Annotated in this window: 48 protein-coding genes (2 of these 48 cut by a window edge); 23 read left to right on the top strand and 25 right to left on the bottom strand. The window is 52.9% G+C overall.

Annotation, left to right across the window (positions count from 1 at the left end; all coding sequences use genetic code 11):
* The 5 genes from AB8809_RS21015 to AB8809_RS20995 all read left to right on the top strand — a co-directional run.
* Window positions 1–11: the final stretch of a ParB N-terminal domain-containing protein gene (locus AB8809_RS21015; protein WP_205947182.1), read on the top strand. 1411 nt of this gene lie to the left of the window's left edge; the window shows 11 of its 1422 coding nt (coding positions 1412–1422); its start codon lies off the left edge, out of view; its stop codon occupies window positions 9–11.
* 65 nt (window positions 12–76) lie between these two features.
* A complete protein-coding gene (locus tag AB8809_RS21010; RefSeq protein WP_205947181.1) occupies window positions 77–946 on the top strand; it encodes a DNA adenine methylase in 870 nt (289 codons plus the stop codon).
* A gap of 494 nt (window positions 947–1440) precedes the next feature.
* Window positions 1441–1869 carry a GNAT family N-acetyltransferase gene (locus tag AB8809_RS21005; protein WP_349856521.1) on the top strand — a complete coding sequence of 143 codons (429 nt, stop codon included), beginning with the start codon at window positions 1441–1443 and terminating at the stop codon, window positions 1867–1869.
* A 90-nt stretch (window positions 1870–1959) separates the two neighbouring features.
* Window positions 1960–3081, top strand: a complete 1122-nt coding sequence (locus tag AB8809_RS21000) for a cupin domain-containing protein (protein WP_349856520.1) — start codon at window positions 1960–1962, stop codon at window positions 3079–3081.
* Between the two features lie 176 nt (window positions 3082–3257).
* Complete coding sequence (locus tag AB8809_RS20995; RefSeq protein WP_349856519.1) at window positions 3258–4418, top strand: lipase family protein; 1161 nt, start codon at window positions 3258–3260, stop codon at window positions 4416–4418.
* Between the two features lie 77 nt (window positions 4419–4495).
* Here the strand turns inward: AB8809_RS20995 and AB8809_RS20990 are convergent, their stop codons facing one another.
* From AB8809_RS20990 to AB8809_RS20960, 7 genes are all read right to left on the bottom strand, one after another.
* Window positions 4496–5689 carry an ABC transporter permease gene (locus AB8809_RS20990; RefSeq protein ID WP_349856518.1) on the bottom strand — a complete coding sequence of 398 codons (1194 nt, stop codon included), beginning with the start codon at window positions 5687–5689 and terminating at the stop codon, window positions 4496–4498.
* A complete protein-coding gene (locus tag AB8809_RS20985) occupies window positions 5683–6798 on the bottom strand; it encodes an ABC transporter permease (RefSeq protein WP_349856517.1) in 1116 nt (371 codons plus the stop codon). Before AB8809_RS20985 ends, AB8809_RS20990 begins: the two co-directional genes overlap by 7 nt.
* The gene (locus AB8809_RS20980; protein ID WP_349856516.1) at window positions 6798–7799 is read right to left on the bottom strand and encodes an efflux RND transporter periplasmic adaptor subunit; all 1002 of its coding nucleotides are present in this window, start codon (window positions 7797–7799) and stop codon (window positions 6798–6800) included. Before AB8809_RS20980 ends, AB8809_RS20985 begins: the two co-directional genes overlap by 1 nt.
* Window positions 7796–9217 carry a TolC family protein gene (locus AB8809_RS20975; protein WP_349856515.1) on the bottom strand — a complete coding sequence of 474 codons (1422 nt, stop codon included), beginning with the start codon at window positions 9215–9217 and terminating at the stop codon, window positions 7796–7798. Before AB8809_RS20975 ends, AB8809_RS20980 begins: the two co-directional genes overlap by 4 nt.
* 364 nt (window positions 9218–9581) lie before the next feature.
* Entirely contained in the window at window positions 9582–11021 is a 1440-nt protein-coding gene (aspA, locus tag AB8809_RS20970) for an aspartate ammonia-lyase (protein WP_012773111.1), read from the bottom strand.
* Between the two features lie 237 nt (window positions 11022–11258).
* Window positions 11259–12254, bottom strand: a complete 996-nt coding sequence (locus AB8809_RS20965; protein WP_012773112.1) for a LysR family transcriptional regulator — start codon at window positions 12252–12254, stop codon at window positions 11259–11261.
* 616 nt (window positions 12255–12870) lie between these two features.
* Window positions 12871–13206 carry a hypothetical protein gene (locus AB8809_RS20960; protein WP_205947176.1) on the bottom strand — a complete coding sequence of 112 codons (336 nt, stop codon included), beginning with the start codon at window positions 13204–13206 and terminating at the stop codon, window positions 12871–12873.
* A gap of 443 nt (window positions 13207–13649) precedes the next feature.
* On the opposite strand from AB8809_RS20960, the gene fos reads away from it, so the two are divergent.
* Window positions 13650–14069, top strand: a complete 420-nt coding sequence (gene fos / locus AB8809_RS20955; RefSeq protein ID WP_349856514.1) for a fosfomycin resistance glutathione transferase — start codon at window positions 13650–13652, stop codon at window positions 14067–14069.
* Window positions 14070–14076: 7 nt separating this feature from the next.
* Here fos and rtcR read toward each other — a convergent pair whose 3' ends face one another.
* The gene (rtcR, locus tag AB8809_RS20950) at window positions 14077–15660 is read right to left on the bottom strand and encodes an RNA repair transcriptional activator RtcR (protein ID WP_349856513.1); all 1584 of its coding nucleotides are present in this window, start codon (window positions 15658–15660) and stop codon (window positions 14077–14079) included.
* Between the two features lie 190 nt (window positions 15661–15850).
* Between rtcR and AB8809_RS20945 the strand changes: the two genes are divergently transcribed.
* Together AB8809_RS20945 and AB8809_RS20940 are read left to right on the top strand one after the other, a co-directional pair.
* Window positions 15851–17086, top strand: a complete 1236-nt coding sequence (locus AB8809_RS20945) for an RtcB family protein (RefSeq protein ID WP_161502920.1) — start codon at window positions 15851–15853, stop codon at window positions 17084–17086.
* A 16-nt stretch (window positions 17087–17102) separates the two neighbouring features.
* Window positions 17103–18446, top strand: coding sequence for a HEAT repeat domain-containing protein (locus AB8809_RS20940; RefSeq protein WP_349856512.1), 1344 nt, complete (start codon window positions 17103–17105; stop codon window positions 18444–18446).
* Window positions 18447–18480: 34 nt separating this feature from the next.
* Here AB8809_RS20940 and AB8809_RS20935 read toward each other — a convergent pair whose 3' ends face one another.
* On the bottom strand, window positions 18481–19266 hold the full coding sequence (locus AB8809_RS20935) for an HNH endonuclease (RefSeq protein ID WP_349856511.1): 786 nt from the start codon (window positions 19264–19266) through the stop codon (window positions 18481–18483).
* Between the two features lie 154 nt (window positions 19267–19420).
* On the opposite strand from AB8809_RS20935, the gene AB8809_RS20930 reads away from it, so the two are divergent.
* Window positions 19421–20518 (top strand): DUF1615 domain-containing protein, encoded by a 1098-nt coding sequence (locus AB8809_RS20930; RefSeq protein ID WP_349856510.1) that lies wholly within the window; start codon window positions 19421–19423, stop codon window positions 20516–20518.
* A gap of 48 nt (window positions 20519–20566) precedes the next feature.
* Here the strand turns inward: AB8809_RS20930 and AB8809_RS20925 are convergent, their stop codons facing one another.
* The 10 genes from AB8809_RS20925 to rhaB all read right to left on the bottom strand — a co-directional run bounded on the left by AB8809_RS20925 (window position 20567) and on the right by rhaB (window position 37754).
* Window positions 20567–22036, bottom strand: a complete 1470-nt coding sequence (locus AB8809_RS20925; protein WP_349856509.1) for a SulP family inorganic anion transporter — start codon at window positions 22034–22036, stop codon at window positions 20567–20569.
* The gene (locus AB8809_RS20920; RefSeq protein ID WP_349856508.1) at window positions 22033–22668 is read right to left on the bottom strand and encodes a carbonic anhydrase; all 636 of its coding nucleotides are present in this window, start codon (window positions 22666–22668) and stop codon (window positions 22033–22035) included. The genes AB8809_RS20925 and AB8809_RS20920 overlap by 4 nt, the downstream gene beginning before the upstream one ends.
* 576 nt (window positions 22669–23244) lie before the next feature.
* Window positions 23245–25206, bottom strand: a complete 1962-nt coding sequence (locus AB8809_RS20915) for a nitrate- and nitrite sensing domain-containing protein (protein WP_349856507.1) — start codon at window positions 25204–25206, stop codon at window positions 23245–23247.
* Between the two features lie 362 nt (window positions 25207–25568).
* Window positions 25569–28223 (bottom strand): fibronectin type III domain-containing protein, encoded by a 2655-nt coding sequence (locus AB8809_RS20910; protein WP_349856506.1) that lies wholly within the window; start codon window positions 28221–28223, stop codon window positions 25569–25571.
* A 203-nt stretch (window positions 28224–28426) separates the two neighbouring features.
* A complete protein-coding gene (gene mgtA / locus AB8809_RS20905; RefSeq protein WP_349856505.1) occupies window positions 28427–31138 on the bottom strand; it encodes a magnesium-translocating P-type ATPase in 2712 nt (903 codons plus the stop codon).
* 501 nt (window positions 31139–31639) lie between these two features.
* Window positions 31640–33217 (bottom strand): methyl-accepting chemotaxis protein, encoded by a 1578-nt coding sequence (locus AB8809_RS20900; RefSeq protein WP_180778900.1) that lies wholly within the window; start codon window positions 33215–33217, stop codon window positions 31640–31642.
* Between the two features lie 555 nt (window positions 33218–33772).
* Window positions 33773–34087 carry an L-rhamnose mutarotase gene (gene rhaM, locus AB8809_RS20895; RefSeq protein WP_012773129.1) on the bottom strand — a complete coding sequence of 105 codons (315 nt, stop codon included), beginning with the start codon at window positions 34085–34087 and terminating at the stop codon, window positions 33773–33775.
* An 88-nt stretch (window positions 34088–34175) separates the two neighbouring features.
* Window positions 34176–35000, bottom strand: a complete 825-nt coding sequence (rhaD, locus tag AB8809_RS20890; protein ID WP_181830003.1) for a rhamnulose-1-phosphate aldolase — start codon at window positions 34998–35000, stop codon at window positions 34176–34178.
* A 4-nt stretch (window positions 35001–35004) separates the two neighbouring features.
* The gene (locus tag AB8809_RS20885) at window positions 35005–36267 is read right to left on the bottom strand and encodes an L-rhamnose isomerase (protein ID WP_349856504.1); all 1263 of its coding nucleotides are present in this window, start codon (window positions 36265–36267) and stop codon (window positions 35005–35007) included.
* Window positions 36264–37754, bottom strand: a complete 1491-nt coding sequence (gene rhaB, locus AB8809_RS20880) for a rhamnulokinase (protein ID WP_349856503.1) — start codon at window positions 37752–37754, stop codon at window positions 36264–36266. Before rhaB ends, AB8809_RS20885 begins: the two co-directional genes overlap by 4 nt.
* Window positions 37755–38089: 335 nt before the next feature.
* On the opposite strand from rhaB, the gene rhaS reads away from it, so the two are divergent.
* The 4 genes from rhaS (at window position 38090) to AB8809_RS20860 (ending at window position 40453) form a co-directional block, all read left to right on the top strand.
* Entirely contained in the window at window positions 38090–38929 is an 840-nt protein-coding gene (gene rhaS, locus AB8809_RS20875) for an HTH-type transcriptional activator RhaS (RefSeq protein WP_194431515.1), read from the top strand.
* Window positions 38930–38953: 24 nt separating this feature from the next.
* Window positions 38954–39808 carry a helix-turn-helix domain-containing protein gene (locus AB8809_RS20870; RefSeq protein ID WP_300997161.1) on the top strand — a complete coding sequence of 285 codons (855 nt, stop codon included), beginning with the start codon at window positions 38954–38956 and terminating at the stop codon, window positions 39806–39808.
* A 61-nt stretch (window positions 39809–39869) separates the two neighbouring features.
* On the top strand, window positions 39870–40160 hold the full coding sequence (locus AB8809_RS20865) for a ribbon-helix-helix protein, CopG family (RefSeq protein WP_349856502.1): 291 nt from the start codon (window positions 39870–39872) through the stop codon (window positions 40158–40160).
* A complete protein-coding gene (locus AB8809_RS20860) occupies window positions 40148–40453 on the top strand; it encodes a type II toxin-antitoxin system RelE/ParE family toxin (protein ID WP_349856501.1) in 306 nt (101 codons plus the stop codon). Before AB8809_RS20865 ends, AB8809_RS20860 begins: the two co-directional genes overlap by 13 nt.
* A gap of 59 nt (window positions 40454–40512) precedes the next feature.
* Here AB8809_RS20860 and AB8809_RS20855 read toward each other — a convergent pair whose 3' ends face one another.
* From AB8809_RS20855 to AB8809_RS20840, 4 genes are read right to left on the bottom strand one after another with little or no spacing between them, the layout of a single operon-like run.
* The gene (locus AB8809_RS20855; protein ID WP_349856500.1) at window positions 40513–42222 is read right to left on the bottom strand and encodes an ABC transporter ATP-binding protein; all 1710 of its coding nucleotides are present in this window, start codon (window positions 42220–42222) and stop codon (window positions 40513–40515) included.
* Window positions 42219–43085 (bottom strand): ABC transporter permease, encoded by an 867-nt coding sequence (locus tag AB8809_RS20850; protein ID WP_181829899.1) that lies wholly within the window; start codon window positions 43083–43085, stop codon window positions 42219–42221. The genes AB8809_RS20855 and AB8809_RS20850 overlap by 4 nt, the downstream gene beginning before the upstream one ends.
* On the bottom strand, window positions 43078–44037 hold the full coding sequence (locus AB8809_RS20845; RefSeq protein ID WP_012773138.1) for an ABC transporter permease: 960 nt from the start codon (window positions 44035–44037) through the stop codon (window positions 43078–43080). Before AB8809_RS20845 ends, AB8809_RS20850 begins: the two co-directional genes overlap by 8 nt.
* Complete coding sequence (locus tag AB8809_RS20840) at window positions 44015–45628, bottom strand: ABC transporter substrate-binding protein (protein WP_181829897.1); 1614 nt, start codon at window positions 45626–45628, stop codon at window positions 44015–44017. The genes AB8809_RS20845 and AB8809_RS20840 overlap by 23 nt, the downstream gene beginning before the upstream one ends.
* A 735-nt stretch (window positions 45629–46363) precedes the next feature.
* Between AB8809_RS20840 and AB8809_RS20835 the strand changes: the two genes are divergently transcribed.
* Window positions 46364–46978: a YagU family protein gene (locus AB8809_RS20835; RefSeq protein WP_181845056.1), complete on the top strand. Its 615-nt coding sequence runs from the start codon at window positions 46364–46366 to the stop codon at window positions 46976–46978.
* Window positions 46979–47226: 248 nt separating this feature from the next.
* Here the strand turns inward: AB8809_RS20835 and rhaT are convergent, their stop codons facing one another.
* Window positions 47227–48261 carry an L-rhamnose/proton symporter RhaT gene (gene rhaT, locus AB8809_RS20830; RefSeq protein ID WP_349856499.1) on the bottom strand — a complete coding sequence of 345 codons (1035 nt, stop codon included), beginning with the start codon at window positions 48259–48261 and terminating at the stop codon, window positions 47227–47229.
* A 327-nt stretch (window positions 48262–48588) separates the two neighbouring features.
* On the opposite strand from rhaT, the gene AB8809_RS20825 reads away from it, so the two are divergent.
* Window positions 48589–49095 (top strand): TIGR00645 family protein, encoded by a 507-nt coding sequence (locus AB8809_RS20825; protein WP_012773142.1) that lies wholly within the window; start codon window positions 48589–48591, stop codon window positions 49093–49095.
* Between the two features lie 66 nt (window positions 49096–49161).
* Here AB8809_RS20825 and AB8809_RS20820 read toward each other — a convergent pair whose 3' ends face one another.
* A complete protein-coding gene (locus AB8809_RS20820) occupies window positions 49162–50067 on the bottom strand; it encodes a LysR family transcriptional regulator (RefSeq protein WP_349856498.1) in 906 nt (301 codons plus the stop codon).
* Window positions 50068–50322: 255 nt separating this feature from the next.
* On the opposite strand from AB8809_RS20820, the gene AB8809_RS20815 reads away from it, so the two are divergent.
* The 8 genes from AB8809_RS20815 to AB8809_RS20780 all read left to right on the top strand — a co-directional run.
* Window positions 50323–50838, top strand: a complete 516-nt coding sequence (locus tag AB8809_RS20815; RefSeq protein WP_369986708.1) for a nuclear transport factor 2 family protein — start codon at window positions 50323–50325, stop codon at window positions 50836–50838.
* A gap of 56 nt (window positions 50839–50894) precedes the next feature.
* Entirely contained in the window at window positions 50895–52079 is a 1185-nt protein-coding gene (locus AB8809_RS20810) for an aldo/keto reductase (protein WP_349856496.1), read from the top strand.
* Window positions 52079–52243: a hypothetical protein gene (locus AB8809_RS20805; RefSeq protein ID WP_349856495.1), complete on the top strand. Its 165-nt coding sequence runs from the start codon at window positions 52079–52081 to the stop codon at window positions 52241–52243. Before AB8809_RS20810 ends, AB8809_RS20805 begins: the two co-directional genes overlap by 1 nt.
* A 34-nt stretch (window positions 52244–52277) precedes the next feature.
* Window positions 52278–53315, top strand: a complete 1038-nt coding sequence (locus AB8809_RS20800; protein WP_012773143.1) for an NADP-dependent oxidoreductase — start codon at window positions 52278–52280, stop codon at window positions 53313–53315.
* Between the two features lie 87 nt (window positions 53316–53402).
* Entirely contained in the window at window positions 53403–54227 is an 825-nt protein-coding gene (locus AB8809_RS20795; protein ID WP_180778888.1) for an AraC family transcriptional regulator, read from the top strand.
* Between the two features lie 199 nt (window positions 54228–54426).
* The gene (locus AB8809_RS20790; RefSeq protein ID WP_181847096.1) at window positions 54427–55797 is read left to right on the top strand and encodes an aspartate aminotransferase family protein; all 1371 of its coding nucleotides are present in this window, start codon (window positions 54427–54429) and stop codon (window positions 55795–55797) included.
* Between the two features lie 10 nt (window positions 55798–55807).
* Window positions 55808–56962, top strand: a complete 1155-nt coding sequence (locus AB8809_RS20785) for an iron-containing alcohol dehydrogenase (RefSeq protein ID WP_349856494.1) — start codon at window positions 55808–55810, stop codon at window positions 56960–56962.
* 84 nt (window positions 56963–57046) lie between these two features.
* On the top strand, window positions 57047–57671 hold the beginning of the coding sequence (locus AB8809_RS20780; RefSeq protein WP_349856493.1) for an APC family permease. 779 nt of this gene lie beyond the right edge of the window; 625 of the gene's 1404 nt are visible here — the first part of the coding sequence; its start codon is at window positions 57047–57049; its stop codon lies off the right edge, out of view.

Below are 57671 nucleotides of genomic sequence, written 5' to 3'. Positions count from 1 at the left end.
AGAATATATAAATAGTGGTTTTTATTACGAATAATATTGTATAATACAAAAAGTACATGTTATTTTTAGGTGAGCTATGCCAGTAACTTATTCCCCTCTTCGCTACCCTGGAGGTAAAACAGCCATCTATCCGATGGTTTCAAATATAATCCAGAATAATTCACTAAATAAATGTAAATATGCCGAGCCATATGCTGGCGGTGGTGGGCTTGCGCTAGCTCTTCTTTTTGGTGGGTTTGCTGAAGAGATTCATTTGAATGATCTAGATCGTTCAATTTGGGCTATCTGGCATTCTATTCTTAATGATACAGAAGCGTTTATAGATAGAATAGAAAATACCGAGATAACTATTGATGAATGGTATAAACAAAGAAATATTCAAAATAATAAGAATAGCGCTAATGTACTAGATTTAGGATTCTCATCATTTTTCCTCAATAGGACGAATAGATCTGGAATTATTTTAAAAGCTGGTGTAATTGGCGGGCTAAAACAAGAAGGTGATTACAAGCTGAACTGTAGATTTAATAAAGATGATTTAATAAAAAAAATAGTAAAAATAAAAAAACATAAAGATTCTATAAAAATTTATAATGAGGATGCAGTAGATTTTATAAAAAAAATAGATGATCGCAGCGGAAATGATTTTTTCATGTATATAGATCCTCCATATTTTGAGAAGGGGGCTAGTTTATATACGAATTTTTACAATGAAAATGATCATGCCGCTTTATCTAAAGTTATCTCATCTATTAGAGTTCCTTGGATATTAACTTATGATAATGCATTAAAAATAAAAGAAATTTATAAAATAAATAATATGTATGAATTCTATTTGAATTATAGTGCCGCAAAGAAGCGTATCGGTACTGAGTTGTTAATTGTTTGCAATGATATCAATATCCCTGAGAACCTCATAGGTGATAAAATTATCAAGTTATCTTAGTGATTTTTTAATTATAGCTAAATGGTTTTTATTTTATAGACAATATTAAATAATTAAATGGCAGTGTTATTCAAGTATTTTATGTGGAAAAATAGCTCATTTATTATTTCTATCATTAGTATGGTTTTAAAACCCTTATTGTATAAAAGGGGTCAATATGGTGGTCATTAAATCCATTTGTTTATTTTAAGTGGCTATTAATCAATGTATTAAATTTAGTTGCGAGTCCGGCCTTCGACCATCGTATGAAAATCAAGTCACCTCAGGGTGGCTTTTTTTATGTCAAAAATTCAGACAGCTATACCTTCTTCCTTAGCCTCTTTTCCCTTAACCCCCCTAAACTATCCAGCCTTTCTTAACCACAAAGAAGCACAATCACCATGTAAAGAGCGTGTACCGAAAGGCGGATTGTATTTATGCTGAAACCAGATTTCGTCTACGCGTTATTCATACAAGTCATGCATTTTTAATAAACAGAAACCGAGGAGGATCTAGTGGAATTAATCGTGACGCACGACATTACCGATAACGATCGGGAAGCACTTTTTGCGGGCCTGCGAAGTTACAATCATCGGTTTATTAATCCAGCCTCTTTTGGGCAATTGGGTATTTTTCACCGCAATAGCGTCGGAGTGATGACGGGCGGGCTGATCGCTACACGTAAAGGCTTATGGTTGTGTATTGATTATTTGTGGGTGAGTGAAGAATCCAGAGGTCTGAAACTCGGCAGCGCGTTGGTGAAGGAAGCGGAACAGGAGGCGATGCGTCTTGGGTGTCGTCATGCGCTTGTGGATACCTTTATTTTTCAGGCACTTCCTTTCTATGAAAAGCAAGGTTATCAACTGCACATGTCTTTACCCGATTTTCCTGAAGAAGGCATGTTTAGGCACTATCTCATAAAGCAAAATATACAGTCTGCATGATAGTTATCCGCCCATTGACCAATGACAAAGTTGCGCTGGCATCACCTTCTTTATAATCAGGCCCGTTTCTCTTCTCACTGGTGTCAACGCATGGCTTATCAACTTAACCTTAACTGGCCCGAATTCTTAGAAAAATACTGGCAAAAACAACCTGTTGTATTGAAGAACGCTTTCCCGAATTTTGTTGACCCAATTACGCCGGATGAGCTGGCGGGTCTGGCGATGGAGGCGGAAGTCGACAGCCGTCTGGTCAGCCATAAAAATGGCCAGTGGCAAGCTAGCAATGGGCCGTTTGAGCATTTTGATAATCTGGGTGAAACCGGTTGGTCGCTGCTGGCTCAGGCGGTGAATCACTGGCATGCGCCGTCTGCTGAACTCGTGCGTCCGTTCCGTGTGTTGCCGGACTGGCGTTTGGACGATCTGATGATCTCCTTTTCCGTTCCGGGCGGCGGCGTTGGCCCGCATATCGATCAGTACGATGTCTTTATCATTCAGGGAATGGGTAGCCGCCGCTGGCGCGTGGGTGACAAGTTGCCGATGCGCCAGTTCTGCCCGCACCCTGCGTTGCTGCATGTCGATCCTTTCCCGCCGATTATTGATGAAGATCTTGAACCGGGTGACATTCTCTATATTCCGCCAGGTTTCCCGCACGACGGCTTTACTCACGAAACCGCACTCAACTACTCCGTGGGGTTCCGTGGGCCAAACGGCAGAGACTTAATCAGCAGCTTCGCTGACTACGTGCTGGAGAACGATCTCGGTGGTGAGCATTATAGCGACCCGGATTTGACCTGTCGGGAGCATCCGGGGCGGGTTGAAGACTATGAGTTTGACCGCCTGCGCGAGATGATGATCGAGGTGATCAATCAGCCGGAAGCGCTGAAACAGTGGTTCGGTCGCTTTGTGACGACGCCGCGCCATGAGCTGGATATCGCTCCAGCGGAGCCACCTTACGAGCAGGAGGAGATTGTGGGGGCGCTGATGGACGGTGACGTGTTGACGCGTCTGAGCGGGCTGCGGGTGCTGGAAGTGGGTGGTAGCTACTTCATTAACAGTGAACGGCTGGATACGGTCGAACCGAAAGCGGCTGATGCGTTATGTCGCTATACCGTTCTCGGTAAAAAAGAGCTGGGTGACGCGCTGGAAAATCCGGCGTTTGTGGCTGAGTTAACCGGGCTGGTTAATCAGGGATACTGGTTCTTCGACGAATAATATTCTTCCCACTGGCGGCTTCTGAGTGCATCGTTGCAGGGTTGGCTTGGAGCCGTGTCTTAGCTTATGAATGGTTTGCTATTGCTAGCAATTAGTTATTGATTGAATTAATTGGCAATGAGTAAGTGGGCTATCTTTTAGGGTGATGTGAAATCAACCCACCCTGGAGAGATGTCATGTTCCATTCACCTCAGATACAGCGAAGCGTATTGACGTTATTTTTTGTGATATCGGTCGGTATGTTGCCTCTGCGTTCTTCTGCAGAGGCGGACACGCCCGGTTCTTTGATTGAAAAAACGACGCTGGATGCGAAAAATGGCCTACAGGAAGCGGCAGAACAGTATCTGATTCGATACCGTTCGTTGAGCGGCGTGGATGGTAAAAGCCCACGGGAAGACACCGGTGCTGTGTTTATCCCGAAAGGCGAAGCGCCAAAAGGGGGTTGGCCCGTCGTCGTGTGGGCACATGGGACGGTCGGTGTGCAGACAAGCTGTGCGCCTTCTCTTAATCCACGTTCCGCGCGTGATGCACAGTATCTGAATACGTGGCTGTCGCTGGGGTTTGCCGTCGTGGCCCCGGACTATGCGGGGCTCGGATCCCCAGGGTTGCATCACTATCTCAATGCGCGAGGGGAAGCGTGGAGCGTGCTGGACGGTGTGAAAGCCGCACTTGGCGCATTCCCACTACGCAATCAGTTGACCATTGTGGGGCAGTCGCAGGGGGCTCATGCGGCCTTTGCAAGCGTGGGGTATCAGCCTGACTATGCGCCGGATCTGCATATTGTCTCAACCGTGTTGACCGGCGTCCCTTATTTTGATGATAAGACCTCTGCGGCGGCACTTTTCGCCGGCGGTGGCGGGGTGAAAGAGGGCGGCGATCCCAAAATACCCTATGCGATGTACATCTATCTGTCAGCCGCTGATACAGAAAAAGGGCTGAATGTTGATGATTATTTCACGCCGAAAGCCGCTGCTGATGTGTCCGCCGCGCGTGAAATGTGTATCGATGCGTTAACGAAAAAAGTGATGGATGATGGCCTGAATGCAGGCAATAGCCTGAAGCCTGCAACACAGGGATTACTGGAAAGCCAGACGGCAAGTCTGCGCTATAACACCCTGAAAATCGCCCATCCGGTATTTATTGGCACTGGGACGCAGGATATTGACGTACCGGCCATCATGCAGCGCGCATTCGCGCGTGATGTCGCTAAAGCCGGAACGTCCGTTGATGTGCATGAATATAAGGGGATGAATCATGATGAAACCGTTAACGTTTCACTGCGTGACTCGGTTCCTTTTGTACTGAAAAATCTGCACGCTGACGCGAAAAAACACTAAGCGACACTTTTACATCAACGTCCCGGTGAGCCTGCCGGGACGTCATGCTTCCCGTTATCAGTTATTTTTTCTGTTTCTCAATAACGTGCCAGCCATCGACGTGCGGCCTGATTCTCCCGGCGGTATTGCCGTTGCCGATATCCTAACATGCCCCACGCCAGCAGGCCGTACAGCGCGGCCAGCATCCAGAGATGCCACCAGAATGCGCCGATCTGAGAAAAATCGGCACCCATCTGGTTAAGGCGCAATATTCCCTGAATCGTGAAGACGGCAGGTACCCACTGTGCCAGCCAGTTCAGAGGCGCGGGGATCATTTCCACGGGCCAGATGAAGCCAGAAAGAAAGACAATCGGAATGGAAGAGAGCAGCACCGCCTGACTGGGGAGATCTTTGCGCGTAAAGGCCGCCCCCAGCACCACACCGAGCCATAGCGTTGAGAGCAAAAAGGGCAGCGCAAACAGCAGTAGTTGGCTCATGCTGGCTTCACGTGCGATGCCATAGGCGTCAAGACAAAAGCCGAGCATGTAGAGCAGCGAGAGCAAATAGGCACCGCCCACAACCAGTGTCCGTGCCAGCAGCAAACGCCACGGTGTGGCATATTGCCAGTAGCGCACCTCGCCAGATCGTGTGCGCTGATTTTGTCCGGCACCGAGCAGGCCGCATCCCATCAGCAAAATCTGGTGCAGTATTAACATGAAAACGCCGGGAACCACGTAATCGACATAGCCCATGGTGGGGTTAAATACCGGCACGGCATTCAGCGAGGTTGCCTGCCACTGTGAGCTTGCTGCAGGTATGCCTTCCCCCTGAGCCAGCAGCCGTGCGACTTTAACCTGCGCGCCTACGGTACCACCGACCGTCGCCAGAGACTGTGCGATCGCGCCGTAGATCAGGAAGTAGCTGGCATCGGCTGAATAGCTTACCGTGACGCTTTTTCCCTGCATGATATCGCGGTAGAAGTGGCGCGGAATGTAGAGAATTCCTTTCGCTTCGCCGTGCAGCAGCAGCGTTTTGGCTTCATCCAGCGTGTTGCGCTGCGCCACCAGCCGTACCTCCGGCGTGGAATCGGCCATAAATGCCAGGCGGCGTGAGAGCTGAGTGCCATCTTCATCAACCAGCACCACCGGCAATTCGCGTGGCGTCTGGGCGAGGTAAGGCCGCGGATAGAGAAAGGAATAGAGCAGAATCCCGCCGAACAGAGTGAGCAAGATTGTCGGATCGCGCAGTAAGCTGCGTAGCTCAAATCGGATGAGGGTGGCGAGGGTCAGCATGTTACCTCCTTGCCACGGGGTCGGTAGCGCCAGAAAGTGAGCGGTAGCAGCAGCCAGAATAGGGCGAGCGCTGCCAATGCGGGTGCGATCTGAGTGAGTCCTGCGCCGTAGCTGGTGATGGCAATCGCGATATCGCCATAGTGAGCGACGGGCAACAACTGCCGCCAGAATGTGGCGAACGTCTCCATCGCTGCTGCCGGAAAGGTGATGCCCATAAACGCCAGTCCGGGAGCCATTAACGCCCCGACAATCGAAACGGCGCGTGCTGGATCGCGAATCAGCGCATAGAAAGCCATACCCAGTGCGACGCAGGCGCCGGCGGTCACGCCGATCGAGACAACGAGCAGCAGCGCTGAGCCGTTGAGTGGGTAATCGAGCAGGCTATACAACCCATAGCTCCATAAGCCACCCCATGCCCAGCCTATCAGCCAGTGCGTCAGGAATTTAGTACCGATGACTGCGCGGTTCTCCGGCATCCAGTGTGCTCCGTGCCGATCCTCCCGTGCCAGCGTATTCAGGCCGTATAGCGCGAGCAGAATCGACCAGATTGAGGGAATAATCGCGTTCAACAAAAACTGGGCGTAGTTGGAGTTTTGGTTAAACAGCGCGGTAATTTGTCCGCCAATCGGTACTGCCAGCCCTTTGGCTTCAGGAACGGCTGCTCCCTGAGCCAGCGCCTGTACCACGGCGATCTGCCCGTTGAATGTTCCCGCTACCAGCGCCAGCGAGCTGTTGATGACTTTCGCAACCAAAACGAATTGCCCGTTATTCCAGGCGGTGATGGTCGGTGATGTTCCCTGCCGGATATCACGCTCAAAGTGGCGTGGGATGACCACCAGCGCATAGATCTCGCCACCGCGCAATGAGGCCGAGCCTTCCGCTACTGCCGGGAACTGGTGGTTCAGGTTGAAAGAGGGGGAAGCATGCAGCTCTCTGGCAAACTGGCGCGACATCGTGCTGTTATCCAGATCAACCAGGCCGATGGGGAGTTCGCGGACAATGGCGCCGGATAGCGTCCACCAGGTAATTAGCATCGTGACGAGCGGCAACCAGAGCGCTAAAGCCATCCCCCATCGGTCATGCCACAGCGCTCTCCATTCGCGCATCATCACATTTCTACCAGTGCGCTCATGCCGACGCGCAGCCCGTTAATCGGTTGAATCGGGCGCGCCTCCACTTCGAACGTGCGCATATCAAATCCCTGTCGGGTATCCGTTGCCCGCCACGTGGCGAAATCCCCCATGACGGAAACGTAAGACACCTTAAACCGGAATGTCTGGTTGTTCAGCGCCGGGATACGCGCTTCAAACTCGGTGCCCATCGCAAAGCGCTCAAGGAGATCCTCACGTACCGCCAGTTGGATCCAGATGTCGCTCATGTCTAGCAGCGTGACCACAGGGAAGCCCTGTGGCGCAATTTCACCGCTGCGCAGCAGCACATTGCTGACTTCGCCGGTGTGTGGGCTAACGACGCGCGCCTCTGCCAGATAGGCTTCCACCTCGGCGACGGAGCCAGCGGCCATACGGGCTTTTTCTTCTGCGGCGACCTGAGTTTCTTTCCGCGTGCCTTCCAGTGCCATTTGATATTCCTGCCACGCCATCCCCTCGGTATAGCGTGCGGCATCCCAGGAGGCTTTGGCTTCATCTCGCTTTTGCAGCGGCAGCACGCCTTCCTGATAGAGATTCTGCACGCGCAGATAGGTCTTATGGCTTAGCTCGGAACCGGCTTTGGCTTTTTGCCACTGATCTTTAGCGGCGGCGATCTGCTGCTCACGTGCGCCTTTTTTGGCTTCCAGCGCCACCGCGCCTGCTGCGGCTTCACCGGCTTTTGCCTGCTCCAGCTTCGCATCCAACTCCGGCGTCAGGAGCGTAAAGACGAGATCGCCCACGTCAAGCTGCTGGCCTTTTTGTACCGGCACTTCTGCAATTCGGCCAGCCACTTTTGACGACACCGAATACTGCTGTGCTTCGATTTGCCCCTGTAAGCGAATCGGTTCGGGCTGATAGGCGAGCCAGAAGCGATACGCTATCCAGACAACCACAATCAGCAGGACGGCCTGAAGAAGCCATTTGCGTGTTGAACGTGAAGAGGGCTGGTGGGGTTGGGTCATGGCGTCACCTGTATGGCGTATTGGGTCTGGTAGTCAGAGAAGCGGTTTATCTGGCCGGAAATGGCCATTAATCTGGCGATGGAAACCACGTAACGATAGGCTGCGGAGGCACGCTGTGTTTTGGCTCCGGCCAGCTGGTTTAGCGCATCCACGACGTCCAGTGAGGTCGACATGCCCTGCGTAAACGCCTTGTTGCGTAACCGGACGTTCTCTTCGGCCAGTTTTTCTGTCGAAGACAGAGAGTTGAACTCTTCCAGCGCCTGTCGGGCTTCTCGCCACGTGCTTTCGACCACTATTTCAAGATTTTGCCGCATATCGGCTTCCAGATGGTTAACCTGCATTTCTGCACTTTTCGCGGCGGCGATATTATCGGAACGGCCTTCGCGACTGATGAGTGGGACGGAAACGCCGACGCCCACCATCCAGTCTGGTGTGGTTCTGGCGGCCAGCGTGTCCTGCTCATAGAGCTGGTAATTGCCAAACAGGAACACGTCGGGGGCGTATTTGGCGCGTTCAATACGGATAAGATCCTTGGCCTGATCGCGCTTGGCAGAGAGTACCTTTAAGCCGGGATGCGTGTTGAGCGTTTGTTTCACTAGCGCAGGCAGTTCGGGGAGCGTTTTATTGACGAACAGTGAAGAGGAGGGGGTTGCACCTTCTGTCTTGATGAGCTTGGCGAAGACCATTTCGGTGGTCTCCATATTTCGCTGCGCCTTTTGTGTTTCGATACGCGCCATGTCATAAGCGGATTGCGCGGACAGCACCTCGACTCTGGCGATCTGCCCCTGTGTTTCCAGCTTGCGGGCGTGGTCATAGTGTTGCGCCATGCCTTTCTCGATATCCTGACGCGTTTTCATCACCTGATGCGCCATCACCACGCCATAGTAAGTCTGTGCCAGTGCCTCAAACTGCGCCAGCGTGCGCACGATCAGCATCTGCTCTGCCTCATTGACCTGCGCGGCACGGATCGACTGTGCCGCATCAATCCGGCCTCCGGTGAATAACGGCCAGACGACCTGAACGGAGCTGGTGACCACATTTTGTTCTGTGAAGCGGGTGACGAAGGGATTGCCGCTGATATTAATCAGCTGATTGAGCGCGGCAAAGATGTCCCGATGATTCGACAACGGGTTTAAGTCGCGCGCATCCAGTTCGACAGGCTTATCAAGGCGCGTATAGCTTGCGCCCACATTGACCTGCGGCCAATAGAGGCCTTTGGCGGATTCTTTCAGGGACTGTGCACGATCGACCCCTGCGTGTTCGGCGGCAATGCTGTCATCGCTTTGCAGCAGGCGAACCCAGGCCTGATTAAACGACAGGGTTTGCCCAAACGCCGTGGGCGACCAGCACTGTAACAGCAGCAGCGCGACAGGGAAATAAGTCAGAAGCCGGATTTTTTTTTGTGTTATTCGAGGCATGGCTGGTGAAATCATCCTTTTACCCAAATAGCGCCAAATTGATAAAAATAAGCCCGCTGAAAAAGCACAAGGCTTGTCCGTGTGCAGATGGTGATATGGCTGTAAAAACGCGCCTGGCGGCAGGTAAACAAACCGCGTATGGCGTCTGATGTGTTCCGTATTATTTTTCGGGGATGATTTAGTGTTGGTCTAAATTCCCAATTATTCAAATAATAGAAGGGGTTAAATTGGAGAATTTATTGAGGTGGAAATAAAACCTGTGGAACCACATTTATTACACAGATAACAATGATTATTTGTTGGTAAATAATTAGCCAGAAAAGGCCCGGAATGTCTTCCGGGCCCGCGTGACAGAAAACGAAAATTAAACGGCTTCGTTTTCGTCGGTGTAGCGTTTGGCTTTGTAGGCCGGGTGCATCAGGTTCTGGATGGAGAAAATGTCGTCCAGCTGTTCTTCGGTCAGCAGACCACGCTCCAGCACCACCTCGCGTACGCTCTTACCGGTTTCGGCACAGATTTTCCCAACGATATCACCGTTGTGGTGGCCGATGAAGGGGTTCAGGTAGGTCACGATACCGATAGAGTTGAAGACGTAAGCTTCACACACGTCTTTGTTAGCAGTGATGCCGTCAACGCATTTTTCCAGCAGGTTGTAGCAGGCGCTGGACAGGATCTGGATGGATTCGAACATCGCTTGTCCGATAACCGGCTCCATCACGTTCAACTGCAACTGACCCGCCTCTGCCGCCATGGTGACGCAGGTATCGTTGCCGATGACTTTGAAGCACACCTGATTGACGACTTCTGGTACAACAGGGTTAACTTTGGCTGGCATGATGGACGAGCCGGCCTGCAATTCTGGCAGGTTGATTTCGTTCAGGCCAGTGCGCGGGCCAGAAGACAGCAGGCGCAGGTCGTTACAGATTTTCGACAGTTTTACCGCGACGCGTTTCAGGGCGCTGTGCATCATCACGTAAGCGCCGCAGTCGGATGTCGCCTCGATCAGGTCTTCAGCGGGTACGCAAGGCAGGCCGCTGACTTTTGCCAGATGTTGAACGGCCAGCTTCTGGTACTCATCCGGCGTGTTCAGTCGTGTACCGATGGCGGTTGCGCCCAGGTTCACTTCCAGCAGCAGCTCAGCGGTGCGCAGCAGGTTGCGGTTTTCTTCTTTCAGCAGCACGTTGAACGCGTGGAATTCCTGACCGAGAGTCATCGGTACGGCGTCCTGCAGCTGGGTGCGGCCCATTTTCAGGATGTTTTCGAACTCTTTCGCTTTGCGCTCAAAGCCATCGCTCAGTTGGGTAATCGCTTCAACCAGTTTCAGGATAGAGGTGTATACCGCGATGCGGAAGCCGGTTGGGTAAGCATCGTTGGTGGACTGGCATTTGTTCAAATGGTCGTTCGGGTTCAGGTATTGGTATTCACCTTTCTGGTGACCCATCAATTCCAAACCGATATTCGCCAGCACTTCGTTGGTGTTCATGTTAACAGATGTACCGGCGCCGCCCTGATAGACATCGACAGGGAATTGGTCCAGGCATTTACCGTTATTCAGCACTTCATCACAGGCTTGCAGAATGGTGTCGGCAATTTTACGTGGGATGGTTTGCAGTTCTTTATTCGCCAGTGCGGCGGCTTTTTTTACCATCACCATGGCGCGGACAAATTCTGGAATATCGCTGATGGTACTATTGCTGATATAAAAGTTCTCAATCGCACGCAGCGTATGGATACCATAATAGGCATCAGCAGGGACTTCACGGGTACCTAACAGGTCTTCTTCAATACGGATATTCGTTGACATGGATCTTCTTCCTTTTTTCTTGTTCGATGTACATAGCATCGTTTTCAATATTAAGAGTCTGATTTTTTTAGGGTTTGTTTTTCCTGATTTTTGGTTTTCAGGTAACACGAACCCATCACGATTTGTATAAAATCATGACTAAAAAGCGTTCTCGGGGAGACGAACATTGAATTAGCATCGTTAAATGGCTAGTGGTGGATATGTTCCTCCATTCTTCTGTCTCCCATCATGAATAGGTTATTCCGTATTATCCGGGTTGATCTCAACCAGCTTTTCTATTCCGCGGTTCAGCGTTTTCAATTTCGGAATAAAGACGGTTTTAATAATATCGTGTGTGACATCACATGCTTCTTCAAAGAACGCGCTGTATTCATCACGGTGCCCGACAATATACAGCGAGCGTTTGATATTCAGCTGTTCCGGCATATGCGTCAGCACTTCTCTGGAGTGCGCGACGGATTGCAGGAAACTGAGCGGGGTCGTTACCGCCCAACCGATACCTGCCGCCACCATCGACGTTAAGGTATCCGCATTATCAAATTCGAGCATGTTCGGTACGCGGACATCAATGCGGCGTAGGTAGCGCTCGATCTGCATCCCAATCTGCGAGTTCCGGTTAAAGCGCACCAGCGGCAGTGCGGCGGAAAGCTCGCGGATATCCTCAACCGTTTTGATGCGTTTGCGGTAATCCGGTGGCGTGATAATGAAATAGCCTTCGGAAAACAGCTGATGACGCACCACGCTATCGCTGTCGATCAGCGGGTCGCTGGTGACGATCAAATCCAGCTCGCGTCGCATTAACGCTTCACCCTGCTGCGGGCTGAGCCCGGTACGAATCAGCAACTGCGATGAGCTCTTCATCAAACTCTTGGTAAACACCGAACCGCAGGTGATGGCAAACGAATCCACTAGGCCGATACGCAAGTCAGGTTTAATCCCTTTTCCCGCTTCCAGCACCTGCGCCTTCAGGTTCGCAATCTCCTCCGTCAGGATTTCTCCCCGGTTTTTCAACGCAATGCCGTAGGGCGTCAGGACAAAGGGGCGACGAGCCCGGTTAACCAATTTGACGCCGAAATCTTCTTCCAATAAGCGGATCGTCTGCGAAATGGCAGAGGGCGTTAGGCCTAGCCGCGCGGCGGCTGCCGTCATGCTTCCTGCTTCCGCCATCGTCACGAAAACATAGACGGCGTACATATCGATCGATTTATTGGCGGACACTGTGCGTTTAACCATGTGAGTTTGCCTACGCTGCAAGGTGAATGTCGTCGAAATATGAAGCGTTAGTCTATCTCATCTCGCTGACTACGACCTCGCTAACTGTTGTCAGAATAGTCGGCTAACTTCAGAAAAAATACAGGTTGCATCACTGATTAATTTTTTCTTATTTCTAGCTTTAGCGGATCTGAAGATAAAATGAATGACACGGTGTGGCTGCTAGAGCACCGATTTTATTCCCTTGGCGGATTTTTGGCTCTTCCCTTAGGTGACAGCTTCTTAGTCATATTTTTTATGCAAACTGAGAGATGGTTTCGTGCGCCATAACATCGATATTTTATGCTATCTCGTAGCACGCGCCCGACTCGGGACGGCTCAAACGCCGCTCGCCCCGAGACCCCAGGCTTTTGGCGGAAATTATGCCGCTTTGCGGTGCCATCGGTGTTCATGAGCACTAGTCGAGCCGCCAGTGACGCGTTCCCTACGCGGCACTGGCTTTCGCGGCATCCATGCCGCTCACTCGGTGCTCATGCCCACCGCTGCATAATTTTTTACGCCGGATAACGGCAAAACTCGTGATGAATCCCTGTATCTGTGTATAAGAAACAATATACAGGGATATAACGTATTGTTTTTACTGCGTAGTGAGACGCGAATCACCCACTAGTGTTGCTGTACGAACGTGGCGTTCCGCCTGTTCACACATTTCCAGCAGTGCCGGAATCAAGTGCGCGGTGGCGTTGAGGCAGGCGCCTAGCTGGCTGAGGCTTTCTTGCGGTAGTTCCACGTCGTTTTGTAGCGTGTCGCCGAGGTAATGCAGGCCGTGGCATAAGCCTTCGACCGATTCTGCGGCAATCGCGCCGAGGTCGCAGAGCTGAACGTCATCTAACTGCGCGAAAGGCAGGCTGGCGATCAGGTCGCGGAAAATGGTAATGGTGCTGTCAGCGGATGTGGCGTGAGTGTCCGTCATGTTTGAATCTTCCATTGCTAGATAATTATTTCATCACGCCTTCAGGTTCCAAACTAAAGGTGTGACCCAGACAGGGTTGGAACACCGGATCTAGCGACCGGCCAACCTTGCGGTTGCCCTGCCTGAGCCACGGATTAGAGTGTGCACGTAGCCCCTGAAAAAACAAAGCGTTTTCAGTTCTAGATAGTCGGGGTTCCACGCCCGGCTACGGATTTTGCCGCAGCACAGAGACTCTATTCCAACGGCGGAAAACGTGAAATAGGGTGGATGGATTTACAGTGGAATTACAGTGCGTTTTGGAATGGAGTTCGCAGAAATGGCTGAAAGCCCGCAACTGGTGGATCGTGGTACGCTGGAGTCATCGTGTTGATAGCGTAATAACCGCATTCAGTGTAAAGGTGTTGGTAATCTTACAAAATTTCTCGCATTCCATAAGGTCTCTTATGCTTAAAGGTCTTAATCATCTGACGTTCGCGGTAACCGATCTGGCGGCAAGTCTGGATTTTTATCAAAATCTTTTGCAGATGACGCTACACGCACGCTGGGAAAGTGGAGCTTATCTGACGTGTGGCGATCTGTGGTTGTGCCTTTCATTGGATCCAGTTCGCCAGTGTTTGTCGAAAGAAGACAGTGACTATACGCACTATGCGTTTAGCATCGCACAGGCTGATTTCTTACCGTTCTGCACTCGGCTTATGGCGGAAAATATTCCCGTATGGAAGACGAACCGCAGCGAAGGCGATTCGTTTTATTTTCTGGATCCTGATGGCCACAAGCTGGAAGTTCACGTTGGAGATCTCCAACAGCGGCTAGCTGCGTGTCGGAAAAATCCCTACCAAGGCATGGTATTTGAGTTGCCATAACGTGTTTTTATCCTTCCCCCCGCTTCAACCCCTCCCAGCTCAGCCCAAAACGTGCCAGATACTTACGCAGTCGGTCAGCGTCGTTGGGCTTCTGTTTTTGCTGGCGTGAAACGGCAAATAGCTGGCGACCAGCTTCTGAGAGCGAATTGGCGGTACGACAGACGTCGAGCACGGTTTCAAGCTGGCGCTGTTCAAACAGATCGATGTTGGAGAGTTCTGGCGGTAGCGCGGTTGCTGGCGCATCACTTCGCCAGCTTGCTCGCAGGCGGGCAACTTCTTCCTCTACCAGTGCAACGGTGATGCGGCCTTGTTCCGCCAGCGTTGCCATGCGGGCGATGGAGGAGCCGAGTTCGCGGAAGTTACCACGCCATGCGGCCTGCGATGAGCAGGCAAAGGTGAGGTAGCGTTGCCGTGCGTCTTTATCGAAGCGAATCTGCGTTTGGTGATCGCGTGTGAAGCGCTGGAGTTCGTAGTCAATATTCGGTTCGATGTCTTCCCGCCGTTCCGCCAAGCCCGGCAGGGGAAAGGTCCACATATTGATACGGACGTAGAGATCTTCACGAAATTTACCCTGTGCAATCCACTCGTGCAGGTTGCGGTGCGTACCCGCAATTAACTGAAAATCACTGCTGACTTCTTTATCCGAGCCAAACGGTAAAAAGCGTTTTTCTTCAATAGCCTTGAGTAGCATCGCCTGTTCATCCAGCCCCAGTTCTGCGATTTCATCTAAAAACAGCATCCCGCCGTCCGCTTCACGTAAGAGCCCCGTTCTTGCTTGTAATGCGCCGGTAAATGCGCCTTTCACATGACCGAATAATGTCGACATCGCGTTGTCGCCGCGCAGCGTGGCACAGTTAACCGCAACAAACCGACCACTGACCAGATGGCGAGATTGACGTAACTGATAGATGCGTTGGGCCAGAAAGGATTTCCCCGCACCGGTCGGGCCGGTCAGGAGCATCGGCGCGGTAGAACGCAGCGCGACACGTTCAATCTGGTCGATCAGCGCGTTGAACGTGCTGTTGCGCGTTTCTATACCCGATTTCAGGAACGAGACGGAGCGCTCTTGCTCGTGCTGAAAGCGGCTGGTGAGGGTTGCGTAGCGGCTGAGATCCAGATCGATAACGGCATAGATGCCCTGCGGTGCGGGGCGATCCGCTTTCTCTCCCGGTGCGGTTTGCAGCAGCTTGGCGGGTAGGTAGCGGGCTTCGGTCAGCAGGAACCAGCAAATCTGCACGACGTGAGTACCCGTGGTGATGTGAACGAAATACTCTTCGTTCTCAGTATCGAACGGGTAGCGGCTCGCAAAGTCCAGAAAGGCGCTGTAGACCTCTTCCAGATTCCACGGATCGCGTAACTCAACGGTCTGAAGCGTGACCTGCGTAGCGGGTGACACCACGGCGATATCCTCTGCCACCTGCTGTGCCATCCCCTCGTTGCGTGACTGATGCAGCAGCTCCAGTCGATCGACCGGAAAATCCGGCTGCTGGCAGAGGCCGACGGTAGGCCGCCATTTTGTCCAGCGATTCTCCCGTTTACCTCGTTTGTCCAACGTGGTGCCCAGCACACCAATGACGACGCGACGCTTCATGCTATACCTTGTTATAAATTATTATCCTATAGGATAAATTTACCTGTTCTTTTGTTTCGTTGCTAGTTTGCGTGTTTTGTTTTTTATCTATTAACTATCAATTGGTTATATTTTTATTTTGTCTATTTCAGAAAATTGGCACGCCTTTGGCAATACCTATAGCGAATAATGACAAACAAAGAGAATGAAAATGGAAGAGATGAAAACGCAGGATTACGACATGATGTCACCCGTGAATAGCGCACCGGTAAAAATGTGGACGCAGGGCGTGCCTGTGGAACCAGAAGCTCGCGACCAACTGCTGAACACAGCCAAAATGCCGTTCATTTTTAAACATCTGGCGGTGATGCCGGATGTACATCTGGGAAAAGGATCGACGATCGGTAGCGTGATTCCCACGCGTGGCGCGATTATCCCGGCAGCAGTCGGCGTGGATATCGGCTGCGGGATGATTGCGGTGCGTACGTCACTGGTTGCCAGCGACCTGCCGGATAATCTGATGGGGCTGCGTAGCGCGATTGAACAGGCGGTGCCGCACGGACGTAGCGTAACGCGCTCCAAACGTGATGTTGGTTCCTGGCAGAACCCGCCGCAGACGGTGGATGCGCACTGGTCGCTGCTGGAGCCGCGTTTTAAACGTTTGACGGATAAATACCCGCAGTTGCTGAAAACCAACAACTACCAGCATTTGGGAACGCTAGGAACGGGTAACCACTTTATTGAAATCTGTCTGGATGAGGTCGATCGCGTGTGGGTGATGCTGCACAGCGGGTCGCGTGGTGTGGGGAATGCGATTGGGTCGCTGTTCATCAAGCTGGCGCAGGAAGATATGCAGCAGCACATTGCGAATCTGCCGGATCGTAATCTGGCGTATTTCGAGGAAGGTAGCCTGCACTTTGACGATTATATCGAAGCGGTGGAGTGGGCACAGGATTTTGCTCGTCATAACCGTGAAGTGATGATGTCGCATACGCTGGCGGCGCTGTCTCGCATTGTGACGAAGCCGTTTACCACCCAGCAGGAAGGCGTGAATTGCCACCATAACTACGTGCAGCGCGAAACGCACTTTGGTGAATCGGTGCTGATCACCCGTAAAGGTGCGGTGTCGGCGCAGAAAGGTCAGATGGGGATCATTCCGGGGTCAATGGGGGCGAAGAGCTTTATCGTACGTGGATTGGGGAACGAAGAGAGCTTCTGTTCCTGTAGTCACGGCGCGGGGAGAACCATGAGCCGTACTGCCGCGAAAAAACGCTTCACCGTGGAAGACCAGATTCGTGCGACCGCACACGTCGAGTGCAGAAAAGACAGCGACGTTATCGATGAAATCCCGATGGCGTACAAAGATATCGATAAGGTGATGGCGGCACAGTCATCGCTGGTGGAAATTGTGCACACGCTGCGTCAGGTGGTGTGTGTGAAAGGATAAGAAGAGGACAGGGAATATGGCATCGTACGATTTACTACTGCAACAGTTGGAAAAACTCGTTGCTTCACCAGACAACTATTATCGGCCCGCGCAGGCTGATGCTCTGGGTTCAGCGTCACACCTGATAGCGCTCACACGTCACTATAACGGACATATTCGGCAGCGTGCGGTGCTGTGTCTGGGTTTTATGGGCGAGGTCTCGGCATTACCAGCGCTGATTGAACGAGTGAACGACTGGGCGGAACCGGTGCGTCGGGCGGCTAAACAGAGCGTGAGGCTACTGTTAACGCCGGATAACACCGCGCATTTCGTCGCCAATTTTCCTGCCATTTTCTGGCTGTTGCAGTGCCAACGAGAAGATCATCAGCCGCTGGTGGATGAAATCGTGCGCTTTCTGGCCGAGGAGGCGCACGCGCCGTCGCTACTGGTGGGGTTGTCTTCGGAAGACAAAACCGTTGCCAGACTGTCGCTGGATATTGTGGTTGAGCGTGGGCTGTTTCCGTTGAAGCAGATCTTTAGTCAGGCGATGTGGCATCGCGATCCGTTAGTGAGAGCGAACGCGGCGCGGTATTTGCTGAGTGCGGACAAGGACGTCGACCATGAAGTGATGACCATTCTATTGAAAGATACGTTCGCACCCATCAAGCAGGTAGCGTTGCAGTATGTGATGGATAGCGGGTTCTCCGTGTCGACGCCTCTGTTGATTGCCTTACTGTTTGATAAGAATGCATTGGTGCGTCAGCGAGCCTCAACGCTACTGTGCGAACGAAACGACGATCCGGTTGCGCATTATCTTGCGGCACTGGATTGGGCGAGTACCGTTACCGTGCGCAAAATCACGCTCTGGGGGCTGGATGAGCATCGCTATGACGGCATTGTGGCGCTGGCGGCGCGCAATCTGGATGAGCGCTATCCCAGCCTTTATTACAGCACCTTGCGCATTCTTATTCTGCGTACGGGTGACGATGCGCGTGAGCAGCTGTTGGCTTCTCTGCGTCACCCCTCGCTGGCTATTGCGAAGGTTGCGCGGAAGCTGTTTTACCAGCAGAAAATTTATCTGTCGCTGTCTGAGCTTCAATGTTGTCTGGACAGCGCGTCTTCCAGAGAACACGTCGAGGTGTACTACTTTCTCGCGCACAAGCTGAATAAATGGGATTGGCTGGTGTTCCTGCTGGATAATGCTAAGTCAGAGAATACTGCACTAACGCAGGCTGGCGTGGCGTACTGGGTACAGCGGTTCAACCGTTCGGGTATGTTACCAAATACACAACAGCAGGCGCGTTTGCGGACGCTGCTTGATGAAAATCCGCACGTCATCTCGCGCGACAGCCCCTATATCGCCCTGTTTTTGTATCGTTGATTTTATCGGCGTCTTACCGATAACCTCGTTACCCCTACCCCAGAAAAATGTGCTCGCGATGGTATGCCATCTGCGCCAGATCGGGCGGGTAGGTGTCTGGCACGTGGATTTGTTTGCCTTCGTACTGGGCGAAATTGACGTCGCTGATAGCGCTTTTCAGCTTTTTGATGCGTGGAGAAAGCAGCATTTCCAGCGAATCATTGAAGCTGATGAGTCCCATATCAAAGGCTTTGTCGTGCAGGTTGGACAGGCAGAGACCGTTGCTGGGATCGAGGCGATATTCTGCCGCTGTTTTCCACGGTTGAATATGGCTGGCGACCAGTAGCGCGGGCTCTTCCAATCCAGTCACGCAGCAGCGTTCGCCGTAGTTGCTGAGTACGCGTTTGCGGAATAGCTGTTGCCCAATACGTGTTTTCACCTGAGCAAGGCGCTCACCGCCGTGATAATCAGGGATTTCGCTATCGTTGATTTGGAACGGTGAGGGGGCTGCGGTCGCTTCCGCTGCTCCGGCCTCGAGCGATACCATCGCCTGTTGGCACTGCTGTTCAAATAACTCAGGATTGCTGTCCATCTCTTGCCACAGCGCCCGGTCGGCGTTGGACGCGCCGCGCAAACCAGTGCGACCAGAATCAATAATAAACGGATCGAGGCTGGCGAGATTGACCAGCTTCATCGCCAGTGCGGAAGGCGTACGGCTGATCAACTTGGCGTAGCGAATGATGTCGGGATTACGCGAATGCAGTCTGCCAAACGGTAGCTGACTGTACAGGGTGAAGGCGATCAGTAACTGATCTCGCGTCCAATGGTTGGTGGCAGCCATGCGTGTTTCTTCCGTTCGTTAGCGCATTCGATTAGTGATAGCGCTAACTATGCCAGGCCAATTCGTAAAATGCATCCGTTTGCCTCCGGCTGGATAATTGGTGCTGGCTGCGCTAACGTTCTGACAGCCTTCCTATTATGACGCCGAGAGACTAATGCCCCGTTCTTTTATTCCCTTGTTTCGTCCCCTGTGCGCATTGGCTCTGCTGGTGCTGACGGGCTGTGCCAGCAAGACCTCGACGACGCCGGAATCGCGGCCTGCTGATGTTCGTGCTCAGGTACTCAAACTGCTGCCGGACAACGTGAAAGATCGTCAGGGTTGGGCGAAGGATATCGCTACGGCATTTACTGCGCAGGGGCTCGATCCCAGTAATGAAAATTTGTGTTCGGTACTGGCCGTAACTGAGCAGGAATCGACGTTTAGCGCCGATCCACAAGTGCCGAATTTGTCGAAAATCGCCTGGCAGGAGATTGACCGCCGCGCGGAGAAAGTTCATGTACCGGCGTTTCTGGTGCGTACCGCGCTGCTCATCAAATCCCCTAATGGAAAAAGCTACAGCGAGCGGCTCGATAAAGTACGCACGGAAAAGGAACTCAGCGCGATCTTTGATGATTTCATCGACATGGTGCCGATGGGACAGACGCTGTTTGGTCGGCTAAACCCGGTACATACCGGTGGGCCAATGCAGGTGAGCATCGCCTTTGCTGAAGCTAACGCAAAGGGCTATCCGTATACCGTGGATGGATCGCTTCGTCGCGAAGTATTCAGCCGCCGTGGCGGGATGTATTTTGGCATCAAACATCTGCTGGACTATTCAGCAAATTATCCGCAGTCCATTTATCGGTTCGCGGATTTTAACGCAGGACGGTACGCCAGCCGAAATGCGGCGTTCCAGCGTGCCGTGAGTCGTCTGACAGGGGTTAAGCTGGCGCTGGACGGGGATTTAATCAACTACAGTTCGGATAAAGCCAGCGCCACGGAGCTAGCGGTGCGTGCATTAGGGAAACGTCTGGACATGAGCGACAGCGCGATTCGTCGTGCGCTGGAGAAGGGCAATAGCCTCGATTTTGAAGACACCAGCCTGTATGAACGCGTCTTTGCGCTGGCGGATAAATCGGGCACGAAAGCACCGCGCGCCATCCTACCGGGGATCACGCTGGAAAGTCCGAAGATCACGCGCAAACTTACCACCGCATGGTTTGCCCAACGGGTTGATGAGCGACGCCAACGGTGTTTAGCGAGAGCTAAATAGGCAAACGCCCTCAGTGAGGGCGTTGCCGTTATTACGGTGAGTCGTGTGTTAAACCGGCCACTGATTGAGTTTGATGCCGCGTTCTTGCGCATTCTCGCGAAAATCTTCCAGCATCGTGCGGACATCGGGGTCGATGTAGTCGGCATTGTCGTGTTCGACAATCACGACGCTGTTGGCAGGGATCTTGTTAAGCAAGCCTTGCAGACGTGGGTTGTGCACAAACGTCAGGTTCTGCTGGAAGCTCAGGACGAAGTGATCGCCGTAGCGTGTGAGCTGCATCGCGTTTCGGTGGCTTTTATAAATGCTGAAAGCCAACTGAGTCACGATGCCAAGCCCGATGCCTGCCAGCATCCCAAACACGATGATACCGATGACAGTCGCGGCGAAAGGCACGAACTGTTGTAACCCCTGACGCCACAGCAGCAGGAACTGTTGCGGAGAAGCCAGCTTGTAGCCGGTATACAGCAACACGGCAGCCAGACTGGCAAGCGGAATGACGTTGAGCAAATCGGTCATGAACAGGCCGCAAAGCAGCAGCAGTACGCCGTGTAGCAGGATGGAGAACTTGGTACGTGCGCCAGCGTTGACGTTGACGGAGCTGCGTACGATCACGGCAGTAATCGGCAGGCCGCCCAGAAAACCACTCACCATATTTCCGATACCTTGTGCGCGCATCTCTTTATCCGGTGAGGGCGCAGGATGCTGCGGGCGTATTTTCTTCAGCGCTTCCTGACTTAATAACGTTTCCAGACTCGCCACCAACGCCAGTGTCACCGCGACGATATAAACCGCCGGGTTCTTCCATGCCTGCCAGTCAGGGCGGATCATCTCTCCCATCAGCTGTTCCAGATTGCCAAATTCTGGTAGGACAATACGCGGCAGGTTATCGACCATGTCTGAGGAGAGTCGCTCGCCGTAGACGGTAAACAATCCACCAAAGAGAACGGCGACCAGCGGGCCGGGAAGCCAGCTCAATGCGCTGATTTTCTGCACCGGCTTAGTGGTCCAGAGCCAGAGAATCGCCAGCCCGATCAGACAGACAGTCAGCGCGCTGGCGGAGAATCCAGGTTCGGAAGTGTCGAAGAGCGATGTTAAATCGTCCTCGCCGTCCGAGCCGAAGGCGAGCGGGATTTGCTGAATAATCAGCAGGATGCCGATTGCAGACAGCATGCCTTTAATCACGGTGCCGGGGATGAGCGTAATAAAGCGTCCGGCGCGTAACAGGCCCAGAATGCATTGCAGCATCCCTGCGAGCATGATCGCCAATAGCAATGCTGAAAACGATCCCAGGCTGGCGATAGAGCCGGAGACGATAGTGACCAAACCAGCGGCTGGGCCGCTGACGGCATAACGAGACGGACTGAATAGGGTGACGACGATACCGCCGACGACGCCGGTCAACAGACCGACAAAAGGAGGAAGACCACTGGCCTGCGCGATACCGAGGCTCAGCGGCAGGGCAACAAGGAAGACGACGAGCCCCGCAGGGATATCATGTCGGAGTGTACTCAGGTTCATGGGGATGCCTCCTGTTCCTTGGCGTGACGGTGGATGAGTTCTTTCAGATGGCCGCTATGCAAGTCGTAGACGCAGCCGAAAACATCAAGTTCGACGCCATGTCGCCAGGCTTTCTGTACGGGTTCACAGGCGATCAGGTGGGCGAACTGTGCCAGCACGTTGGCTTCTACCAGTTGGTTCTGGCGTGTGCTGTCATCGGCATCACTCTCTTGCGAGGCGGCAATGTGCGGTGAAAGTGCCTGACGTAGCGCCGTGATGCGGCGGGAAAGCGCGGAATTCTCCTGAGCGAGCCCCATGTCAGGCAGGTTTACCGCCGCCTGAACGCCGCCACAGCCGTAGTGACCGCAGAGCACGATGCGGGAAACATGCAGGTATTCGAGGGCATATTGCAGCACACTCATGAAGTTATCGTCGTCAGTGACGACCATATTTGCGATGTTGCGGTGAACAAAAAGCTCGCCGGGCGCAGAGCCCGTTAGCACTTCGGCAGGCACTCGGCTGTCTGAACAACCGATCCAGAGTGAATGAGGCGTCTGGCCCTGCGTGTGCTTTCTGAAATAGTGGGGATGGCGTTGGCGGCGCAGCGTAGCCCAACTGCGGTTTTTGGCTAATAGCGGTTTTAATGTCGTCAAATTAAACTCTCTCTTTTTAGAAAACACAGGGATATTTCCCTCTCAATTGAGAGGGAAGAGGGAACCATTAATTCTTAGCCTCCACTTAATTAAGTTCGGCATAATTTAATTTAGTTCTGGTGTTTTCTAAATTGTGATAATTATTGAGACTTTTCTTATATTGTTATTTGTTTTCAATATAATCCGTTTTCATTTAATCCTTTAAAAACAATAAATTGTTTTTATTTCTCATGATAAGAAAAAGCTATTTTACTTGGGCTGTATTGAGGTGTGGTATTTAATGTTGCATTGATATTGCAGCTTATATCCTTATTGTTGCGTCTTTTTATATAAAGTAATGCGTTATCGACATCCACTTTAATTAGTTAATTAAAGTGACTGAGGTACCAATTATAATTATGTTTGGAAATATAAAATATATTTTACTCAAAATAGCCCAATATAAAGTGTGGAAATAATAGAGGGATAGAGAGGGTGATGAGGATAATACGAATATCTGTTCTTAATAATTACGTGGATCCGGGCGGTATCGCCCGGCTAAGAGAGCAGAAGACGTTTGTCGCGTTTCTTTATGATCTACCTTGGTAACCGCGCTTGCGGTAAAGACTGTTGTAACGTCTGCTGTGGGGCGCTGTCGTCAACCTTGAAGCGGCTAACCAGCGATTCCATTTCTATCGCCTGCTCATCCAGTAGCTGGCTGGCAACGGAAGCTTGAGAAACCAGCGTCGCATTCTGCTGTGTGACCATCTCCAGTTGGCTGAGCGCTTCGTTAATTTGCGCGATACCCAGTGACTGTTCATCGGCGGCGACCGCGATTTCATTCACCAGATCGCGAACTTTACGCGTGCCAGAGACGATATCGCTAATCCCACGGTTCGATTGGTTCACCAGCTTTGTTCCTTCACTGACGCTGGCAATACTGTCGGCGATGAGCGCGCGGATTTTGCCCGCTTCATCAGCACTACGTTGTGATAACTGACGAACTTCCGCCGCAACAACCGAGAACCCACGGCCATGCTGCCCCGCTCGCGCGGCTTCGACCGCTGCGTTCAGCGCCAGCAGGTTAGTCTGAAAGGCAATGGCATCAATGGCTGTCACCACAGCGTTTACGCGCTGGCTGGCGTCCTGAATTCTTTCCATCGCGCCGCTGGCTGATTCGGTAATGGTGCCGACGCGTTGCGCCTGATCGTCCACTTCCGTCGTCAACTGGCGCGCCTGTCCGGCAAAGTCAGCGGTTTGTTTTACCGTGACGGTAATCTCTTCCATGCTGCTGGCGGTTTGCACCAGCGAAGCGGACTGCTCTTCGGTACGCTGCGCCAGATCCTGATTGCCGTTAGCGATCTCGCTGCTGGCACGTCCGATGGTTTGTGAACTGTGCTTAATACTCACCACCATATCGGCGATGTTTTCCAGCGAGGCGTTATACGCCTGATTCAGTTGCGAAAGCTCGTCGGTTCCCGGCACGCGCAGGCGGCGTGTCAGATCCCCGCCCATTTCACGAATGGTTGTCAGGGTTTGCTGAAGCTGCTCGTTGATGCTGCGCATAATCATTGAAGCAAGACCGAGCGCCATGAGCAGAGAAATCAGTGCGCCGGCCAGATAACTAATCCAGGACTGGCGAGCCTCGGCGGCTAAGGTATTCACCTGTGTCGCTAGATCGTTGGCAGCAAGCTGTTCAACCTTTTTCAACTCATCGATTTTCGCCGTTTGCTGGTTAAACCACTGGCTGGCATCAATGCCAAAGTTACCGCCAGGAGAAGCAATGGCTTTATTGCGCATCTGAAGTGCGTTTTGTGCAGACGGATTGTTGAGAGCCTGTTCAAAAGCCTTGCGCAGGTCGGTATTGGCGAACATGCTATAGGCCGTGGTATACGCCTCTCCTTTGCCGACCATCTGGTTCAGGCGCTCAAACATACCGGCAGCAAAGCTATTGGCGGAGAAGGTGTTAGAGAGCACGGCGCGCTCAAGCCCGGCCTGCTCTTTAACGTTCAGCAGGCTGTAATAGGCTGCCAGCCGTTGGGCAATACTGCCATCGCTGACCAGATGGGTCATATCTCCGACAATGTTTAACAGATAATTGACGGAATCGGAATAGTAGCCGAGCGCCTGAGTGACAGAGATAGACAGGCTATCGATGTTGCGACGATACTCGCCAATCTGTTGCATTCTCTGTGCAATTTTACCGATCTCACCGCTCACGTCGTTACCGAGTTCACTGTCGCTGAGATTCGCCGCTGTTTGCTGAAACTGTTGCTGTGCCCGATCGGTGTCCTGCCGTTGTGTGGTGAGTTCTGAGCCAAACTTTTTCCCCTGACTGCCAAAATAACCCGCACTCATACCCCGCTCGCGCTGTAGCTGGTGAGCGAATTCGCCTGCATCGCGCGCCAGCGTGATGAGTTTCGCCATACGGATCATTTCGTTTTCTGTGCCGCGGCGCTCCATAACGCCGGAAAAACTGAACCACAACAGAGCAAGAATAGGAGGGAGAAGGGCCAGAATGAACTTACTACGGATCGAGATGTGATGAAGGGATTTCATAGGTGTGCTCCATAGTCTGCAAGTAGTCCGTTCCTGACATGTGCAGTTTGCAAAAGTAGACAGGGTTTATTTTAGTTTCGGCGATATGAAGCAATGATTTAGCATTGATGATGTGTCATCCATAAAAAAAGTGCGTCTACTCTGGTTGGACTTCTTTCACAAGAAGATTTCACTATTAGGGTATGGTACTACCTCGTTATCTCACTTTTTAATAACTAAATGTAGGTATTTGAATAAAGGACATTCGTATGCGCTGCAAAATAATAGAAGAGATACATAAGAAAAATAGATGAACAGATGGTGGATGTTAATGCAGCGTGGCCCCAGAACATCAGGGCCACGTGAATGTTGAAGATAGCCTATTAGGGCTGACTTGCCATGGAAGGGTAGCTTTCTCCATTACCGTTAGTGGCAACGATCCGGTAGTAGTAACGACCAGATGCCGTGCCAGTACGATCGCTGTAGCTATTTTCCGTTACGGTTGCGATAGCCTGATAAGTACCGTTTTCACTGGTAGAGCGCATGACTTTATAGTGCTCGCTACCGGATGACTGTGTCCAGAATAGCGTGTTTATACCATTGCTATTTTGCGATCCCAGATGCAATGGCGCGTTGGGCACCGCTTTGGTGTCACGGGTGTCATTCAGGTAGAGCACGGCGGTAGAACGTGGATCGACGGTGATGTTACCTGAGAGTGTGCGCTGTGATACCAGATCTTCCGCGTTCTTAAAGCCTACCGGCGTTTTCAACACGTAGCGATTGCTGGCGTTGGCATTGATACCGATCAGATAGTGACCGAATCGCGTAGCATAGAAATCGGCCTTACCCCGGAAAGGTTCATCGTTGGATGCATCCTCCGGTTTAATACCCAGTGGCAGCACTTCCCCCGCATAGGCATTAGTCGGTGGGTTCGGTGGCGTATACGGTGTTTTCTCCGGCATGTCGATGCGGTTAGGCCGTGTATAGCTCGTCGTTGAACGGAAAATTGGGGTCGTTTCCAGTACACCGTACTGATCATAGCTCGGCGTGCTGAAATGGAAACGCGCCAGACCGTTGATACCCGTTCCTGCTTTGGCCTGCCAATAAGTGCTCAGCCACAGACGCTCATTGCCCTTTTTGACCGCCACGATAGCGTTTTCTTCATCCGCCCAGGCAAAATCCGGCTGGTCTGCGCTCATCGGCAGTCGTGCGCCGCTGTCGCTTGCGGTTTTGATCGTCTGGTAATCGGCAAAAACATCCAGCGCTTCAAATGCAGACTCTGCGCCGTCGAGGTTGGCAAAGAACTGATTGTCCTCAAGCATCTGTTTGGCATAGCCAATCAGCGTGGCATCCTTACTGGCAGCGGCGACGCGAAGTCCTTTGGCGCGTTCATTGGTATTTACCGCATCGACGTAAGCAAGGAAACCCGCGAAATTACCGTCGCTTTCGTGCGCACCACGCCAGGCTAACAGGCCAATCGCTTCCATTGCACGGTAGTTGGCACCATTACTGATTTCGATCGCGGGACGACGGAATGGCGCACGCGCTTTGGCCATTTTTATCATCTGCTTGCGAAAATCCTCATTGCCCGTCACGCGATAATATTCGGCGAGGTAGGACTGGACTTCACCGTAGCCTGCCCCGAGATAGCCCCACTCGCGAGTCTGACCTTTGTCGGTAACCTGATAATAACGATCGCCGAACGGCGCCCAGCCACCGTCCCCCGGTCCGTTACGATCATCCCCCGTCCAGGGCAACAGGCCGACGGCTTCTTTGATATAACGCTGAGCCGTGGTTTCAGGGAAAGCGCGCGAATCGCTCAACACCAGCAACCCTTTGTTGGTGAAATAAATATTGGTATTAGCGATGAGTGATTGGTTACTTAAGACCAGACGATTTTTCTGACGGCCAAACTCGCGGCTGGCGAACAGCATATCAGCCCAGGCCACACGGCGTTTTTTAACTCCCGCGTTGCCATAGTTTACTGACTCATCAAGGCGTGAGGCCGTCAACGCATTCCGAAGGTAATAGATAGCCTGGCCTTGAGAGCCAAAATTGCCGCCCCAGTTCTTTGTCGCAATTTTGGTATCGGCGTAGTACTGCGCCGCGTAAGCATCAAGCGTTGCAACGACTTTATCCACCAGACCTGAGTTTTGATAGCTGACTAATTCGGGAACGGACCAGGCGCGTGCCAGATAGCGTAAATCCCCGCCAGACAACGCATCGGTTGTCGAGGGCTTGTTAATAAGCGTCTGGATGCGATTATTCACCGCAGTGCGAAACCGACCGTTTGTGCCAAGGATTTCATCACCCGGCGAAGGGCGGGTCGTTGCGGCGGGCTCACTGCCCTGTTTTTCTCCCGCAACATTGAGGAAGGGATCGACATGCGTGTAGGCACGATAAATACCCCGGCTTGGCTGGTTCATCGCATACTGATAAGGGTTGGCTGATTCTGGGCCTCCAGAGCCAAACGGATAGAGTCGTCCCGTTGAGACAATTTTCAAGGTGACCGACGTACTGCCTTTGGTCATGGAATAAGGTAGCAGTGTGGTGGAGTAGAAAAAGCGCCCCGGCAGCGGCTTGTGCCAGTGGGCGACGCTGAGCGGCGAATAGTCGCCTTCGTGACGGTAACCGATCTGGTACTCGACGCCGTCTTTGATCATATAAAGGTAGAGGCGACCCGTATTAATGTTACCGTCGTCTTCCCCCCACAGTTTGACGGAAACATAATTGCGACGCAGCGGATCGATCTGCATCGTAAATGTCAGGCTACCGCCATCGACACCGGGTTGCTGAAACGGCAGTAATTTACGTGACGATTCGCCCAGTGCTCCCGCAATAGTCTGGCTGTTGTTTGCATTGAGGTCGTGGCCGCTTTCTGACGTTTTATCGCCAAAGGTAATGCTATCAACGAGGCCTGTCGCCTCTACACTTGCTGCTGAGGCTGAGTTTGCTATGGTGCTTACTGCGTTGAAGGCGGTCGCTGAGGCCAACGCCAGAGTGAGCAGTAAGGCTTTCCTTAGTCGTGCTGGTATCATCGTGTAACTCCTTTTCCCGATTACCATCGTCCATATGTGAAGTATCAAATTTTTGTGACAGCTTAAATACTGACCTATCGTGTCGTGATTGTTTGCTGAATTAAACGATGACTTTTGTATGTAATTCGCGCTTTCTCATCAGCATTTTTGTGATTCTATTAGGCGGGTGACTGTGCACCCGCCGTGAAGAGGTAAAGAAGGGATCAGAACCATTGGCCGAAGCGGCGGATATAGGCGCGTTTGACCAGTTGTGCGACGGTGCAGTAGCCAATCAGCGTGGCGGCCAGCCAGGGGAAATATTCCCACGGTAGCGGCTGCAACCCGACCAGCGGCCCCAGTGGAGAGAACGGCAGGTAGATGCCCATCGCCATCACCAGCCCAGTCATCAACATCACCGGCAGCGCCGCAGTGCTTTGAATGAACGGGATTTTTTGGGTACGCAGCATGTGTACGACCAGCGTTTGTGACAACAACCCCTCAACGAACCAGCCTGACTGGAATAACGCCTGATGCTCCACGCTGTTAGCGGCAAACACGAACCACATCAGCGCGTAGGTGGTGATATCAAAAATCGATGACGTCGGTCCGATACACAGCATGAAGCGACCGATATTTTTGGCATCCCATTTACGTGGTTTACGCAGGAATTCCTTATCCATTTTGTCCCACGGCAGCGACAGCTGGGAAATGTCATACATCAGGTTCTGAATCAGCAGATGGATCGCCAGCATCGGTAAGAACGGAATAAAGGCGCTAGCGACCAGCACTGAAAACACGTTGCCGAAGTTGGAACTGGCGGTCATGTTCAGGTATTTGATGATATTACCGAACGTTTCTCGCCCTTTGATGACGCCTTCTTCCAGCACCATCAGGTTCTTTTCCAGCAGAATGATATCGGCCGACTCTTTGGCGATATCCGTGCCGGTATCGACAGAAATCCCGATGTCGGCATCACGCAGGGCGGGGGCATCGTTGATACCGTCGCCTAAAAAGCCGACCGTATGATCATTGCCTTGCAGGGCTTTCAGCACGCGAGATTTTTGTAGCGGCGTCAGCCGGGCAAAAATGGTGCGCTGTTCCACCAGAACGCCGAGCTGTTCATCGCTGAGTGCATCAATAGCATTCCCTTCCAGTACCTCACCCGGTTCCAGCCCGACATCGCGACAGATCTTGCTGGTAATAATCGCGTTGTCGCCCGTCAGAACTTTCACCGTCACACCGTTTTCATGCAGGGCACGAATGGCGGCAGAGGCACTTTCTTTCGGCGGATCGAGAAACGTCAGCAGGCCGCAGATGGTCAGGTCACGTTCATCCTCAGCGCTGAGCGGCAGCGTGCTGCCTACCGGACTCAGTTCACGGGTGCCGATCATCAGCACGCGAAACCCTTGCTGATTGTAGTTTTCTGCCAGCATTTTCAGCGTGTTGCGGCGTTCATCGTCCAGTTCATAGCGCTGCCCGTTTTCATTGACGTGTGTGGCGACAGACAGCATTTCTTCTACTGCGCCTTTGCAAATCAGGCGTTGCTGGTCGTGTTCATCCGCAACGATGATGGACAGGCAACGGCGAATAAAATCAAACGGCAGCTCATCGATTTTGCGGTAGCGGCCCAGCGCGGCAATGGCGGGGTTATGGCGACCAAACTGCATGATGGCCTGATCCATCAGGTTTTTCATGCCGCTCTGATGCGCGCTGTTGAGCCAGGCGAGTTGCAGCACGCTCTCATCGACCTGGCCCTGCGTATTCAGGTGATGCTCGAGGATGATGCGATCCTGCGTTAACGTGCCGGTTTTATCGGTGCATAGCACATCCATCGCACCAAAGTTCTGAATGGCGTTTAGTCGTTTAACCACCACTTTACGCCGCGCCATGGCAATCGCGCCTTTTGCCAGATTGGAGGAGACAATCATCGGCAGCATTTCCGGCGTCAGGCCAACCGCGATCGCCAGCGCAAACAGGCTGGCCTCCATCCAGTCGCCTTTGGTGAAACCGTTAATCAGCAACACGATGGGCACCATCACGATCATAAAGCGGATCAACAGCCAGCTTACGCTGTTCACGCCGCGATCGAAGGCGGTTTGGGAACGGGTGCCGACGATAGATTTTGCCAGCGAGCCAAAGTAGGTATGGCTACCCGTCGCTACGACGATGGCGGTTGCCGTACCGCTGGAAATGTTGGTTCCCATCAGGCAGATATTGGATAACGCCAGCAGATCGCTTTCGCCGACGCAGCCAGTAGGCTGAGAGCCTTTGGCGCTGATATCGCTGAACACGTCATATTTTTCGATCGGCAGCGATTCACCGGTCAGTACCGCCTGACTGACGAACAGATCGCGTGATTCCACCAGCCGGACATCCGCAGGCACCATATCGCCAGCGGAGAGGAACAGCATATCGCCGGGCACCAACTGCTGAAGCGGAATTTCCTGCATGACGGCCGTGGCACTGGCGTGAGGGCGACGCAGTACGGTAGCCGTTGTCCGCACCATGGATTTCAGCGCTTCTGCGGCTTTATTGGTGCGAAACTCCTGCCAGAAGCGCAGCAGGCCGCTCAGGCTCACCATTACCAGAATGATGATCACACCGGTGAGTGACGTCTCTTCGTTATGGCGCAGCGGTAGCCAGTAATCGGTGAAAAAGCTGATAGCGGCCAGCGCTGTCAGTACGTAAATAAACGGGTTATTAAAGGCGGCAGCCAACTGCACCAGCGCGTGCGGCGCTTTCTCATGGGCGACGCGGTTTTCGCCATAGGTCTGCTGACGTTCAATAACGTCATCATGGCTTAAACCATGCAGATGGGTATTCAGGTTAGCCAGCGTTTGATCGAGGCTGTTTTGTGCCTCGCGGGCAATCGCAAAGGTGGCCGTGGGGGTTTTACGGGCGCGGCGATACCCCGTTTGCGTGATCATATCGGTCATGATACTGCTCTCTTAATGTAGCCTGTCCGCCACGCACGGGCGCGCATCCCGGATAAAGGGACGTAAAGCGGAGAAAAATAAAGGTATTAAGGGAGGTAAACGGCGCAGGCAGAGAGAACAGAGAGGTCGGGGAAGAAGACGGTCCTTATTCTAACGGATGCGGTTTACCGGGCCATCTAGGGTGCTCGTCCATGTTGTCTCCTTATCGCCGTGCGGCGAGATATTAAATAGACCGCATCGTCGGCTGACGAAACAGGGTCATAGAATTGAGTATTAGAAACAGAACTCATAGTGTAGTGGTGCAACAATAACCTTGTTTGCCTAAACCGCACGTCAACGTTTGTTCATGAGTCAGATTGAATGTGCTTGTCGTCTGTCAGCAGGCGCTGCTACGGCGTATAGCACTGCCGTGGGTGAGGCGCTCGGAAGGGATGGGATCAGAAGCCGTAGCGATCGGAAAAATGTACTGCCCCGCTGGGTAGCCAACGGGGCAGATGAGAATTAATGAATTCTCAGTAAGTGGTCCTGATTGACTTTGAAGAAACGAACCGCATCGCGCAGTTGCTCCCCCTGTTCCGTCATCGCATGGGCTGCCGTGGCGGATTCTTCAACCAGCGCTGCGTTCTGCTGGGTAACCCGATCCATTTGTTCTACTGCCACGCTAATCTCTTTGATGCCGATGTGCTGTTCGTTGGAAGCTTGAGAAATTTCCGCCACGATATCGGTGACCTTTTTCACCGATTGCACAATTTCCGACATCGCCTGGCTGGCTTTGTCTGCCCGCGCGGAGCCGTCGGTAATCTTCTCAACGGTGCCTTCGATCAGCGTTTTGATCTCCTTGGCGGCGTTGGCGCTCTTCTGTGCCAGCGTCCGTACTTCGCCTGCCACGACGGCAAAGCCTTTCCCTTCGCTACCCGCTCTGGCCGCTTCTACTGCCGCGTTCAGTGCAAGGATATTGGTCTGGAAGGCAATCCCTTCGATCACGGCGATAATGTCGACGATCTTCTGCGAGCTATCGGAAATCTCATGCATCCGCTTGAGCATGTCGTCCACGATAAGCCCACCCTGAGAGGCCGTTTCCGAGGTTTGCTGTGCCAGTTGGCTGGCTTCTTTGGCGTTATCCGCATTCTGGCGCACGGTGTGCGTCAGTTGCTGCATATTGGCCGATGCCTGAATCAGCGAAGCTGCCTGCTCTTCGGTACGCTGCGACAGGTCGCTGTTGCCCTGAGCAATCTCACTGGATGCTAGCGTGATGGATTCGCTGCCGTTCATGATGGTGTGTACGGTGTTCACCAACTGCCGATTCATGTGGTTGATGGACGCCAGCAGGCTGCTGTTATCCCCCTGACGTAGCTTGATCTCTGTTGTGAGATTACCGGAAGCAATCTCGGTCATGATTTCCTGAGCGTAATGCGGGTCGCCGCCGAGCTGGCGTGAAATATTACGTGAGATAATGGTGGCGATAACGGCTGTCGTCAGCAGAGCGAGTAGCAACAGTCCCCATACATAGTATTGTGACGTCCGATACGTCGAATTGGCACCGTCGACGATATTTTTTGCCGTCGCCACTTCCATTTCGACCAGCTTCGCCAGATCTTTCATTAGCTGGCTACGATATTTGGAGGAATTTGCGCCGCTGATTCTACTCGCTTCCGCCAGATCGCCCCGGTTAACGGTATCAATCAGCGTGGCATTGACGGAGTTAAAACCAGAGAAATTATCGCCAATCACCTTAATCAGCGCTTTTTTATCCTCGCTGTTGGCAACGGTTTGGTAATTCTTAAACGCGGCAAGGAAAGCATCGGCGTTTTGCAGTAATTCTTTGCGGTGGCCTTCGCGCTCCTCGGGGGTTTTGGAGTCGATATACTGTATTTGCTGCAAACGTGTTTCAGACAATACGCCGCGCATTTCCAGACTATATCGCACGCCGGGCAGGCTGCTGCTGCTTAATTCATCAATACGACTATTATTAACGCTAAGCTGGAGTAGTGAAACCACCCCTAATAGCAACATCATGGCTATCAGGACGGAAAATCCGAGTAATAACTTGGAGAACACTGTGAGTTGAGAGAATTTCATCGCGGTTCTTATTGATTATTAGAGAGAAGGTAATAGTGATAACGGCAAATAAAATAAGATCTTTATAATGTGTAATTCGATAAAGAGAGTAGGGGGTATAAACGGAATTTAATAATAACTGTATGCATTTTGGCGATACTAAATTTCGATTATTTTTGTTTTTGTGTGGATTTGTTTTAGATGGAAAGGGTGGTTGTTAAACATTGTTTTAATAAAAATTTTTATTTTTAATACAAGAAGTGGACTATTCACAAATAAGAGAAATAAAATGTGATAGCCATCAATAATTGTTAATTATTTATACCCGTCATACTTCAAGTTGCATGTGCGTTGGCTGCGTTCAGTCACCCGAATCACTTACTCAAGTAAGCTCATCGGGATTCCTTCGCTTGCCGCCTTCCTGAAACTCGAATTATTTAGGGTATGTGACTTAAAAATAATGATAATAAGTAACAGGATTCATTAGTTAAATGACAAATTATTTCTTTTTATTTCTTCAACCATAATGACACAGCGGTAATGTCGTTACCGCTGCACGATGATGTCTAGTATGCGTTAGTCCAGATAGAACACGGGTTCCAGCGCTTCACTGACCGGGCTGTTATCGGGATTGGAAGGCATTACGTCGCTCATGTATTTCCACCAGCGCTGGCAGACTTCCGTTTGCGCAATCGCTTCCCAGCGCGCTTCGGATTCGACTTCCACATAGCCAAATAGCAGATTGCGCTGTTTATCCAGAAAGATACTGTAGTGGTGCGCGCCGTGATTTTTCAGCACTTCGGCCAGTTCCGGCCAGATAGGATTGTGGCGACGCTGGTAGTCGTCGTGGCAGTCAGGAAAAACCGACATCACAAAAGCCTTACGCAACATGGATGAATCCCCCGTAATCGTTGGCTGCCCGCCACGACGCGGATGCCGTGGCGGGTTGAGGCTGAAGGAAAGCGATACGTTAGACGAACTACACGCGTAGTGCGGCTTCCATAGGGGTGACGCCGAAACGTTTACCCAGTGCGATCAGCTCTTCGGTCGAGATCGTCTGCTTCTTACCGCCCATCGATCTCACTTTCACCATCACTTCGGCGGATTTTTCCGCGGTATCGATCAGGCCGAAGGCGTCGTCCAGCGTCGGACCGGTGCCGAAGATACCGTGGAAAGGCCACAGCACCAGCGAATGACGCTGCATTTGTTCGGAGGTGGCATCGCCAATGGCGTCGGTACCCGGCACCATCCACGGCACAATTCCCACGCCGTCCGGGAAGACCACCAGACACTCTGTGCTGCCTTCCCACAGTTCACGGGTGAATTTAGCGGTATCCAGCTCCAGCACATAGCTCAGGGCGATCAGATTGGTCGCGTGGCAGTGCATGATGACGCGATCGTGCCCGTGGGTCACACCCATACGCACAATGTGCGACTGGAAATGCGAAGCCAGTTCAGAGGTCGGCAGACCGCCGTTGGTGAGGCCCCAGAAAATACGATAGCCTTTGCCATCGCTATCAACCTGCAACACCACCAGCGAATCGGCTGGATCCAACTGAACGTTGCGGAAAAATTTGCCGGAGCCGGTGACGATAAACCAGCAGTCTGCCAGTGCCGGCATCGGCTGTGATAGCGCCTCATGGCGCGGCTGCGGATAGAAATCGCTTTCATAAGGCGTCACATCCTCAGCCGTCAGGCGCAGGCTGACGTTACCGCCGTTACGTTCGTCCCAGCCTTTGAGCCACATGTCGCTGGTGGCTTTAATCATTCCCTGTACAAACCAGGAAGAGAGAATTGCTTGCATATTCTTACCCTTGACGTTGAGTGAGGATGGTTTCTTCATACTGACGCACCTGTTGCAGCCATTCGCTGCCTGGGATGACGTCATGACGCTGGCAGTAGTGCTCCCACACGGCCTGCCACGGTAGCGATTTTTGCTCTTCCAGCAGAGCCAGACGCGCGGTGTAATCGCCGTTTTGTTCCAGCTTGCGCAGCGTTTCTGTGGGTTCCAGCAGCGCGCGCAGCAGAGCTTTCTTCATATTGCGCGTGCCAATAACCCAGGCGGCAATGCGGTTGATCGAGGCATCAAAGAAGTCGAGCCCGATATGCACGCGATTAAGCAGCTTATGGCGTACGATTTCGTGTGCGATGGCCTGCGTTTCGTCATCCAGCAGCACCACATGGTCGCTGTCCCAGCGTACCGGACGGCTGACGTGCAGCAGCAGACGCGGTACGTACAGAATGGCACTGGAGATTTTGTCGGAAATGACTTCGGTCGGGTGGAAGTGTCCGGCATCCAGACAGAGTGCGGTGCCGCGGCTGGCTGCATAGCCGAGGTAGAATTCGTTGGAGCCGACGGTAAAACTTTCCGCGCCGATTCCGAACAGCTTACTTTCTACGGCGTCAATATGGTGCGCCTGATCGAGCGGCTCGGCGATGATCTCATCCAGCGCGCTGAGCAGCCGCTGACGGAATGCCAGACGATCGATGGTCAAGTCTTTCATGCCGTCCGGCACCCAGATGTTCATCACCGACGGCGTGCCGAGTTCGCGACCGAAGTAGGCGGAAATCCGGCGGCTGGCCTGACAGTGCTCAATCCAGAAGCGGCGTACTTTTTCGTCCGGGTGTGACAGGGTGAAGCCGTCCGCGCTCAGCGAGTGAGAGAAGCAGGTCGGGTTAAAATCCAGCCCGAGCTGGTGGCGTTTGGCCCACTCAACCCAGGTGCGGAAGTGCTCGGGGGCAATTTCATTACGGGCGACGGGCTGTGCGGATTCCAGATAGATGGCGTGCAGGTTCAGCCGTTTGGGGCCGGGAATGAGCGCAAAGGCCTGTTCCAGATCGGCACGCAGTTCATCCGGCGTGCTCGCTTTGCCGGGGTAGTTGCCAGTAGCCTGAATGCCGCCGGTCAGTGGCCCGCCGGTGTTCTCAAATCCGGCCACATCGTCACCCTGCCAGCAGTGCATTGACACCGGAATCTGATCGAGCTGTTCCAGCGCGGCCTCTACGTCAATATTCAGGCTGGCGTAACGCGCTTTTGCCAACTGCCAGGCGGTTTCAATTGGTGTGCTCATTGCGTGGTCTCCTTTTTGCCCTTCGGGGCGGTTTCTGGCTGGCTGAGCGCCTGAAAACGACGCCAGTGCCCGGCAAAATCACTCTCCGCACGCGGGGTATAGCGATGCAAAGGGAAGTTATGAGTCAGCATGTGCCGGAATGCGGCAAGGTCGGCGACGGCGCCCAGCGCCATCAACTGGCAGCCGATATTGCCAAGCGTCGAAGCTTCGACCGGCCCGGCTAGAACTGGAATTTGGCACACATCGGCGCACAGCTGGTTCAGGAAAGCGTTCTGGCTGCCGCCGCCGACAATGTGCAACTGGCGGATCGGTGCGTGGCGCAGTTCGCCCAGTTCCAGAACTACCTGTCTATAGAGCAGCGCGAGGCTGTCAAAGATGCAGCGTGCCAGCTCGGCATCGCTGTGGGGCACCGGCTGGCCGTGCTCACGGCAATAGTCGCGGATCGCCTGATGCATGGATGGCGGATTGATAAAGCGATCGTCATTAGGGTTAATCAGGCTGGTGAAAGCGGGCAGGGCGGCGGCGGCCTCAATCAGCGCGCCTAAGTCCTTGATGTCACGCTCCTGACAAACCCGCTGTAGCAGCCACAGTCCCATGATGTTTTTCAGCACCCGATAGGTGCCGTCTACGCCGCCTTCGTTGGTGATATTGGCAGCTAGCGCCTGCGGGCTGTTAAATGGCGTGTCGCTTTCGATACCCATCAGCGACCAGGTGCCGGAGCTGAGATAGGCGCTGTCGCGACTCTGTAACGGCGCGCCAACCACTGCGCTGGCGGTATCGTGCGTGGCGACGGCGGTGACGGGAATCTGCCGTCCGCTCGGCGCAGCCCAGTTCCCTACAGCGTGCCCCGGCTGTACCGGCTCGCTCAACCAGCGACGTGGTACACCCAGATAGTCCAGTAGTTCGCTGTCCCAGGTTTTCTTTTCGAGGCTAAGCAGTTGGGTCGTGCTGGCGTTGGTGTATTCGCAGACCAGACTTCCCGTGAGGCGATAGTGAAAATAGTCGGGAATCATCAGCAGGTGTGCCACCTGATGCAGATCGTCAGATGGCGCATCGCACAGCGCTTTAAGCTGGTACAGCGTATTAAATGGCAGGAATTGAATGCCGGTACGCTGATAGATAGCTTCACGTCCCAGTTCGGTGGTGACGGTAGCCATCACGCCGTCGGTGCGGTGGTCGCGATAGGAATACGGCAGGCCGACACGCTGTCCGTCCTGATCGAGTAGCACGTAATCGACGCCCCAACTGTCGATCCCGATGCTATCGGGAACGATACCCATGGCATCGATTTGGTGTAACCCGGTGAGGATATCGCGTTCCAGCGCGGCGAGATCCCACTGGTGATGATTGTCCTGAAACACCAGCGTATTGCTGAAACGGTGAATTTCTTTCAGCGTCAGATGCTGCGTTGCGGTGTGCAAGGTTGCCAGCATGACCCGACCACTGGATGCACCTAAATCCACCGCCACGATATTCTTCACCGCCATAGCCGCACTCCTTATTGTTGGATGTGTTGCAGTGTAAAGAGCGGTAACGGCAGCCACCTTCCTATGAGTGCCATCAACAACAGGCGGCTGGCAAAATGACAAAGCTGACCGTGAAAGGGCTCACAATCTGGGAAATTATTCGGGAAATAACCACGAAAAAATCAGGGAAAAGACGGTGTGATCCTTACCACACTTCAACCAATTGGGCGGTGCGATCTTAAAAAAAGAGCAGCCAGACGGCATGCAGGTGACGGTAATTTAAGGTCGGTTCTGTGGCTTCTGGCTACCCTTTTTCAAAGGCCGCATTTTTGCCAGAGGCCGAATGGAGAACTGAAATGACGTTACTTCGTGGTGATGATTTTTTTACTTCGCGTGCCGTAACGGTGGCGGTAGAACCGCGTACTCCGCAAACGGCTTTTCCTGAGCACTACCATGATTTCTGGGAGATTGTGCTGGTGGAGCAGGGCGCAGGCGTCCATGTGTTTAACGATCAGCCTTATGCACTGTGCAGCGGTTCGGTGTTCTTTGTTCGTGATAACGATCGGCATCTGTTTGAAGACGTGGAAGGGCTGTGTCTGACTAACATGCTGTATCGCTCGCCGCGCGGGTTCCGCTTCCTTTCCGATATCGCCGCATTCTTGCCGTATGGCCCGAACGGCGAGTGGCAGGGGCAGTGGCAGGTCAATGCTACGGGGATGCAGCAGTTGAAGCAGTCGTTGAACAGTCTGGCAGAGCTGGCGCAGAGCGATGCGCCGGAAGCGATTGCCGCCAGTGAAAGCCTGTTTCTGCACATTCTGGTGCAGTTGCGTCAACAGTGCTTCCAGACGCAGAGTAGTGGTTCCGAGCGTCAGGGAGTACAGGCATTGCTGGGTTGGTTGCAAAACAACTACAGCGAAGAGGTGAACTGGGGCAGTCTGGCCGATCGATTCTCGCTGCCGCTGCGCACACTTCATCGTCAGCTCAAACAACACACCGGTATGACGCCACAACGCTATCTGAATCGGTTAAGATTACTGGAGGCACGTCGGCGGTTGCAGCAGAGTGATGATTCCATCACCACCATTGCGCACGCCTGTGGATTTAGCGACAGCAATCACTTCTCGACGCAATTCCGCAAGGCATTCTCGCAGGCGCCTAAGTCACTACGCCATCAGGCGTTTTCTCGTGAAGAGTAGCTAACAGCAACTGCGGGTGAGGAAATGGCGACAGCAGTACGGGGTTTAAAATTACAGACTGAAGACTATTTCCTCACCGACAAGAATGTCGTGATGGTTGCCGAACGCCACCCGCAGCCGGTGTTTCCGCTGCATCATCATGATTTTGACGAACTGGTGATTGTCTGGCGCGGGAATGGCCTGCACCTCTGGAACGATGTACCTTACCGCATTACCCGCGGCGATATGTTTTATGTTTCTGCTAACGATCGTCACAGCTATGAATCTGTCCACGGTCTAGAACTGGACAATATCCTCTATATTCGCAACCGCCTGACGCTCTCGGCTGACTGGCAGAGGTTGCTGCCGGGCGGGGAACATCCACAAAGCCAGCGGCACTGGTGTCTAGGCTCCGAAGGTATGGATACCCTTCGTGAGAAGGTGGATGCGTTGAGGCAGGAGTGTATGAAATCCGATGCGCTGTCGCTGCAACTGAGTGAAGCGCTGCTGTTGCAGATTGCGCTGCTGGCGGCGCGCTATCGTCACACGCCGGATAATCCGCAGCTCGCCGATGCGCACCAGCTAGATATGTTGATGAATGCGCTGCGTGCCAGTATTGCGGCACCGTTCCGCTTTGAAGCCTTCTGCGAACAGCACCACTTCAGCGCGCGCAGTTTGCGTTCGCGCTTTAAAGAACAAACGGGCATGAGTGTGCCGCACTACCTGCGCCAGCTGCGGCTATGCAAGGCGATGGAACTGCTGCGTTATGATCTGCAAACCATCGGTGACATTGCCGCGCTGTGCGGGTTTGAAGACAGCAACTACTTCTCTGTGGTGTTCCATCAGGCGTTCGGCATCTCGCCCAGCGCCTACCGCCAGCGCTTCCTGAATGTGGAGTGACACCTGCATCATTCAGAGTTAATGTCATTGGTGACACCAGTGATATTAACCGGAGCACATCATGGCCGACACGACACGCCAAACCACGACGCTGCGCATCGTTCAGGATATTAAAGAACGACTGAAAACGTTGGCCGATGACCGCCATAGCTCAGCCCATGCGTTGATGCTGGAAGCGATTGCCGAATACGTGGAGCGTGAAGAAAAACGCAGTCAGTATCGTAAAGAGACGCTGGTCGCGTGGGAGGAATACCAGAACACCGGCGAACACATCACCGCAGATGAGACCGTCACCTGGTTAGAATCCTGGGGTTCTGGGCATGAACAGGATGCGCCTGCATGCCACAAATGATTGTTTCAGAAAGCGCGAGGCGTGGTTTACAGCGTTTGCAGGATTTTCTAAAAAACAAAAATGCGCTGGCTGCGAAAAAGGCCGCTGAAGTTTTGATTCGGGGCATTCGTCAGTTAGCAGCGCTGCCGAATATCGGGCGACCCGTTGAACACCTCCCCCTTGAATATCAGGAGCTGGTGATCGAATTCGGCAGCAGCGGGTACGTGATGCTTTACCGTCATGATGAACTGACTGACAGAGCGGTGATACTGACCGTCAAGCATCAAAAAGAAGCCGGTTACCAAAACCTTTAATACTGTCCTCTAAGATTGTTCATTCGCCAAATTCAGCGTATCACTACGCGTCAACCGCACTACTCCGCCACCGTTGAAAGCAGCAGGCGCGTGTAAGGGTGTTGCGGCTGATTGAAGATCTGCTCGACCGGCCCTGTTTCTACGATATCCCCGTCTTTCATGACTGCGATGCGGTGGCTCATGTGCTGCACTACGCCCAGATCGTGGGAGATGAACAGCATCGTTAGCCCTAACTGGCGTTGCAGCGCGACCAGCAAATCCAGCACCTGCGCCTGTGTGGTGACATCCAGCGCTGATACCGGTTCGTCGCAGATCAGAATCTCGGGTTCCGAAGCCAAGGCCTGTGCGATGGAAACGCGTTGTCGCTGCCCGCCTGACAGCGCTCTGGGACGACGGCTCAGCAGGTCGGGCGTCAAACCGACATACTCCAGCAGCGTCAGAATGCGCCGCTGTTTCTCATCGTCGCTGAGATCGCGGCGCAAACGCAGTGGCTGGTTCAGAATCTGTGCGACGGTAAATTGCGGATCGAACGAACTGAGCGGATCTTGTGTGATCGTCTGAATGCGTGCGCGCAGTGGTCGACGTTCGCGCTCTGTTAATGTGCTCCAGGCATTGTCCGCGAGTCGAACTTCGCCGCTGTCCGGCTTTTGCAGCGCCAGAATGACTTTGCCCAGCGTGGTTTTACCTGAACCGGATTCGCCGACGATGCCCAGCGTTTCACCGCGCTTGATCTGGAGAGAAACCTGATTGACGGCCTGCATCCGGCTGCCGTCCGGACGCTTGAACGACACCGCGATCCGATCAGCTGTCAGAGCAATGGTGTCATCGGTGCTGGCGTGATCCGCTGCCAGTGAAACCGATGACGGGGCAATGCCGTTCTGTAACGGGTCAGTACCGGCTAGCCATTTTCCCCGTGTGGAAGCGGTGGGGATCGCCGCCAGTAATTTACGCGTGTAGGGATGTGTTGGCGCTGACAGGATCTGCCGCGCCTCACCGCCTTCGACTAGCGATCCTTGCTGCATGACGATGACGCGATCCGCCACTTCTGCGACAACGGCAAGATCGTGAGTGATCAGTAAAACGCCGTGCCCTGCTTGCGCTAAGGCGGTGAACACCTTCAGCACCTGCTTTTGCACTGTGGCATCCAGCGCGGTAGTTGGCTCATCGGCGATCAGCAACTGTGGGCCTGCTGCTAATGCAGAAGCAATAAGCGCACGCTGACGCAGCCCGCCAGACAGTTCGTGCGGATACTGCGCCGCGCGATGCTCTGGGTCGGGAATACCTGCTTTCGTCAGGAGTTCGGCTACGCGTGCAGGAACCTGCTGGCGAGGCAACAGGCGATGGGTCAGAATCGGTTCGGCGACTTCCTGCCCGATCTTGCGCAGCGGGTCGAGAGACACTAGCGCATCCTGCAAAACAAAGCCGATTTCACGACCACGAATCGCTCGCCAATCGCGATCGGTTAGATAGCGTAAATCACACAGGCCGCCGTCATGGCGCGTGAGTTCAATGGCGTTGGCCTGTACGTCAACGTTTTCACCGGCCAGACCCACCAGTGTGCGAGCGGTGACAGACTTCCCTGAACCTGATTCGCCGACCAGCGCCAGAATTTCACCGGCATTTACCTGAAAAGAGAGGTTCTTAACCGAACGAATGGGGCCGAAAGGGCTGGGAAACGTGACGCTCAGGCCGTCTACGCGCAGCAGCGGCGTCTTCGCGGATGCGTCTGAAGCGGTATGAGAGGGGTGAGGAAGTGGATTCAGGCTCATCGTGCCTCTCCTTTGGCCAAAATGGCCTGTAAACGACGTCCCAGTAACGTAATAGAAATTACCGACAGCGCGACGACGCTGGCGGGCAGCAGGCTAACCCAGGGGGCGATATCAAGGAAGTTACGTCCGTCAGCCAGTAGCGCGCCCCACTCGGCGGTCGGTGGAACGACACCCAGCCCCAAAAAACTCAGCGCCGAGGCGGACAGTACCGCGTGACCAACGCCAATGGTGGCGACAATCAGCAACGGGCGCAGCGTATTGGGAATGATATGGCGGAAAACGATATACAGCGGGTGTTCGCCCAGTGCAATCGCATGTTCAACATAGCCGGATAGCCTGACGTGCAGCACCTGAGAGCGGATCAAACGGGCATAGCCGGCAATCCCCGCCAGCCCAACGGCCAGCATGGTGTTTTCCGGACCGCGTCCCAGTACAGCGATCACCAGCAGCGCTAGCAGTAGATCGGGAAACGCCAGCATGATGTCCAGCAGACGCACCAAAACCTGACGAATGCGCAGCGGCGCGAGGACCGACAGGGTGCCAAACAGCACGCCGCCGAAGCAGGCGATCAGCATCGCGCCGACGCCGATACCCAGCGACAGCGAGGTGCCGTGAACGATACGGGAAAAAATATCGCGCCCCAGTTGGTCGGTGCCAAACCAGTAGGTGCTATTTGGCGACTGGAATACCGCTCCCATATCCATTTCATCGGCAGTGCGGCTGGTAAACAGTGAAGGGAAAAAGACCGCCAGCGCCAGCAGGAAAACGATCGCGGCAGGCAGCAGCGTCGCCGTGCTTAACCACGGGCTGCGATAGGTTTTTCTGGATGGTGTCTGCGTAAAGGGCATCGGTTCACTACTCATGGGCGCTCGCCTTCTTGCGTAAGCGGGGATCGATGATGAGATACAGCGCATCCACCAGCAGGTTGATGACGACGAACAGGAACGCGGACAGCATCACGACGCCCAGCACTAGCGGCATGTCACGGTTTTCAATGGCGCTCAGCGTGACCTGCCCGATCCCGGCGCGGCCAAAGACGGTTTCAGTCAGCACGGAGCCGCCGAGTACGCTTGCCAGCAGCGTACCGGTCAGCGTTGAGGCTGCCAGCGCCGCGTGGCGTAAACCGTGGCGAAAGCGCAGCCGGATTTCACTGACGCCGCGTGTGCGTACGGTTAATGAAAACGGCTGGGAAAGTGCCTCTTCCAGACCGTCACGCAGGACCTGACTCAGAATCGCGGCAATCGGCAGGCTTAGCGTGATAACCGGCAACACCAGCGACATCACCCCGTCGTTGCCAGTAACCGGAAACCATTGCAGACGAAAGCTGAACAGGCTCAGCAGGACGATTCCAATCCAGTAAACCGGCGTGCTAAGCAGCGTCAGTTCCAGCCACGACACGGTGGTACGCAGCGCACCATAACGGCCTGCGGTCAGCAGCGCGCTGGTAATCGCGAGGAATAGCGCCAGAATCAGGCCGCCGAGCGCCAGCGGCAGAGTTTCATGCATCGCATCGCTAATCACGCTACCAACCGGCAGGCGATAGAGATAGCTGACGCCAAAATCACCCTGTAGCGCCTGTCCGCAGTAGCGCAGATATTGCACCCACAGCGGTTGGTCGAGCCCGAATTGTTTGATGAGTACGGCGCGATAGGCTTCATCCACCACGTTATCGCCGCCGCTAAGAATGGCGACCGGATCGCCGGGGATCAGTTTGACGGCAATAAACGTCAATGTGGCTGCGCCCCAGAGCACAGCCAGAATGGTGAAAAGACGTTTACCTAACGCGTACAGATTAACGTTTAATCCAGACATCATAGAAGTTCGGTTTTGCGTTGGTAGCCCAGCTTATGCCCTGTACCTGTTTGGACAGGCCGAGTTGGTAGGCGGGAATGTACAGTGGAACCACATACGCCTGATCGATGACCTCACGCTGTATTTCGCTGTAGAGCTGTTTACGTTCCGCTTCGCCCGCGCCGATAGCCTTTCTCAGCTTGTCATTCAGCACGCTGATGCGCGTAAAGTTGTTGCCGTTCGGTGGCGCATAGGCCGAATCAAAGACGGTACGCAGAATATCCGGTTCTGCACGCACGAAGAAGTTGGAGGCGATATCGTATTCATTGGCATTGGTGCGCGTGGTGAACTCACCCGCATCAACCGGCGTCAGTTGAACATCGAAGCCTGCCTGTTTCACCTGATATTGCACCGCCTGGAACAGCGCGACATCCGCGGCTTCAACGTTGGTTGAGGCATAAACGAATTTGACGCTCAGACGATTGCCATCTTTAGTGCGGAAGCCTTCGCTGTCTTTCTGTTTCCAGCCTGCGTTATCCAGCAGTTCGTTGGCTTTTTTCACATCAAAGCCCCAGCGGGATGCAACGCTCGGATCGTAGTACAGCGTGGCCGGGCCGAGAACGTTATCGGCGGCTTTCAGCGTACCGAAGAAAGCGACTTTCACCGCAGCGTTGGTATCTACGGCGCTCTGGAATGCCTTACGCACCGCGACATCCTGGAAAGGACCTTTGGTGGTGTTGAGATAGAGCACGCGGTTAACGCCCGGGTTCTCATAGGTGATCACTTCCAGCTTCGGATTGCGCTTCACTGTTGGGAAATTGGCTGGCGGTACGGCGTCAATTGCCTGAATCTGACCGCTGCTCAGTGCGCCCAGGCGAACCGACGCTTCCGGCAGATATTTGAACACCAGACCGTCCAGATAGGCTGGGCCAGTATGCTTGGCATAACCCGGTCCCCAGTTGTAATCAGGGCGTTTTGTCAGCTTACTGCCGCTGCCTTTCACAAAGGAGTCGAGAATAAACGGCCCGGAACCTACCACGGTGTTACTGGTATTTGGCGTGTTCTTCAGGTATGTCGGGGATTGAATGCCCAGATAAGGCAGGCTCAGCCCCTGTAGCAGCGCCGCAAACGGTGAGCTGTAGTGGAGCACAATCGTATAGTCATCCGGCGTCGAGATCTTGTCGATTGGGCCTAACAGCGATTTTGCGTAGCTGGAGGTGGTTTTCGGATCGAGAATACGCTCGATATTGTATTTCACCGCAGCTGCATCCAACTTGGTGCCGTCGCTGAACGTGACGTCCTTACGCAGATGGAAGGTGTACTCGGTGTTGTCGTCGTTTATTTTCCAGCTTTCCGCCAGCCAGGGCGTAAAGCGATTGTCTTCCGCCTGCCCTACCAGTGAATCCACCACGTTACGTGCAATCAGTGCCGTTACGCCGTAGGCCGTAATATGCGGGTCGATAATCGGCGTATCGCTGCCCAGACCAACATTCAGAATACCGCCAGCCACCGGTTTTTCATTGCTTTGTGCAGCATAAGCGCCGGGATTGAGTGCGAAAAGTAACGAGAGTAACCCTGCAGCGAGAGTCGTAACTTGCGGATGTGTTTTTTCCATTCCCTGTGTCCTTTACCAATGACATGAGGCCATACACGGCGGTCTTTTCGCTACTCTAGAGGGCAGCCTTATGCATGTAAAAGAATAAAAGTGGATTTTCAATTCCATAAAAATATATATGCGAAAAGCGGTTACGTTCGCTGATGAGTGAGATTTCTGCCTGAAACTCAGTGATGATGCCTGCTTTATTACTACTATTGATTGAAGTACCTGTTGCTACGCCTCAGCGACAGGGGGATTACCTATAGCTACACGGGCGTGATGAACATCAGCGCCCGGATTGGTTTCGAATTGATTAATAAACAATCAATGATGAGGCGTGCGGGATTTTTCATTTTCCGATCTGTCGCAGCTGAATATCAACTTTTGCTGATGTGAGGAAATATTCTGAGTGAAAGGGATACAAGATGAGAGTATGAGTTACTGAACTGTTATTATTTTACAAATAAATAACCAGACTATTTATTATCGACGCTTTATTGATGCGTTATTATTCGTTTCTCTCTCGTGGGATATACATTTCGTCTACGTTAGAGAATCTGGGTTTTCAATTATTGAATAAAAGTTTCACAAAAAAGCAACGCGCTATTTATTTGTGCGATTTTATAAAATTTAAAATCACGTTCCTAATAACTAAATATACTAGAGAGATTATCCGATAGACCAATTAACCGCTTTATAAGTGCGTAATACCTATGTAAGAATATAACCTTTAATGGTTAGATTGGTAAAAAAATGAACTTTTTTGAACAAACATCTCCATCCCGGAGACGCTATGGATTGGCTGCTTTTATTGGTTTAATTGCAGGTATTGTTTCATCTTTCGTCAAATGGGGCGCAGAAAATCCGCTTCCCCCACGTAGCCCTACGGATATGTTTACTGGTGCTTGTGCACCTGAGTCACTGATTAGAGCTGCCGAGCACATTGATTGCTCTCGTAATTTTCTTAACCCTCCCTACATTTTTTTACGCGACTGGCTTGGCGTTGTTGACCCTAATGCGGCTGTTTATACCTTTGCCGGCCATGTATTCAATTGGGTTGGTGTGACGCATATTATTTTCTCTATTGTTTTTGCTGTAGGTTACTGCGTTGTTGCAGAAGTATTTCCTAAAATAAAATTATGGCAAGGTCTGTTGGCGGGTGCGCTGGCGCAATTATTCGTCCATATGATTTCATTCCCATTGATGGGGCTGACGCCATCTCTGTTTGTTCTCCCTTGGTATGAACATGTATCAGAAATCGTGGGTCACCTAATTTGGTTCTGGTCTATTGAGATTATTCGTCGTGATTTGCGTAATCGTATGACTCACGAGCCTGATCCAGAGATTCCTCTGAGTGCTTCACGATAGTCTGTGATTTTATTTTAGATAATGTGAAATATTGCGATGCTTATTATTTTGGTGTTGCGCTATTAATTATCGGAAAATACGTTAGCGGTGAAATAAATTAGTCGTAAACATTGAAATCTATCCAACGCCTTGAGGTTCTCTCAGGGCGTTTTCATTTCTCTGACCATAAAACGCCTCGGTATGAGCAAGGCTATTTAGCATCGCATTCGGTAATCGCTCAGTGAGCACAGAACGCGATGCTAAGGTGCTTATGCGGCCATGCCTAACCCGACAATATTCGCCGCCAGAATAATCACCACGCAGCCCAATACCAGCATGCGCACGGGCTTCTGACCCACGGCTTTCCATTCTTTAAACAGTAAGCCGACGATGCCACCGCACAGCACGTAGAAGCTCATGTGCAGCATCCAACTGATATAGGTGTAATCGGCCGGAATGTTGGCGTGCCCCCAGGCATAGAAGAAGAACTGTAAATACCACATGACGCCGCCCAGAATGGCGAAGAGCGCATTGGCAATCAGTAACGGTTTGGCCTGTGCCAGATCGGCTTTTAATGAAATGCCTTTGCAGGTAGCCAAACGGATGAAACAGAAGCCCAGATTCACGACGGCACCGCCGCCCATAATCACCACGTAGCTTGGGAGGGCGACATACAATGCATTGATCCCCTGCGCCTGTGCGGGGGCGTGCATGGGTTTTGCGGCGTCCATAGCAAAGGACATGCCTGCGGAGAAGATGCCGCACATCACAGCCAGAATCAGCCCTTTTTTCAGGTTGAATTCCTCGGCACGAATGCCGAGTGCACGCTCTTTCAGTAAACCCGCGTAGCTAACAATCGCAACGCCTATGACCGCGACCAGCACGCCCAGTAGCGTCATGCGGCCGCCTGCCGAGCCAAACAGAACCGAGAACTTTCCTTGCAGGACGGGCGTCATCAGCGTGCCGATAATCAGTGTTACGCCGATGGCGATCCCGATGCCCATCGACATGCCAAGGTAACGCATCGTCAGGCCATAGTTGATATTGCCGATGCCCCACATGGCGCCGAAGAGAAAGATGGGGAGTAGGGTCGCCATATCGAACGAACCGTAATAGCGCCAAAAATCAGGAAGTAGCCACCAGCTGATGCACCAGGGCAGGATAATCCACGAGAAAAATCCGCCGAGTGACCACATGGTTTCCCACGACCAGTTTTTGACCTGCTTAAACGGCGCATAAAAACAGGCCGCGCTGGCCGCGCCGATGAAGTGCCAGAAAATACCAAGAAGAATAGGATTGCTCATGCGTAACCCCTTGTTTTTACTTTGTAGTAAGCCTGTATTCGGCTCTGAATGTAGAGTGCGGTGTATGAGTGTTGCCAGACCTGCTGGCGCTAAACAGTGTAGGAATGTGAAAAAATGCGCACCTTCCGATGCGTGCCACGAGGGGAAGAGGGGCGGCATCGGTTTGAAGGTTGATACAGGCAAGATCACAAAATGTGGAATTGATCTCTGAAGGCGTGATAAGGCAGAGCATTCTGTAAATACCGCATTCTGTTCAAGAATTGATTAACACCGCAGCAGAACTTTTCGCTATTATTCCCCTCTTTTTCCACCTGCATATAGTGAGTTATGGAACGTTTTATTGAGAATCTGATGTATACCTCGCGCTGGCTGCTTGCCCCTGTTTATCTCGGGCTATCGCTGGGCTTACTGGCGCTGGCGATCAAGTTTTTCCAGGAGGTGTTCCACGTTCTGCCTAATATCTTTGATATAGCGGAAGCGGATTTGGTATTGGTGTTGTTGTCACTGATCGATATGACGCTGGTTGGCGGACTGCTGGTGATGGTGATGTTGTCTGGCTACGAAAATTTTGTGTCGGCATTAGATATCACCGATGGCAGAGAAAAATTGAACTGGCTCGGTAAGATGGACTCCGGCTCGCTGAAAAATAAAGTGGCTGCCTCGATTGTCGCGATCTCGTCGATCCATCTGCTGCGTGTGTTCATGGATGCCCGTAATATCCCGGATAACAAGCTGATGTGGTATGTGATTATCCATTTGACGTTTGTGCTGTCTGCGCTCGTCATGGGCTATCTGGATCGCATGTCACGTTACGAAAAAAGCAAAGCAGCATAATTTACTTTAAAAACGTCGTCGGAAAACGTGATCCGTGTTTGCTCGAGTGCGTAGCGGCAAGCATTTTTAGGGAAGAGTCAGGTCTATGTTGCCCAATATATCTACCAAAGTATCAAACACTAGACGAACTCGTGCTGGCACTGGGCCTGCCTGTGGTCGATAAACATGAAGAGGCCAGGGATCCGGCATATCATTATTAAGCAAGGCAACAAGATGCCCCGTACGCAAATACGGGGCTGCGATTATCCCTGACAATTGTCCTATCCCAATGCCTGACAAAACGGCCGCACACTCAGCTTCAAGATCGTCGACGACAATTACGGGCCTTGATAGTGACAGAAGACGTCCATCGCTAAATAACCAAGGCCACGGTCGTCCGGTACGACGATCGAGTAACGCGGTAGTCGGTAATTTTTCAAGCTCATCAATATGCTTCGGTGTACCAATGCGGGCAAGTAATGCTGGTGTGGCCACCACATAAAAAGGCACTTTTTTTACCGCTTTGGCGACCCAGCGATTATCACGCGTTGGGCCCATCCGTATGCCGATGTCAATTTGTTGATTGACGGTATCTGCCCATTCTTCCGATAGCCGTAAGTCAAGGAGTAAGCCTGGGAAATCCGCTAAGCGTTGACTCAGCATTGGCATGACCACATCACGTATAATAAAAGGCGGTGCAGTGATTCGTACTACGCCTGCATATTCAGACAGCTGTCTGCGATTGGTGCGTTGGAATAGACCATCGACGCCTGATACCGCCTGCTGAGCATTGTTGACAAACCTTTCACCGAAATTTGTCAATTGCACGCCTCTGGTATTGCGGTGAAATAGCACTTCTCCAAGTTCGTCTTCCAGGCATTGGATACCCCGCGTGATCGCTTGTGCGGATACCCCTAGTTTTTTTGCCGCATCACGAAAATTGTGGCTCGAGGCTGCTGTAGTAAAGATGCGCAGTATTTCCAGGCGGTTCATATTTCCTCCTCTTCATACCCACACTATTCCTTGATTTGGAATAATGAAATCCAGAAATATCAATTTACGGAATGCTAACGAGAACTCCACAATTTATTTTACAAAAACGAGCCGATGTACTCTTTCAAGTAAGCCCGTTCGTGAGCTACCAGCCCAAAGTTTGCAAGGTGTTGAGCTCAAGACACCGGATACCTCGACCTCACGGTGGGGATGCCCGAAATCCTAACGATTACCCATCAATCTTGAGATGAACCAATGATAAAAATGGCGTTATTGACAGCGGTGTTGGCTACTAGCCTGATTTCTACTTGTGCACAGGCACAGACCCCTGCGCCGCAAGTTGCTGGTAACCCTGATGCGTTATTCACCAGTCCAGACCCGGTATTGAATGCGAATAAGCAAGTCGTTTATCGGATTCTGCGGGATTTGCTTGATGCTGGACAGTGGGACAAAGCTGATGAACTCCTCTCGGAAGAGTATCTACAGCACAACCCGAATGCGCAGAGTGGTCGTGCTGCTGTCGTTGATTATTTTACCAAAGTCCTCAAGGTCAAACCTCGCCCGCTCCCCGAGCGGCTTAATATGAAAGTCATTGCAGTACTTGCCGAAGGGGATTTAGTAACGGTGCTTTATCCTCGGACGGTTAGCGATCCTAACGCGCCGGGCGGTTCCTATAAGACCACTTGGTACGACACATGGCGGATCCGGGATGGCAAGGCGGTTGAGCACTGGGATCCTGCATTACTCAATGAGGCACCCGATTTACGTTAAGAAAGGCTAAATGATGGGAATATTTCGCGGCTAACACAACATGAGAGGTATCGGAGATGGAGCGCAGAGAGTTTCTGAGATTAGCGGCTGGTGGGGCTGCCCTTGTTGCCACGGGTTCAGTATTAGCACAATCGGGGCAAGCACTGGGTGACGTAGCGAGCTTTAAGCCTGAAACCATACAAGGAAGCGTACTCCCTACTCGGGGTAAAATCACCAAAACATCGTTACCCCTCAATGCTGCTGACCAAGGTGTTCGTTACCGAACGCCAGTTCGTTTCGGCATGGGTGGGACACAGATTGGTAATATTTTTGCGCCGATCAGCGATGCACAAGCTCAGGCGACGTTGCAGGCTGCCTGGGATGGCGGGGTTCGTTACTACGATACGTCGCCTTTCTATGGGCATGGCCTTTCAGAACATAGACTCGGTGCATTTCTGCGCGATAAACCGCGCGATCAGTACCTTATCTCGACTAAAGTCGGGCGGGTATTCCATCCCAGTCGGGAAGCATTGCCAGCATCGTTGTGGGCGGACAAACTCAACTTTTCCTATGAGTATGATTACACCGCGGCAGGAACAAGACGCTCTATTGAAGATAGTCTCCAACGTTTGGGGCTCTCCAGTATTGATATCGTCTACATTCACGATCTCGGTCCAGAGAACACAGAACTCTCCCAGCCCTGGACAACCTCCTTCGACACCGCTCGCCTCGGTGCAATGGCCGAATTGGAGAAACTCCGTAAGGAAGGGGTGATAAAGGCCTGGGGCTTTGGCATTAATCGTCCCGATGCCGCTACGATGGCGGCGGCTTTAGAGGGGCCGACACCCGATATTGTACTGTTAGCCTGTCAGTACAGTATCATTGACCATGAAGATACCCTGATGAAAACGTTCCCGATTTTGGCTAAAAAAGGGATTACCGTTACGGTTGGAACACCACTCAATGATGGATTCCTGGGCGGACGGAATCGTTATCATTTCAGTACACAATTGCCGCCAGGTGTCGTTGAGAAGCGCGCGTATTTGGCAAAAATTGCTGATCGGCATGGTGTGGATATCAGAACCGCTGCACTTCAGTTTGCCGCCGCGCCTTCTATTGTTTCTGCGATTATTCCTGGTGCCCGTGCTCCCGCACAGGTGAAAGCGAATATTCAATCAATGAAAGTGGGTATCCCGCAGGCATTCTGGGATGAGTTACGTGAGCAGAAGTTGATTTCTAGGGACGCCCCGATTCCCACATAATGTATTCATTTTTAACCAGCTCGAAAGCCGTTATCGTTGCCAATCCTTTTGAGCTGGTTTTTATCGATCAGATACAGGATGTTTTTATCGAACTGTATCAACACGATGTGCCGCACGGTTTGCGTAGCCAGAAGAAAGAACAGATCCTATTGTTAACGAAGTGATTTCATCAACGCGCTTTGTCTAATGGAGGATATTATGCCGCAAACCGATCGCATTAACCGCCGTGTGGTTTTGGCTCAACGCCCGCACGGCGCGCCGACACAAGAGAATTTTCGTCTGGAACAGCAGGCAGTCCCATCCGTAGATGCGGGGCAAGTGCTGCTGCGCTCCGTGTTTCTTTCCCTCGATCCTTATATGCGTGGCCGCATGAGCGACGCCCCTTCTTATGCTAAACCTGTCGAACTGAATGACGTGATGGTCGGTGGAACCATCAGCCGCGTGGTGGAGTCAAAACACCCCGATTATCAGACGGGTGACTGGGTGTTGTCCTACAGCGGCTGGCAGGATTATGCGGTTTCTGACGGTAAAGGATTAACCAATCTGGGGCAGTCGCCGACCAATCCTTCCTACGCACTGGGCGTGCTGGGGATGCCGGGCTTCACCGCGTATATGGGGCTGACGGATATCGGACAGCCGAAAGCGGGTGAAACCCTGGTGGTAGCCGCCGCGACTGGTCCGGTCGGCGCGACGGTTGGTCAGATCGGGAAATTGAAAGGCTGCCGTGTTGTTGGCGTAGCCGGCGGGGCGGAGAAATGTCGCTACGCGGTTGAGGTACTGGGGTTTGATGTTTGCCTTGACCACCGGGCGGATGATTTTGCCGAACAGCTGAAGCAGGCCTGCCCGCAGGGCATCGACATCTACTTTGAAAACGTCGGTGGGAAAGTCTTTGACGCCGTGCTGCCGTTGTTGAATACCTCAGCGCGTATTCCTGTGTGTGGATTAGTCTCTGGCTACAATGCCACTGGGCTGCCTGATGGCCCGGATCGCTTACCGCTGCTGGCGGGGACGATCCTGAAAAAGCGTATCCGCATGCAGGGATTCATCATTTTTGATGATTACGGTCATCGCTTTGAGGAGTTCTGGAAGGATGTGTCGCCGTGGGTGGCAGAAGGTAAGATCAAATATCGTGAAGAGATTGTCGACGGATTGGAAAACGCCCCCGACGCCTTCATTGGCCTGCTGCACGGTCGTAACTTTGGCAAATTAGTGGTCAGAATCGGGCCGGATGCGTAACGACAGACGCGCAATCGCGTTGACGAAAAGCGAGTTGGCGTAAAAATTGCCTGATCCCCTGCGTCATCGTTGCGGGGGAGAAGGTCAATGCATCCTGATTCTGCGTCGTTTCGCGTACGGCCATTGCAGCCGTGGTTTGTCATCAACGCGGCGGAAGATTACCTGAAGAAAAGCGTCAGTCAGTCACCGATTGCCCATTTTTACAGTTTTACGGTCGATCGCGCCGAACCGATGACGCTTGCCGTGCCGGACGGCAGTGTCGATCTCTTGCTGCATTGCTGTCCTGAGGCACCCAGCGGGCGCGTTTGCGGCAGTACCGCATCGGCGCAGATTACCCGGCTGATGCCGGGAGAGCGCTATTTTGGCGTGCGCTTTATGCCGGGGATCATGCCGGCTTTTCTCGACCTGTCGCCGGGGGAATTGGCGGGGCAGGAGATCCCTTTTGATGAGGTCGCGCCCGATACGCCGCGTCTGCTGAGACGCTTGGTGAACACTCATGACTTTAACGAACAGGTCAGCCTGTTTCTGCACTATTTTTCCTACTGGACGACCCGCTCGGCACCGCCGCTTTTACTGCAAATCATCGACCTGATTATGGCGCACGACGGTAAAATCAGGGTGGATGAGCTGGAGCGGAAGACGCTCTATTCCGCGCGTTATATTCATCGTTTATTTCATGATAATTGTGGGATGTCGCCCAAAACATTCTGCCGTACAATTCGTTTCCAGCGGGCGCTCGCGCTACTCAATCAGGGCAATATCGATAGTCTGACCATGCTGGCGCAGCACCTTGAATACGCCGATCAGTCACATTTCTTTCGTGAATTCAAAGCATTTGCCTCCTGCTCGCCGCAGCACTACCTGGCCCGACTACAGGCTGTGCGCTACCAATATCGTATTCGCCAATGTTGAACCCATCGCTGGTGAGATTCACACGGGGACACCTTTCACCCCGTGCCGCTTTTTTTGGGGCAGACTGCACCAAAAAGACGCTGTCGCTGCACTGTGTCGTGTGCCGATTTATTCTATTTTCCCCGCGTTGCCCCTTGCTATAAACGCTTCACACCGTGCGTTATCGCACATTTATCTAGTGAAGATTGTGAGGTTTTTTATGGCACAGGCAAAAGACATCGTACCGGGTTTTTACACCATTGATGACGCGATCGCACTGGATGGCGAAACGACTCGCGCGCTGCAATTAACCCACCTGAACCGCATGCGCTCTTTGGATGGTCATGCCAAATATTTTGTTCGGGCGGAAGGCAGCACCTTCATCGATGACAAAGGTGAAAAGCATCTGGATATGATTGGCGCGGTCGGGGTGGTGACTGTCGGTAATAACAATGAGTTTGTGTGGTCCTGTTTGCAGAAATGTTTCGATAACCGCCTCTTCATGATGGGCGCGATTTCCTATCACAACGTGGCGGCGGCGCTGGCGCACAACATGGCGTTGCTCTCGCCACAGGGCAAATTGACCAAGATGGGGACGGCGACCGGAGGCGCGGAGGCGATCGAAGGGATGATCAAACTGGTCAAGCTTGGTACCCGACATAAAACACATAAGACCCACCTGCTGGCGACGCTTGGCGCCTTTCACGGTAAGACGTCAGGCGCGGTGTCGCTCGGCGGTAAGGATAAGTGGCGGGCGGGGCAGCAGCCGACATTAGGCAATATCGATCATGTTGCCTACGGCTCGGTCACGGAGCTGGAAAATGCGCTGGCGACAGGAAAATACAAGGCGTTCGTGGTGGAACCCATTCAGGGGGAAGGCGGCATTATCGTGCCACCGGCGGGTTACCTGAAAGCGGCTCGCGAGCTGTGCGATCGCTATGACACGCTGCTGGTGCTGGACGAGATTCAGTGTGGCGCGGCGCGTACCGGTAAGTTCTGGTGTTGTGAACATGATGACGTAGTGCCGGATTGCATTGTATTCGCCAAAGGTTTATCCGGCGGGCTGGTGCCGTTTGGCGGTTATCTGTGTACGGAAAGCTTGTATGAAGCGGCATATGGCACCATCGAAACCTGCTATCACCACACGGCCACCTATCAGGAAAATACCCTGAGTGCGGCAGCGGCGCTGGGTTCCTTGCAGTTCATCATCGAACACGATCTGTGTGGCATGGCGGAACGTAAAGGCGCGTTAATGATGCAACGGCTCTATGACATTCAGGCTCGCCATCCGCAAGTGATCAAAGAAGTGCGCGGCAAAGGGCTGATGATTGGCATTGAGTTTGGTCGTTTGCCGGAGACGCTGCATGCCAGCATGGGGGAATACTATTCGGCGGCGATCGCTGGTCTGCTGGTAGAGAAATGGCGTATTCAGGTGAATTTCACCATCAATAATCTGGCGGTATTCCGCTTCCTGCCTCCGCTGACGATTAGCGAAGAAGAGCTCGATTATGCACTGAACGCGTTTGAATCTGCCCTGAACAGCGTGGTTGAACAAGTTGAGCAGGCCAATACGTCAGTCATGACGGCGTGAGGAGGCAGCGATGACATTTATCTATTCGCAGCCGGTAAAACTTTGTATCGGCAGAGGGGAAGTTGCCCGAGTGGGCGAAGAAGTGGCGATGTTGGGGAGCCGCGTCCTGCTGGTGACGGGAAAAACCAGCTGTCGCCAAACCGGGTTACTGACGCGTCTGACCGACCTGCTGACGCAGAGCGGCGTGCGCTGGGTGTTATTCGACAGTATTGAAGCAAACCCCCTTACCACGACGGTGGATGACGGTGCGGCCCTGGCGCGCGAGCAGCAGTGTGATGTGGTGCTTGGCGTGGGGGGCGGCAGCGTAATGGACGCCGCCAAAGGCATCGCCTTTATGGCATGCCATTCGGGGAAACTGCTGGACTACCTGTCGCAACCCCCGGCACCTGCTGCGACGTTGCCGCTGGTGTTGGTGACGACGACGGCGGGGACGGGGAGTGAAGGCAACTGTGTCGCCGTCTTCACCAATCCTGAAACCCATGACAAGCCCGTCTTTTTCTCACCGGCGTTGTACGCCCGAACAGCGATTGTCGATCCAACGTTGATGGTCACGCAATCATCCCGCATGGTGGCGGCGACGGGCTTCGACGCGCTCAGCCATAACATCGAAGCGCGGGTTGGCAAGTTCTGTAATCCGATGACGGAAATCATGGCTGAACGCGCGATTCGACTGTTGACCACGTATCTACCGCGAGTTTGTCGGGATGTGACCGATCTGGACGCCTGGGATCAGGTGTGTTGGGCGAATACGCTTGGCGGAATGGCGATTGGGATGTCGGCCTGTGGCTTGCCGCATGCGATGGAACATCCGTTGAGTGGGTTGTACAACATCACACACGGTGAGGGGCTGGCGGCGCTCTATCCCACCTTGATGCGTTTTTCCTGTGTGGAAAATATCGCTGGCTTTGCTGCGGTGACGTGCGCAATGAGCGATAGCGTGACGCATCTTGATGAATCTGAACGCGCTAGCCACAGCGTCTATCTGGTACAGCGTTTTCTGGAAAACATCGGATTGACGTTTACGCTGCGCGATCTGGGTGTGCGTGAGCAGGATATTCCCCGGCTGGCGGACAACTGCGTGCAGACGATGGGGGTGAGCCTGGAACAGAATCCGCGCTGGGCATCACGGCAGGACATCGAAGCGCTGTATCGCACCTGCCTGTAAGGTGCTGTGGCAGCAAGGGATTTACCATCGACCCGATTGCGCGACATCACGCTATCTGGTTCGTTTTGTGTATCCGGGGGCAAGATGATTACTCATCAATTGAAAAAGAACAGCCTGGGGCTGTGGTCGTTGGTCTTCTTTGTTGTGGCTGCTGCCTCGCCGTTGACCGGTGTGGTAGGCGGTCTGCCCGTTGCGATCTCCGCTGGCAACGGGGCGGGAATCCCAGCGGTGTACCTGATGGCTGGCGGTATACTGCTGATTTTCTCTTTTGGCTATATCGCCATGAGCCGCTATGTGACTAACGCCGGCGCATTTTATAGCTACATCACGCTGGGATTGGGGCGCCGCGCGGGCTTTAGTGCCTTATCCGTCGCGCTGCTGGCTTATTTTGCCATTCAGATCGCGGTGGTTGCGATGTTTGGCTTCTTCAGCAGCATGTATTTACAAGAGCATCTTGGTATTGAACTGCCGTGGTGGGGCTACAGCGTAGCGATGCTGTTGCTGATGTGCCTGTTGGGCATTGAGAGTGTGGAGGTCGGCGGACGCGTACTCGGCGTACTGATGCTGATGGAAGTGGGCATCATGCTGGTGGTCGATATTGCGGTACTGCTGTCGCATGATACACCACCGCTCACGCTGGAGGCGTTTTCGCCCAGTGTGATTAATCAAGGCAGCATAGGCATTGCGTTGATTTTCAGTATTGCTGCGT

The organism is Pectobacterium aroidearum (assembly GCF_041228105.1).
In the GTDB taxonomy this organism is placed as follows: Bacteria; Pseudomonadota; Gammaproteobacteria; order Enterobacterales; family Enterobacteriaceae; genus Pectobacterium; species Pectobacterium aroidearum.
The sequence above is the reverse complement of the archived record's forward strand: the minus strand, read 5'-3'. Positions and strand labels throughout refer to the sequence as shown.

Coding starts and splice junctions, on each gene's coding strand:
- AB8809_RS20980 (WP_349856516.1), bottom strand. CDS start 7,799: ATGACCCAACCCCACCAGCCCTCTTCACGTTCAACACGCAAATGGCTT.
- AB8809_RS20825 (WP_012773142.1), top strand. CDS start 48,589: ATGGAACGTTTTATTGAGAATCTGATGTATACCTCGCGCTGGCTGCTT.
- aspA (WP_012773111.1), bottom strand. CDS start 11,021: ATGTCAACGAATATCCGTATTGAAGAAGACCTGTTAGGTACCCGTGAA.
- AB8809_RS20785 (WP_349856494.1), top strand. CDS start 55,808: ATGACATTTATCTATTCGCAGCCGGTAAAACTTTGTATCGGCAGAGGG.
- rhaD (WP_181830003.1), bottom strand. CDS start 35,000: ATGCAAGCAATTCTCTCTTCCTGGTTTGTACAGGGAATGATTAAAGCC.
- rtcR (WP_349856513.1), bottom strand. CDS start 15,660: ATGAAGCGTCGCGTCGTCATTGGTGTGCTGGGCACCACGTTGGACAAA.
- AB8809_RS20935 (WP_349856511.1), bottom strand. CDS start 19,266: ATGGCTGCCACCAACCATTGGACGCGAGATCAGTTACTGATCGCCTTC.
- AB8809_RS20855 (WP_349856500.1), bottom strand. CDS start 42,222: ATGAGCCTGAATCCACTTCCTCACCCCTCTCATACCGCTTCAGACGCA.
- AB8809_RS20985 (WP_349856517.1), bottom strand. CDS start 6,798: ATGATGCGCGAATGGAGAGCGCTGTGGCATGACCGATGGGGGATGGCT.
- AB8809_RS20885 (WP_349856504.1), bottom strand. CDS start 36,267: ATGAGCACACCAATTGAAACCGCCTGGCAGTTGGCAAAAGCGCGTTAC.
- AB8809_RS20800 (WP_012773143.1), top strand. CDS start 52,278: ATGCCGCAAACCGATCGCATTAACCGCCGTGTGGTTTTGGCTCAACGC.
- AB8809_RS20975 (WP_349856515.1), bottom strand. CDS start 9,217: ATGCCTCGAATAACACAAAAAAAAATCCGGCTTCTGACTTATTTCCCT.
- AB8809_RS20915 (WP_349856507.1), bottom strand. CDS start 25,206: ATGAAATCCCTTCATCACATCTCGATCCGTAGTAAGTTCATTCTGGCC.
- AB8809_RS20940 (WP_349856512.1), top strand. CDS start 17,103: ATGGCATCGTACGATTTACTACTGCAACAGTTGGAAAAACTCGTTGCT.
- mgtA (WP_349856505.1), bottom strand. CDS start 31,138: ATGACCGATATGATCACGCAAACGGGGTATCGCCGCGCCCGTAAAACC.
- AB8809_RS20945 (WP_161502920.1), top strand. CDS start 15,851: ATGGAAGAGATGAAAACGCAGGATTACGACATGATGTCACCCGTGAAT.
- AB8809_RS20810 (WP_349856496.1), top strand. CDS start 50,895: ATGGAGCGCAGAGAGTTTCTGAGATTAGCGGCTGGTGGGGCTGCCCTT.
- rhaS (WP_194431515.1), top strand. CDS start 38,090: ATGACGTTACTTCGTGGTGATGATTTTTTTACTTCGCGTGCCGTAACG.
- AB8809_RS20965 (WP_012773112.1), bottom strand. CDS start 12,254: ATGGTTAAACGCACAGTGTCCGCCAATAAATCGATCGATATGTACGCC.
- rhaM (WP_012773129.1), bottom strand. CDS start 34,087: ATGTTGCGTAAGGCTTTTGTGATGTCGGTTTTTCCTGACTGCCACGAC.
- AB8809_RS20850 (WP_181829899.1), bottom strand. CDS start 43,085: ATGAGTAGTGAACCGATGCCCTTTACGCAGACACCATCCAGAAAAACC.
- AB8809_RS20990 (WP_349856518.1), bottom strand. CDS start 5,689: ATGCTGACCCTCGCCACCCTCATCCGATTTGAGCTACGCAGCTTACTG.
- AB8809_RS20910 (WP_349856506.1), bottom strand. CDS start 28,223: ATGATACCAGCACGACTAAGGAAAGCCTTACTGCTCACTCTGGCGTTG.
- AB8809_RS20840 (WP_181829897.1), bottom strand. CDS start 45,628: ATGGAAAAAACACATCCGCAAGTTACGACTCTCGCTGCAGGGTTACTC.
- AB8809_RS20835 (WP_181845056.1), top strand. CDS start 46,364: ATGAACTTTTTTGAACAAACATCTCCATCCCGGAGACGCTATGGATTG.
- AB8809_RS20820 (WP_349856498.1), bottom strand. CDS start 50,067: ATGAACCGCCTGGAAATACTGCGCATCTTTACTACAGCAGCCTCGAGC.
- AB8809_RS20815 (WP_369986708.1), top strand. CDS start 50,323: ATGATAAAAATGGCGTTATTGACAGCGGTGTTGGCTACTAGCCTGATT.
- AB8809_RS20805 (WP_349856495.1), top strand. CDS start 52,079: ATGTATTCATTTTTAACCAGCTCGAAAGCCGTTATCGTTGCCAATCCT.
- AB8809_RS20845 (WP_012773138.1), bottom strand. CDS start 44,037: ATGATGTCTGGATTAAACGTTAATCTGTACGCGTTAGGTAAACGTCTT.
- AB8809_RS20795 (WP_180778888.1), top strand. CDS start 53,403: ATGCATCCTGATTCTGCGTCGTTTCGCGTACGGCCATTGCAGCCGTGG.
- fos (WP_349856514.1), top strand. CDS start 13,650: ATGCTTAAAGGTCTTAATCATCTGACGTTCGCGGTAACCGATCTGGCG.
- AB8809_RS21010 (WP_205947181.1), top strand. CDS start 77: ATGCCAGTAACTTATTCCCCTCTTCGCTACCCTGGAGGTAAAACAGCC.
- AB8809_RS20960 (WP_205947176.1), bottom strand. CDS start 13,206: ATGACGGACACTCACGCCACATCCGCTGACAGCACCATTACCATTTTC.
- AB8809_RS20925 (WP_349856509.1), bottom strand. CDS start 22,036: ATGAACCTGAGTACACTCCGACATGATATCCCTGCGGGGCTCGTCGTC.
- AB8809_RS20860 (WP_349856501.1), top strand. CDS start 40,148: ATGCCACAAATGATTGTTTCAGAAAGCGCGAGGCGTGGTTTACAGCGT.
- AB8809_RS20865 (WP_349856502.1), top strand. CDS start 39,870: ATGGCCGACACGACACGCCAAACCACGACGCTGCGCATCGTTCAGGAT.
- rhaT (WP_349856499.1), bottom strand. CDS start 48,261: ATGAGCAATCCTATTCTTCTTGGTATTTTCTGGCACTTCATCGGCGCG.
- AB8809_RS20995 (WP_349856519.1), top strand. CDS start 3,258: ATGTTCCATTCACCTCAGATACAGCGAAGCGTATTGACGTTATTTTTT.
- rhaB (WP_349856503.1), bottom strand. CDS start 37,754: ATGGCGGTGAAGAATATCGTGGCGGTGGATTTAGGTGCATCCAGTGGT.
- AB8809_RS20870 (WP_300997161.1), top strand. CDS start 38,954: ATGGCGACAGCAGTACGGGGTTTAAAATTACAGACTGAAGACTATTTC.
- AB8809_RS20930 (WP_349856510.1), top strand. CDS start 19,421: ATGCCCCGTTCTTTTATTCCCTTGTTTCGTCCCCTGTGCGCATTGGCT.
- AB8809_RS20900 (WP_180778900.1), bottom strand. CDS start 33,217: ATGAAATTCTCTCAACTCACAGTGTTCTCCAAGTTATTACTCGGATTT.
- AB8809_RS20790 (WP_181847096.1), top strand. CDS start 54,427: ATGGCACAGGCAAAAGACATCGTACCGGGTTTTTACACCATTGATGAC.
- AB8809_RS21000 (WP_349856520.1), top strand. CDS start 1,960: ATGGCTTATCAACTTAACCTTAACTGGCCCGAATTCTTAGAAAAATAC.